At 35.4% G+C, this 57,671-nt stretch carries 65 protein-coding genes and 1 riboswitch (1 of these 66 running past the window's edge); of the genes, 9 read left to right on the forward strand and 56 right to left on the reverse strand.

Annotated features, from left to right (window positions below; all coding sequences use genetic code 11):
* From H624_RS11565 to comGA, 9 genes are all read right to left on the reverse strand, one after another.
* On the reverse strand, window positions 1-166 hold a 166-nt coding region (locus H624_RS11565; protein WP_035855984.1), incomplete at its 3' end, for an IS200/IS605 family transposase.
* A 217-nt stretch (window positions 167-383) separates the two neighbouring features.
* Window positions 384-1,466 carry a glycine cleavage system aminomethyltransferase GcvT gene (gcvT, locus tag H624_RS0103630; protein ID WP_026866385.1) on the reverse strand — a complete coding sequence of 361 codons (1,083 nt, stop codon included), beginning with the start codon at window positions 1,464-1,466 and terminating at the stop codon, window positions 384-386.
* A 70-nt stretch (window positions 1,467-1,536) separates the two neighbouring features.
* Window positions 1,537-1,626, reverse strand: a riboswitch (glycine riboswitch).
* Window positions 1,627-1,709: 83 nt separating this feature from the next.
* A complete protein-coding gene (locus tag H624_RS0103635; RefSeq protein WP_026866386.1) occupies window positions 1,710-2,198 on the reverse strand; it encodes a shikimate kinase in 489 nt (162 codons plus the stop codon).
* A gap of 159 nt (window positions 2,199-2,357) precedes the next feature.
* On the reverse strand, window positions 2,358-2,747 hold the full coding sequence (locus H624_RS0103645; RefSeq protein WP_026866387.1) for a competence type IV pilus minor pilin ComGF: 390 nt from the start codon (window positions 2,745-2,747) through the stop codon (window positions 2,358-2,360).
* Entirely contained in the window at window positions 2,744-2,998 is a 255-nt protein-coding gene (locus tag H624_RS0103650; protein ID WP_026866388.1) for a hypothetical protein, read from the reverse strand. Before H624_RS0103650 ends, H624_RS0103645 begins: the two co-directional genes overlap by 4 nt.
* Window positions 2,988-3,419 (reverse strand): competence type IV pilus minor pilin ComGD, encoded by a 432-nt coding sequence (comGD, locus tag H624_RS0103655; RefSeq protein ID WP_084145707.1) that lies wholly within the window; start codon window positions 3,417-3,419, stop codon window positions 2,988-2,990. Before comGD ends, H624_RS0103650 begins: the two co-directional genes overlap by 11 nt.
* Window positions 3,397-3,720: a competence type IV pilus major pilin ComGC gene (gene comGC / locus H624_RS0103660; protein ID WP_026866390.1), complete on the reverse strand. Its 324-nt coding sequence runs from the start codon at window positions 3,718-3,720 to the stop codon at window positions 3,397-3,399. Before comGC ends, comGD begins: the two co-directional genes overlap by 23 nt.
* Before the next feature lie 11 nt (window positions 3,721-3,731).
* The gene (comGB, locus tag H624_RS0103665; RefSeq protein WP_026866391.1) at window positions 3,732-4,790 is read right to left on the reverse strand and encodes a competence type IV pilus assembly protein ComGB; all 1,059 of its coding nucleotides are present in this window, start codon (window positions 4,788-4,790) and stop codon (window positions 3,732-3,734) included.
* The gene (gene comGA, locus H624_RS0103670) at window positions 4,750-5,742 is read right to left on the reverse strand and encodes a competence type IV pilus ATPase ComGA (RefSeq protein ID WP_026866392.1); all 993 of its coding nucleotides are present in this window, start codon (window positions 5,740-5,742) and stop codon (window positions 4,750-4,752) included. Before comGA ends, comGB begins: the two co-directional genes overlap by 41 nt.
* A gap of 235 nt (window positions 5,743-5,977) precedes the next feature.
* Between comGA and H624_RS0103675 the strand changes: the two genes are divergently transcribed.
* Window positions 5,978-6,226: a DUF2626 family protein gene (locus H624_RS0103675; RefSeq protein ID WP_026866393.1), complete on the forward strand. Its 249-nt coding sequence runs from the start codon at window positions 5,978-5,980 to the stop codon at window positions 6,224-6,226.
* A 44-nt stretch (window positions 6,227-6,270) separates the two neighbouring features.
* On the opposite strand, the gene H624_RS0103680 is transcribed toward H624_RS0103675, so the two are convergent.
* A complete protein-coding gene (locus tag H624_RS0103680) occupies window positions 6,271-6,882 on the reverse strand; it encodes an MBL fold metallo-hydrolase (RefSeq protein ID WP_026866394.1) in 612 nt (203 codons plus the stop codon).
* A gap of 97 nt (window positions 6,883-6,979) precedes the next feature.
* Between H624_RS0103680 and H624_RS11570 the strand changes: the two genes are divergently transcribed.
* Window positions 6,980-7,219 carry a DUF2759 domain-containing protein gene (locus H624_RS11570; RefSeq protein WP_026866395.1) on the forward strand — a complete coding sequence of 80 codons (240 nt, stop codon included), beginning with the start codon at window positions 6,980-6,982 and terminating at the stop codon, window positions 7,217-7,219.
* A 41-nt stretch (window positions 7,220-7,260) separates the two neighbouring features.
* Here the strand turns inward: H624_RS11570 and argH are convergent, their stop codons facing one another.
* The 11 genes from argH to H624_RS0103740 form a co-directional block, all read right to left on the reverse strand.
* Window positions 7,261-8,637 carry an argininosuccinate lyase gene (argH, locus tag H624_RS0103690; RefSeq protein WP_026866396.1) on the reverse strand — a complete coding sequence of 459 codons (1,377 nt, stop codon included), beginning with the start codon at window positions 8,635-8,637 and terminating at the stop codon, window positions 7,261-7,263.
* Entirely contained in the window at window positions 8,630-9,838 is a 1,209-nt protein-coding gene (locus tag H624_RS0103695; protein WP_035855993.1) for an argininosuccinate synthase, read from the reverse strand. The genes argH and H624_RS0103695 overlap by 8 nt, the downstream gene beginning before the upstream one ends.
* A gap of 87 nt (window positions 9,839-9,925) precedes the next feature.
* Window positions 9,926-11,335: a rhomboid family intramembrane serine protease gene (locus tag H624_RS0103700; protein ID WP_026866398.1), complete on the reverse strand. Its 1,410-nt coding sequence runs from the start codon at window positions 11,333-11,335 to the stop codon at window positions 9,926-9,928.
* A complete protein-coding gene (locus tag H624_RS0103705; protein ID WP_026866399.1) occupies window positions 11,325-11,897 on the reverse strand; it encodes a 5-formyltetrahydrofolate cyclo-ligase in 573 nt (190 codons plus the stop codon). The genes H624_RS0103700 and H624_RS0103705 overlap by 11 nt, the downstream gene beginning before the upstream one ends.
* An 80-nt stretch (window positions 11,898-11,977) precedes the next feature.
* Window positions 11,978-12,631, reverse strand: a complete 654-nt coding sequence (gene phoU, locus H624_RS0103710; protein ID WP_026866400.1) for a phosphate signaling complex protein PhoU — start codon at window positions 12,629-12,631, stop codon at window positions 11,978-11,980.
* Window positions 12,632-12,634: 3 nt separating this feature from the next.
* Complete coding sequence (gene pstB / locus H624_RS0103715; RefSeq protein WP_026866401.1) at window positions 12,635-13,477, reverse strand: phosphate ABC transporter ATP-binding protein PstB; 843 nt, start codon at window positions 13,475-13,477, stop codon at window positions 12,635-12,637.
* Between the two features lie 20 nt (window positions 13,478-13,497).
* Window positions 13,498-14,376: a phosphate ABC transporter permease PstA gene (pstA, locus tag H624_RS0103720; RefSeq protein WP_026866402.1), complete on the reverse strand. Its 879-nt coding sequence runs from the start codon at window positions 14,374-14,376 to the stop codon at window positions 13,498-13,500.
* 1 nt (window position 14,377) lies between these two features.
* The gene (pstC, locus tag H624_RS0103725) at window positions 14,378-15,301 is read right to left on the reverse strand and encodes a phosphate ABC transporter permease subunit PstC (RefSeq protein ID WP_026866403.1); all 924 of its coding nucleotides are present in this window, start codon (window positions 15,299-15,301) and stop codon (window positions 14,378-14,380) included.
* A gap of 73 nt (window positions 15,302-15,374) precedes the next feature.
* Window positions 15,375-16,427, reverse strand: coding sequence for a phosphate ABC transporter substrate-binding protein PstS family protein (locus tag H624_RS0103730; protein WP_026866404.1), 1,053 nt, complete (start codon window positions 16,425-16,427; stop codon window positions 15,375-15,377).
* A 126-nt stretch (window positions 16,428-16,553) separates the two neighbouring features.
* Window positions 16,554-18,734 (reverse strand): peptidoglycan D,D-transpeptidase FtsI family protein, encoded by a 2,181-nt coding sequence (locus tag H624_RS0103735; protein WP_026866405.1) that lies wholly within the window; start codon window positions 18,732-18,734, stop codon window positions 16,554-16,556.
* Window positions 18,735-18,842: 108 nt separating this feature from the next.
* Window positions 18,843-19,445 carry a superoxide dismutase gene (locus H624_RS0103740; protein WP_026866406.1) on the reverse strand — a complete coding sequence of 201 codons (603 nt, stop codon included), beginning with the start codon at window positions 19,443-19,445 and terminating at the stop codon, window positions 18,843-18,845.
* 130 nt (window positions 19,446-19,575) lie between these two features.
* Here H624_RS0103740 and H624_RS0103745 point away from each other — a divergent pair, with 130 nt between their 5' ends.
* Both H624_RS0103745 and ispG read left to right on the forward strand, forming a co-directional pair.
* Window positions 19,576-20,319, forward strand: coding sequence for a DUF1189 family protein (locus tag H624_RS0103745; protein WP_026866407.1), 744 nt, complete (start codon window positions 19,576-19,578; stop codon window positions 20,317-20,319).
* Between the two features lie 78 nt (window positions 20,320-20,397).
* The gene (ispG, locus tag H624_RS0103750) at window positions 20,398-21,516 is read left to right on the forward strand and encodes a flavodoxin-dependent (E)-4-hydroxy-3-methylbut-2-enyl-diphosphate synthase (protein WP_026866408.1); all 1,119 of its coding nucleotides are present in this window, start codon (window positions 20,398-20,400) and stop codon (window positions 21,514-21,516) included.
* A gap of 65 nt (window positions 21,517-21,581) precedes the next feature.
* On the opposite strand, the gene H624_RS0103755 is transcribed toward ispG, so the two are convergent.
* The 5 genes from H624_RS0103755 to H624_RS0103775 form a co-directional block, all read right to left on the reverse strand.
* A complete protein-coding gene (locus H624_RS0103755) occupies window positions 21,582-21,995 on the reverse strand; it encodes a Fur family transcriptional regulator (protein ID WP_026866409.1) in 414 nt (137 codons plus the stop codon).
* On the reverse strand, window positions 21,976-22,821 hold the full coding sequence (locus tag H624_RS0103760) for a metal ABC transporter permease (protein ID WP_026866410.1): 846 nt from the start codon (window positions 22,819-22,821) through the stop codon (window positions 21,976-21,978). Before H624_RS0103760 ends, H624_RS0103755 begins: the two co-directional genes overlap by 20 nt.
* Window positions 22,818-23,600 carry a metal ABC transporter ATP-binding protein gene (locus H624_RS0103765; RefSeq protein ID WP_026866411.1) on the reverse strand — a complete coding sequence of 261 codons (783 nt, stop codon included), beginning with the start codon at window positions 23,598-23,600 and terminating at the stop codon, window positions 22,818-22,820. Before H624_RS0103765 ends, H624_RS0103760 begins: the two co-directional genes overlap by 4 nt.
* Window positions 23,601-23,726: 126 nt before the next feature.
* The gene (locus H624_RS0103770; protein WP_026866412.1) at window positions 23,727-24,632 is read right to left on the reverse strand and encodes a deoxyribonuclease IV; all 906 of its coding nucleotides are present in this window, start codon (window positions 24,630-24,632) and stop codon (window positions 23,727-23,729) included.
* Between the two features lie 12 nt (window positions 24,633-24,644).
* A complete protein-coding gene (locus H624_RS0103775; protein ID WP_026866413.1) occupies window positions 24,645-25,982 on the reverse strand; it encodes a DEAD/DEAH box helicase in 1,338 nt (445 codons plus the stop codon).
* A 139-nt stretch (window positions 25,983-26,121) separates the two neighbouring features.
* Between H624_RS0103775 and H624_RS0103780 the strand changes: the two genes are divergently transcribed.
* On the forward strand, window positions 26,122-27,084 hold the full coding sequence (locus H624_RS0103780; RefSeq protein WP_026866414.1) for a 4-hydroxy-3-methylbut-2-enyl diphosphate reductase: 963 nt from the start codon (window positions 26,122-26,124) through the stop codon (window positions 27,082-27,084).
* Window positions 27,085-27,132: 48 nt separating this feature from the next.
* Here the strand turns inward: H624_RS0103780 and H624_RS0103785 are convergent, their stop codons facing one another.
* The 7 genes from H624_RS0103785 to ccpN form a co-directional block, all read right to left on the reverse strand.
* Window positions 27,133-28,212 carry a Nif3-like dinuclear metal center hexameric protein gene (locus tag H624_RS0103785; protein ID WP_035855997.1) on the reverse strand — a complete coding sequence of 360 codons (1,080 nt, stop codon included), beginning with the start codon at window positions 28,210-28,212 and terminating at the stop codon, window positions 27,133-27,135.
* On the reverse strand, window positions 28,199-28,888 hold the full coding sequence (locus H624_RS0103790) for a tRNA (adenine(22)-N(1))-methyltransferase (protein ID WP_026866416.1): 690 nt from the start codon (window positions 28,886-28,888) through the stop codon (window positions 28,199-28,201). The genes H624_RS0103785 and H624_RS0103790 overlap by 14 nt, the downstream gene beginning before the upstream one ends.
* A gap of 56 nt (window positions 28,889-28,944) precedes the next feature.
* Window positions 28,945-29,328: a c-type cytochrome gene (locus tag H624_RS0103795; RefSeq protein WP_026866417.1), complete on the reverse strand. Its 384-nt coding sequence runs from the start codon at window positions 29,326-29,328 to the stop codon at window positions 28,945-28,947.
* Window positions 29,329-29,423: 95 nt separating this feature from the next.
* Window positions 29,424-30,530 carry an RNA polymerase sigma factor RpoD gene (rpoD, locus tag H624_RS0103800; RefSeq protein ID WP_026866418.1) on the reverse strand — a complete coding sequence of 369 codons (1,107 nt, stop codon included), beginning with the start codon at window positions 30,528-30,530 and terminating at the stop codon, window positions 29,424-29,426.
* A 24-nt stretch (window positions 30,531-30,554) separates the two neighbouring features.
* The gene (gene dnaG / locus H624_RS0103805) at window positions 30,555-32,309 is read right to left on the reverse strand and encodes a DNA primase (protein WP_026866419.1); all 1,755 of its coding nucleotides are present in this window, start codon (window positions 32,307-32,309) and stop codon (window positions 30,555-30,557) included.
* A 4-nt stretch (window positions 32,310-32,313) separates the two neighbouring features.
* A complete protein-coding gene (locus tag H624_RS0103810) occupies window positions 32,314-33,138 on the reverse strand; it encodes a pyruvate, water dikinase regulatory protein (RefSeq protein WP_026866420.1) in 825 nt (274 codons plus the stop codon).
* Window positions 33,139-33,144: 6 nt separating this feature from the next.
* A complete protein-coding gene (gene ccpN, locus H624_RS0103815; protein WP_026866421.1) occupies window positions 33,145-33,762 on the reverse strand; it encodes a transcriptional regulator CcpN in 618 nt (205 codons plus the stop codon).
* 294 nt (window positions 33,763-34,056) lie between these two features.
* Here ccpN and H624_RS0103820 point away from each other — a divergent pair, with 294 nt between their 5' ends.
* Window positions 34,057-35,433 carry a glycine--tRNA ligase gene (locus H624_RS0103820; protein WP_026866422.1) on the forward strand — a complete coding sequence of 459 codons (1,377 nt, stop codon included), beginning with the start codon at window positions 34,057-34,059 and terminating at the stop codon, window positions 35,431-35,433.
* A 47-nt stretch (window positions 35,434-35,480) separates the two neighbouring features.
* On the forward strand, window positions 35,481-36,068 hold the full coding sequence (locus H624_RS0103825) for an SCO family protein (protein WP_026866423.1): 588 nt from the start codon (window positions 35,481-35,483) through the stop codon (window positions 36,066-36,068).
* A gap of 33 nt (window positions 36,069-36,101) precedes the next feature.
* Here H624_RS0103825 and recO read toward each other — a convergent pair whose 3' ends face one another.
* The 19 genes from recO to lepA all read right to left on the reverse strand — a co-directional run bounded on the left by recO (window position 36,102) and on the right by lepA (window position 52,914).
* Window positions 36,102-36,842, reverse strand: a complete 741-nt coding sequence (recO, locus tag H624_RS0103830; protein ID WP_026866424.1) for a DNA repair protein RecO — start codon at window positions 36,840-36,842, stop codon at window positions 36,102-36,104.
* Window positions 36,843-36,856: 14 nt separating this feature from the next.
* Window positions 36,857-37,765, reverse strand: coding sequence for a GTPase Era (gene era / locus H624_RS0103835; RefSeq protein ID WP_026866425.1), 909 nt, complete (start codon window positions 37,763-37,765; stop codon window positions 36,857-36,859).
* Window positions 37,765-38,163 (reverse strand): cytidine deaminase, encoded by a 399-nt coding sequence (gene cdd, locus H624_RS0103840; protein WP_026866426.1) that lies wholly within the window; start codon window positions 38,161-38,163, stop codon window positions 37,765-37,767. Before cdd ends, era begins: the two co-directional genes overlap by 1 nt.
* 10 nt (window positions 38,164-38,173) lie before the next feature.
* Window positions 38,174-38,524, reverse strand: a complete 351-nt coding sequence (locus H624_RS0103845) for a diacylglycerol kinase family protein (RefSeq protein WP_026866427.1) — start codon at window positions 38,522-38,524, stop codon at window positions 38,174-38,176.
* The gene (gene ybeY / locus H624_RS0103850; RefSeq protein ID WP_026866428.1) at window positions 38,520-38,981 is read right to left on the reverse strand and encodes an rRNA maturation RNase YbeY; all 462 of its coding nucleotides are present in this window, start codon (window positions 38,979-38,981) and stop codon (window positions 38,520-38,522) included. The genes H624_RS0103845 and ybeY overlap by 5 nt, the downstream gene beginning before the upstream one ends.
* Window positions 38,978-39,931 (reverse strand): PhoH family protein, encoded by a 954-nt coding sequence (locus H624_RS0103855; protein ID WP_026866429.1) that lies wholly within the window; start codon window positions 39,929-39,931, stop codon window positions 38,978-38,980. The genes ybeY and H624_RS0103855 overlap by 4 nt, the downstream gene beginning before the upstream one ends.
* A 113-nt stretch (window positions 39,932-40,044) precedes the next feature.
* The gene (locus H624_RS0103860) at window positions 40,045-40,686 is read right to left on the reverse strand and encodes a hypothetical protein (RefSeq protein ID WP_026866430.1); all 642 of its coding nucleotides are present in this window, start codon (window positions 40,684-40,686) and stop codon (window positions 40,045-40,047) included.
* Between the two features lie 13 nt (window positions 40,687-40,699).
* Complete coding sequence (gene floA, locus H624_RS0103865) at window positions 40,700-41,707, reverse strand: flotillin-like protein FloA (protein ID WP_035856001.1); 1,008 nt, start codon at window positions 41,705-41,707, stop codon at window positions 40,700-40,702.
* A 21-nt stretch (window positions 41,708-41,728) separates the two neighbouring features.
* Entirely contained in the window at window positions 41,729-42,412 is a 684-nt protein-coding gene (locus H624_RS0103870) for an NfeD family protein (RefSeq protein ID WP_035856004.1), read from the reverse strand.
* A 120-nt stretch (window positions 42,413-42,532) separates the two neighbouring features.
* Window positions 42,533-42,709, reverse strand: a complete 177-nt coding sequence (gene rpsU / locus H624_RS0103875) for a 30S ribosomal protein S21 (protein WP_026866433.1) — start codon at window positions 42,707-42,709, stop codon at window positions 42,533-42,535.
* A gap of 101 nt (window positions 42,710-42,810) precedes the next feature.
* Entirely contained in the window at window positions 42,811-43,476 is a 666-nt protein-coding gene (gene deoC, locus H624_RS0103880) for a deoxyribose-phosphate aldolase (protein WP_026866434.1), read from the reverse strand.
* A 52-nt stretch (window positions 43,477-43,528) separates the two neighbouring features.
* The gene (locus H624_RS0103885; protein WP_026866435.1) at window positions 43,529-44,245 is read right to left on the reverse strand and encodes an RsmE family RNA methyltransferase; all 717 of its coding nucleotides are present in this window, start codon (window positions 44,243-44,245) and stop codon (window positions 43,529-43,531) included.
* The gene (prmA, locus tag H624_RS0103890; RefSeq protein WP_026866436.1) at window positions 44,245-45,180 is read right to left on the reverse strand and encodes a 50S ribosomal protein L11 methyltransferase; all 936 of its coding nucleotides are present in this window, start codon (window positions 45,178-45,180) and stop codon (window positions 44,245-44,247) included. Before prmA ends, H624_RS0103885 begins: the two co-directional genes overlap by 1 nt.
* 3 nt (window positions 45,181-45,183) lie before the next feature.
* Window positions 45,184-46,299 carry a molecular chaperone DnaJ gene (gene dnaJ / locus H624_RS0103895; protein ID WP_026866437.1) on the reverse strand — a complete coding sequence of 372 codons (1,116 nt, stop codon included), beginning with the start codon at window positions 46,297-46,299 and terminating at the stop codon, window positions 45,184-45,186.
* 83 nt (window positions 46,300-46,382) lie between these two features.
* A complete protein-coding gene (gene dnaK / locus H624_RS0103900; RefSeq protein WP_026866438.1) occupies window positions 46,383-48,227 on the reverse strand; it encodes a molecular chaperone DnaK in 1,845 nt (614 codons plus the stop codon).
* 31 nt (window positions 48,228-48,258) lie between these two features.
* Window positions 48,259-48,855, reverse strand: coding sequence for a nucleotide exchange factor GrpE (gene grpE, locus H624_RS0103905; protein ID WP_026866439.1), 597 nt, complete (start codon window positions 48,853-48,855; stop codon window positions 48,259-48,261).
* A 3-nt stretch (window positions 48,856-48,858) separates the two neighbouring features.
* Window positions 48,859-49,827: a heat-inducible transcriptional repressor HrcA gene (hrcA, locus tag H624_RS0103910; protein ID WP_026866440.1), complete on the reverse strand. Its 969-nt coding sequence runs from the start codon at window positions 49,825-49,827 to the stop codon at window positions 48,859-48,861.
* Between the two features lie 92 nt (window positions 49,828-49,919).
* Window positions 49,920-51,032 carry a radical SAM family heme chaperone HemW gene (gene hemW, locus H624_RS0103915; protein ID WP_035856009.1) on the reverse strand — a complete coding sequence of 371 codons (1,113 nt, stop codon included), beginning with the start codon at window positions 51,030-51,032 and terminating at the stop codon, window positions 49,920-49,922.
* A gap of 58 nt (window positions 51,033-51,090) precedes the next feature.
* The gene (lepA, locus tag H624_RS0103920) at window positions 51,091-52,914 is read right to left on the reverse strand and encodes a translation elongation factor 4 (RefSeq protein ID WP_026866442.1); all 1,824 of its coding nucleotides are present in this window, start codon (window positions 52,912-52,914) and stop codon (window positions 51,091-51,093) included.
* 162 nt (window positions 52,915-53,076) lie between these two features.
* Between lepA and rpsT the strand changes: the two genes are divergently transcribed.
* Window positions 53,077-53,322: a 30S ribosomal protein S20 gene (gene rpsT, locus H624_RS0103925; protein WP_026866443.1), complete on the forward strand. Its 246-nt coding sequence runs from the start codon at window positions 53,077-53,079 to the stop codon at window positions 53,320-53,322.
* A gap of 42 nt (window positions 53,323-53,364) precedes the next feature.
* On the opposite strand, the gene holA is transcribed toward rpsT, so the two are convergent.
* Window positions 53,365-54,327, reverse strand: coding sequence for a DNA polymerase III subunit delta (gene holA, locus H624_RS0103930; protein WP_026866444.1), 963 nt, complete (start codon window positions 54,325-54,327; stop codon window positions 53,365-53,367).
* An 89-nt stretch (window positions 54,328-54,416) separates the two neighbouring features.
* On the opposite strand from holA, the gene H624_RS12345 reads away from it, so the two are divergent.
* The gene (locus H624_RS12345; RefSeq protein ID WP_084145711.1) at window positions 54,417-54,551 is read left to right on the forward strand and encodes a YqzM family protein; all 135 of its coding nucleotides are present in this window, start codon (window positions 54,417-54,419) and stop codon (window positions 54,549-54,551) included.
* Window positions 54,552-54,558: 7 nt separating this feature from the next.
* Here the strand turns inward: H624_RS12345 and H624_RS0103940 are convergent, their stop codons facing one another.
* The 3 genes in view from H624_RS0103940 to H624_RS0103950 are tightly spaced (at most 8 nt apart) and all read right to left on the reverse strand, a layout consistent with a single transcriptional unit that may run on beyond the window.
* Complete coding sequence (locus tag H624_RS0103940; RefSeq protein WP_026866445.1) at window positions 54,559-56,814, reverse strand: DNA internalization-related competence protein ComEC/Rec2; 2,256 nt, start codon at window positions 56,812-56,814, stop codon at window positions 54,559-54,561.
* Window positions 56,814-57,272 (reverse strand): ComE operon protein 2, encoded by a 459-nt coding sequence (locus H624_RS0103945; protein ID WP_026866446.1) that lies wholly within the window; start codon window positions 57,270-57,272, stop codon window positions 56,814-56,816. Before H624_RS0103945 ends, H624_RS0103940 begins: the two co-directional genes overlap by 1 nt.
* Window positions 57,273-57,280: 8 nt before the next feature.
* Window positions 57,281-57,671 carry the 3' portion of a ComEA family DNA-binding protein gene (locus H624_RS0103950; RefSeq protein ID WP_026866447.1) on the reverse strand. Its footprint extends 245 nt past the window's final position, so only the last 391 of its 636 coding nucleotides appear in the window; its start codon lies off the right edge, out of view; its stop codon occupies window positions 57,281-57,283.

The raw sequence follows: 57,671 nt of genomic DNA on the forward strand, positions 1-57,671 counted from the left end.
CTTCGATAATTTCTACATCTTTCATATCACATAATCGTCTAAGTATTTTCCCTATGTCTTTTCGAAGTTGTCCATACACAACTTTTCTCCTATACTTAGGAGTAAATATTATATGATACTTACAATTCCATCTTGTATGTGATAAACTTTGGTCGTCTTTAGACATTCAATATGCCCCTTTCTTTTCTAAATAGCGGTTGGTAGCCATTATTTAGTATACAGAAAGGGGCATATTATCGCTAAAGCTACTTCATCCACACGCATAGCGTGTGGTTTATTTGTTTCGCACGTCTACGTGCTCAACCGACTGAAGTCACTAATAAGAAAAATCCAGCGATTAAAAATCGCTGGATTTTTTATAAATACTATACAAAGATAATATATTAGTTTTTGTGGAATGGTGATTTTACAAATTTAGCAGGTACTTCTTTTTTACGAACTTGAACAACAAATTCCTTATCCAATTCGTAGAAGTCAGTATCAACTAAAGCAAAGCCAATTGAACGTTTACTTGTTGGTGACTGTGTCCCACTTGTAACATATCCAACTTTGTTGCCTTCTTTATCGAAAACTTCATAGTCAGTACGAGCAATACCTTTGTCTGTTAACTCAAAAGCAGAAAGACGACGTGGTGCACCGTTTTCTTTTTGGTCTTTCAAGACACTTTGTCCGATGAAATCTCCCTTATCTACTTTAACGGCAAAACCAATACGTGCTTCAATTGGTGATATTTCAGGTGTTAAGTCTTGACCATGTAATGGTAGACCAGCTTCAAGACGAAGTGTATCTCTCGCACCCAGACCACATTCAACTGCACCATTTTCAACAAAAAGATTCCATAATGCTAGTGTATCTTCGGGTTTGCAATAAAGTTCAAAACCATCTTCACCAGTGTAACCACTTTGTGAAATAATTACTTCTTTACCATCTACTTTTCCATCTTTAATGAAATTGAACATTTTAAGTTCAGATAGATCTGAATCAGTAAATTTCTGTACTAAAGCTCTAGCATTAGGTCCTTGTACAGCAAGTTGACCATATTCACTAGAAACATTTTCTACAGTTACATTGTAACCTTCTACAGATTTCAACCATTCAAAATCTCCATCAGTGTTACCTGCGTTTGGAATAAGAAGATATTCATTGTCACCAAGTTTATAAATGACTAAGTCATCAATTACGCCACCATTTTCATTTGTGATTGTCGTATATTGAGCTTTAACGTCTGTTAGCTTAGTAACGTCATTTGTAAGTGTGTAGTTTAAGAATGCTTCAGCATCTTCACCAGTCACGCGGATTTCACCCATGTGACTTACATCAAAAATACCGATATCTTCTCTCACTGCAGTATGTTCTTCTTTGATACTTGAGAATTGTACAGGCATTTCCCAACCACCAAAATCAACTAGCTTTGCACCTTGTTCATGATAGTATTCATTTAAAGGTGTTCTCTTCAATTCACTCATTCAAAAATCCTCCTTAAATAAAATAACAGGTCAGTTTAATGCTGGCCTGTTGAAAATCTCTTCAGGATGACGTCCAAACACTGTCCTTTTGCCTGAGAGATTCACCAGTAGTGGCTTGCTCCTTCGGCGGCATTTTTATGCACTCTCCAATGTTTTTCAATCGTCTGTATATTATTGAATCCGTATTCATTATACTCATATTTTATTCATCTTTGCAAGCTACAAAGCTTATTAGATAAGCATTCAATACAAATTAGCTAGAATAATATCAACTGTTTCATCAATAGACTTATCTGTAGAGATTTCATGATCACAAAGTGCTCTATATTTATCAAGTCTAGATTCATATAAGGCTTTTACTTTTTCCTTTTCTTGATTACCTAAGGGACGTGTTTTGTCATTATAAATTCTTTCATACATGTCATCAAATGGCGCATTCAAGAAGAATATTTTTAAATTATTTTGCTTTTTTAATAATTCAAAAGACTGATCAAAAGAGACAATACCCCCACCAGTTGAAAGGATTATATCTTCTCTTAAATTTAAACTGAGTGCTTTATATTCATATTCTCTAAATGTTTTTTCTCCAGATGCTTTAAAGATTTCAGGTATACTCTTGTTTGCAAGTTTTGGTATAACATCGTCTAAGTCCACTAATTCTTTATTGAGTGTATCAGCCAAAGCGTTACCAATCGTTGTTTTTCCAGAACCCATAAAACCGATTAAAATCATTCTAAAACCCCTTAATATATTAACTTACTGATTTGATTGACGTAAATTTCGATTAGATTCATACGAATATTAAGAATTAATTGAAATCTTTCATAATAATAATAATATACACCGATTAAATAAATAAGTACAAAGTATACTGATAAACTAAAAAATCCTTTAGCGTTTAAATTCAAGTTTTTCATTTTGTACACCTTCTATATTTATGACAATACTCGACTTAGATTCTTCGACGTCAAAATTTTTAACATTATACATAAGGGTAACAAAACCACTGTTATCTATACTTTTAATGATTCTGTTAGCGGAAAAATGGTAACTTACAATTCTGTTATCACTTATAAAGTTAACGCTCTTACTATTGTTAACTTCAATATCGTCTGTTGATTGGTATGTGTTTCCAATATCTAGTATGAAGACATCGAAGTCATAATTATCTTCATGCAATTTAATATTGTTTAAGGTTGTCAGTAATTGAGGTAATGTGAATGTAATTAAAGTAATCACCATCAGTGATAATAATAATTCGACATAGCTAAATCCCTTCATGGACATAAATCACTTAATTTTTCTTTACACTTTATTTCATTTATTTTATGTTCATTCTTTGCATAGTTTATAAATTCATCCTCTTCCATTAATAAACTTTTAATATAAAGGTGTCTGTAAAACTCGACTTGGTTTTGGCTATCGTCATCTATTTTTTGAATATGTAAAATAGCAGGTATTAGCATTAATAAGGTGCTAAAGATGACTAAGGATAGTATGCTGTCAAAAAGTAAGAAACCATCATTTTTCAATTCTAAACCTCCCCTTTTGAATCTGCATCACGATTTTGACATTTTTCTTATCACATATCATATAAACTGTGCCAAAAGCTGTAGTATCACCTAAAGTATTATAGGAGAACTGCTCTAATCCGTAATTTTGCAGTTTACAGATATCCAATTTATAGCCATTCACTTCGTTTCTCTTTGCGTCTCTTACAATAATTTTATTGTTTTTCCTATCAAAATTTACTGTAAATGAACTGGACTCAGCCTGTGCCTTCATCTGAGTCCCTTCTAATAGGTAGCTCATATTTAACAATTCGTCATCAACCGACTTGACCTTGTATTTTGGTAGACTACCGAAAGATAAAGATACTAGAATGCTGACGACCATTAAGGTCATCAGCATCTCCACCATTGTAAATCCCTTATGAACGGACAGCTGTGCCATTAGTAATTGTAATAGAGTCACCGTTTTGGCAACTGATTTGATCTGTAGACAGATAAGTCGGCACAAGTGTATCTACACTGGTCGGCGGCGATCCTTCATTTAAAGTATAGGCTTCTATTTGACTTTGCACCATTTTAACTTGAGCATCACAACCTGTGTCTTGTACATTACGACTCTGTGCAGCGATATTGGGAATGATTAAAATAATCAGAACCGAGATAACAAGCAATACTAATAACATTTCAATTAAAGTAAATCCATCTTCTTGATCTTTAAATCTTCTTATAAATGCACGTCTCATTTTATTTCCTCCTAAGATATTGTAGATAACATATTAAAGATTGGCATAACGATTACGAGGTATAAACAGATGATCAAGAGCCCTAGAATTAAAAATATTATCGGTTGAATTTTCTGTGTCATTTTTTCAATTTTAAGAATGATATTTTCTAATGTGTATTCACTATAGATAATTAGTTCTTTACCAACATTACTGTTATACTCTCCGTGATTCACGAAGATACTCAGCCTATGATCTAAGAGTGGTATAGATTCTATGGACTTACCAAGTGTATTTCCAATTAATAGTTCTTTTTCTATTACATTAGCTGTAAAAGAGAGATATCGATTAATAGTTTGAGTCTTAAATAAAAGGATGATTTCCTTTACTTCAAGACCATTATTTAGAAAATAGCCAAATTCTCTAGAAAATCGATATGTTATATAGTATTTAAAATAAGTTTTTACAAGAGGAATTTTAAGTAGAATTGAAACTGCCATTTTAGTATTTTTTAGCTTGAATACAAACCAGATATATATAATAAAAATGAGAAGGAGTCCCACAATAAATAAAACAACGTGTGGAAGATATTTTAAAACCAGAGTTAATATATTAACTAAAAATGATTTTTCAGCCTGCATGGCTGTATATAATTCATTAAATTGGGGAATTACGGTGTAATTTAATAAGATCAACATAATAATGAATATGCCTGTGAGCACTAAAGGATACTGAATCGCCTTTATCAACTTTTCTTTTGTTTGTCTCCTCCGCTGTAAATAAGCACCAGATTCATATAAATTTTCAATGATTTCACCATGGATTTCAGCAAACGATACTTGCATGATAATTGATTTTGAAAAACCTAAACGCTTAAGTAAAGTTGATATTGATGCACCTTCTTCTAGTAAATTTAATATTCCCTCTCTATCTTTCTTTGTTAAAACCTCGTATTGCTCAAGTAAAAATTTCATAGCTTGGTACATGTTAAAACCGCTACTCAGTAAATCTCCGAGTTTAATTAAAAAGTGAGAATCGTGCTTTTTTAACTTATTGGAGGATCCGATGGTAATATTGATATTCTTCATCATTCATTCCACTTTCTTGATGGATAAGTGCTAATTTATCTATTAGGGTGTCATACTTAACCGTTTTACCTTTCAAAAAATCCTCAACATCTTTACTTTCGATATATTCACAAATAATAAAGCTTCTTTTTGCTGTATGAATCAGCCTTTGATTTACGATTAAAGAGATACTCTCAGACAATTCTTCTTTGAATAAGCCATAATCCTGAAGTCTAACTAGTGTGCCGAGCGCACTTTTACTATGAAAAGTACTCAGTACTAAATGACCAGACAAGCTTGTTTTAATAAGCTCTTCAGCAATGGTTTTATCTCTAATCTCTCCAAACATAATAATATCCGGATCACAGCGTAAGACACCGCGGATTAAAGGCGCATATTCGAGTTTTGCTTTTTCATTGATTTCAACTTGAACGAGCCCCGGTACTTCATATTCCACAGGATCTTCAATACTGATGACGGCTTTTAACCCTTCATCTGCAATTTCCTTAATCAAGCGGTACATCACTGTACTTTTGCCTGAACCAGTTGGCCCAGTAAACAATATAAGTCCCTGAGCCTTTTTCATATACTCAGATAAAAAGAGATAATCCTTTTTATCATAAAATAATTCTCTTGAAGTTTGACGATCATTATTGTTCAAAATTCTAATGACAACCGACTCCCTTAGAATTGTCATAGGTAAGGTGCTTATTCTGACGCTGATTTCACCATGTTCTAATTGAACTGTTGTTCGACCGCTTTGTGGTACTTTGTGTTCATTGATATCTAATTCTGTAATAAACTTTAAATAATTAATCAATCGCTTGAACGTATCACCGTCTAATAGTTGCAATTGAACCATCTGACCTTTGACTCTTAATTTTACTGTGCCACCGGACTCGTCCAATGTGATATGTATATCACTCGCTGAATGGGTGTGAGCTTCTGTCAGAATACTTTCAACTAAAGATTTCATAAAATACACCTCCTACCCTATATATACGAAAAAAATGCTCATTTGCTTTTTTTCAGACACTTAAATACAATCTTTATAAAACCGCTTTACTTTTTACACAGTTTAACTGACAATTGTAATTAAATGACTAGAGAAAATATTGAAAGATGCTTAATTCCTATTTACTTTATTCGAGTACTTATCTATAATTATATTTAAAGATATGTGAAATTATTCAGGTGGGAGGACGTATCACATGGATAAAGTATTTAAAATGCTAGGCTTCTGGACAGCAATGTTTGCTATTCTTTTCTACGTTGGAGACATGGTCACAATGACTATTTTCTTTGTCGTACAAACTGGCTTGTTCGTTCTACTTGGCTATATGAAATTAACTGAAAGAATGTATATGTATATTTTTGCAGCGTACTTGATTTTATTCTTCGTTGGCTTTACATACTATACAACATTCCTATTAGAACCATCATTTGGAAACCAGCACTAAAAAAAGGCAGGAACGAAATCTCGTTCCTGCCTTTTTATAATGACTTATCTTACATACGGATTATTTTGTTTTTCTTCCCCGATAGTTGTCGGTACATTGTGTCCAGCATAGACAGTGGTATCTTCATGGAGCTTGAAAAGTTTCTCTTTAATAGAATACTGTAAATCATCATTAGAACCACCAAATAAATCTGTACGCCCTACACCATTTCTGAATAAAACGTCACCAGATACAATAAAGTCATCGAATTTATAAGACAGAGATCCTGGTGAATGACCTGGCGTATGAATGACTTCAAAATTAAAGTCTGCAATAGAATGCTTGCCTTCATTCAGTAACTTAGGTGCTGCTTTAGAAGTAATTGGATACTTATAACGTACTGAACCATTCTTTTCGATATCAGTAAGCCAAGTGCGTTCTATATCAGACATATAAACATCTGCTCCACTGTACTCAATCACATCATCTAAAGCACCAAAATGATCATAGTGAGTATGCGTCAGTAAAATTGCACTGACTGGTAAGTTGATGTCTTTAAGTTTACTAAGAATTACTTCAGGTTCTGCTGATGGATCAAAAACTAACAACGATTTGCTATCACTTAAAATATAGCAGTTCGTTGCAAGATCACCTAAAGGTAAACGTGTAATATTCATATAATCATCCTCCAAAAATATACTCGACAAATCTATTTATTAATTATACAATATTCTTAAGTGATTGTTTAATGAGAAATATTAGGGGGTCAATTCAATGCCTTTCTTCGATACTGGAGAATTATTCACAATTGGTGGCGTAACAATAAGAATTGGTATTAATGCGCTAGCAATCTTAATGGGCTTAGTAGCAGTATTTGGTATCATTGGTCTTTTAAACTCAATGAAAGCTAAAAACTTCTTAGCTGCTGGATTCAGTGGTCTTACATTTGTCGTTTTTGGATTATGGACAGTAGCTACTATATTTACATTTGGTTATCCTGACTTAGGGTACTAAGTTCAAAAAAGCCGTTCCATTTAAAAAATGGAGCGGCTTTTTTATGTGATTCTTTCTCTTGCAAGTTTTAATTGCACTTTAACTGCTTCAGTACCAGTTGAACCATAAGATATACGACGATTAACTGAGACTTTTGCGGATAAAATATCATAAATATCGTTCTCGATGACTGAGGACGCTTTCTTATATTCCTCAAACGGTAAATCTTTTAAGTAAATTCCTCTGTTAATACAAGTCAGGACTAATTTCCCTACAATTTCATGTGCATCCCTAAAGGGAATCTCTTTTTCAACTAAATAGTCTGCGAGTTCGGTAGCATTTGAAAAATCATTAGACACAGCTTCCTCGAGTACATCTTTATTAACGGACATTGTACTTAACATGCCATCCATTATTTTAAGCGCGCCCTTAATGGTCTTCACTGAATCAAATAACCCTTCTTTATCTTCTTGCATATCTTTATTATATGTTAACGGTAAACCTTTTAAGAGCATTAACATACTCATTAAGTGACCACTCGTACGTCCACTTTTACCTCTAATCAATTCAGCCATATCTGGATTTTTCTTTTGAGGCATCATTGATGAGCCTGTCGTAAATGCATCACTTAAAGTAATGAAGTTCGCTTCATCTGTCGACCAAAATATGAGTTCCTCCGATAATCTTGATAAATGAACCATCGTTAATGAAATGTTAGATAGTGTTTCAACAATATAATCACGGTCACTAACTGCATCCATACTGTTGTGATATATATCGTTAAAGTCGAGCGCTTTTTGAGTTTGGTGACGGTCTATGTCAAATGTTGTCCCACTAATTGCACCTGCACCTAACGGTGAGATATCAATACGTTTTAAGGCATCTTTAAATCTTGCTTTATCTCTTTCTAGCATCCAAAAATACACAAGTATATGGTGAGAAAACAGTATGGGTTGTGCCCTCTGGAGATGTGTATAACCTGGCATAAGAACTTCAATGTTAGACTCTGCTAACTCGACAATGGTACCTTGCAAATACTCGATGGTTGAGATAATATCTATTACTTCTCTTTTTACATATAAATGCATATCTGTTGCGACTTGATCGTTTCTGCTACGTGCGGTATGTAGTTTACCGCCTATTGGACCAATTTTTTCAATTAGTAGTGCTTCAATATTCATATGAATATCTTCTCTTTCAATTGAAAATGTGATCTGCCCTTTTTGGTATTCTTCAAGGATTTCTTTTAATCCTGCCTCAATTTTTTTAAATTCATCTTCTGTTAGAATACCTTTAGTTTTTAGCATATCCCCATGAGCAATACTGCCTTTAATATCTTCTTCGATCAGCACTTTATCAAAATGGATGGATGCATTAAAGTCATCCACCCATGATATTGAATCGTTAGTAAATCTTCCACCCCAAGCTTTTTTAGTCATCCACTGACACTCCCTGATCTAACATTGCTTTTACTTTTGCCGGTAGACCAAAGATTTCTATAAACCCAACTGACGCAGCTTGGTTAAAAGCATCTTCTTTTGTATAGGTTGCAAGTTTTTCGTTGTAGAGACTATTATTCGACTGACGTCCTTTAACAATAACATTACCCTTATAAAGCTCTAAACGGACTTCACCATTCACAGGTGCTTGCATATCTTTTAGCATTGCTCTAAGAGAATCGGATAATGGTGTAAACCATAGTCCGTTGTATACCTGTTCAGTATATTTTTGTTCGATTACTGGTTTAAAGTGCGCAATATCTTTAGTTAGGGTTATCGTTTCTAAATCATGCTTTGCAGTGAGAATCACTTTAGCAGCGGGTGTTTCATAAATTTCTCTAGACTTTATTCCAACCAGTCTATTTTCAACGTGATCAATACGCCCAATACCGTGCTTGCCTGCAACATCGTTTAATTGAAGAATTAATTCGTGTAAGTCATATTGTTTACCGTTCAATTTAGTTGGTAAACCTGCTTCAAAAGTGATTAATAATTCTTCAACTTCATCGGGTGCATCCTTAACATTAACGGTTAAATCATAAGCATCTTCTGGAGGTGCTGCCCAAGGATTTTCCAATATACCGCACTCATTACTGCGTCCCCATAAATTTTGGTCTACTGAGTACGGTGAGTCTAGGTCGATTGGAATCGGTATGTTATGTGCTTTAGCATACTCAATTTCCTCTTCTCGTGACCATGTCCATTCTCTAACCGGTGCGAGTACCTTGATAGTTGGATCTAAAGATTTTATTGCCACTTCAAATCTCACCTGGTCGTTACCTTTACCTGTACAACCATGCGCAACAAAATCTGCAGAAGTTTCATGGGCAATTTCTACAAGTTTCTTAGAGATTAACGGACGACTGAGCGCTGACACTAAAGGATATTTTTCTTCATACATAGAGTTTCCATATATTGTATAACTGACAAATTCCTCTGCAAATTCCTGTTGAGCATTGACTATATGACATTCACTTGCCCCCATTTTTAAGGCTTTGTCATGGATTAATTCAAGATCCTTACCTTCACCTACATCAAGGCAAACAGCTACAACGTCAAATCCTTGGTCAATAAACCATTGAATCGTTACGCTAGTATCTAAACCACCAGAATATGCTAAGACAACTTTCTTTTCGGACATATCAATCACTCCATAAGTTTATTTTTATATGATAGTTCATAGCATATCATTATAAAATTACGTAATCAAGTATATTTATACATAATATTAATTAACTTCTTCAGCAAGTATTTTAAGTCCATCATCTTGTATGGGTTTCTCAAGTTTATCTAGTGCTTCTTTCATACTATCGTAATCCTGTCTTTTTCTATAGGCGATTATCTTATCCTTAGCGGTTAGTTCATTGGAAGGATCCATCTCATAGCTCTGATCTATCAAGCTTTGCCCCTTTTCTTCGTCACCCGATTCGATATACAGTTCTCCAAGAATATAATAAGTAAGTGGTGTTTCCACCTCTTTATTAAATGAATTATTAACAACTTCTAAGGCACGTTCATATTCACCTTGTTCATAATACGTCATTGCCTCATCATCCATCGGGTGAATAGAAGTTTGCTGATTCATTGCATAATGACTATATAAAGTGAATAAAATGATAACTACGAGCGCACCAACCGAATATTTTATACCAGTCTTTTTAATATTATAAATTACACCAAGTAAGGCACCGATGATTAATCCTGCTGCATGTGCAAAATGATTTATATTTGCTGTAAGCATAGATAGTGCTGAAACTACCACGAAAATCACTAGTATCTGCATAATTAATTTAGCCTTTATCTTTCGATTAACTAAGAGATGTACAATAATTACGCCTAGTAATCCATATACTGCCCCACTTGCCCCGAGTGATATACCTTCAGTAATAAACCCTAAAGAGAACATACTCGCAATCACACCACTAATAATATAGGTGATGAGTAAATGCCAGCCTGAATATAGTCCTTCAACAAATTTACCTAATATGAATAGTGCAAAAATATTCATAAGAAAATGGCTAACACCTACATGTAAGAATGAGGACGATAAAAGCCTGTAATACTCACCAGATGTGACTTCATAATGAATCACAGCAAGTAAATGCGTTAATTCATTGCTATTAAATAAATGAATAAATAGTATATTTATTAGGAAAACTAGCGTATTTAAAGTGACTAAAAGTAAGGTCATCGGCGTAAATTTAATCATATATTTCTCAAAAGGATGTCTAGAAGTTAATCGTTTTTGATAGTACGAATCATCCTTAGATTTTTTATACTTAATGTCAATCTTATAAAATGGATTTGATATAATCTTCTCTAAGTTATTGATTGCTCTATGATTTACCTTAAGTGTTTTAGATTTAAATTTTCTAGTAAATTTCTTATCGGTTAGATGGTAGACATTAATGGCCTTAATAGTAAAACCTGCCAGCTTGTTAAGATGGTCCTGAGAATTAAAAATACTGTCTGTCACATCTTCTAATTCAGTATCTGTCAAATCGACATCCACTAAACAGAGTAAAGTTCTTTTCTTCTGATCCTTTAACCAAATAATTTCTGGATTTGTATCGTGATGGAAGAAATCGTAATTTGTGTATTTAGCTACTTCATAGGCAGCCTGCCATTTATTTCTCATCGGCTCTCACTGACTTTACATCAAATAGTGCTTGATCAGTAATGATCGTATCGACAGGAATATCATGATCATCTACTATTGTTTGGCCGATTTGTTCTGAAAAGATAAGGGATACTGTATCATTCTTAAAAGTGCTTAGGAAGCGATCATAAAAACCACCACCATAGCCAATTCTATAGCCATTAGTACTAAATATTAAGCCTGGTACAACTAGGAGATCTATATCATTATTAATAGGCTGATTAGGGTCTGGTATTGGAATATTCTTCTCATCACTTTCTACTTCATTTCTAGAGTTTAACCTATGAAAGTTCATAGATTTATCTACGTAGTTGCACTTTGGTGCATACACCTCAATATTTTCTTCTAAAAGCTTATCGATTAAAGTCCATGTATCATATTCAATAGACATAGGTAGCACTATACCAACACTTTGATAATTATTTTCTTTTATAAAACCAACAGCGCGTTCTGTAATATTTCTTGTTGCAGCGAGTTTCTTATCTGCTGGTAGATTTTTTAAAATTGAAATCATTTCTTTACGCAATTCTTTTTTTGTCATAACACTTCTCCTCACACAATATTCTTATTACTAGTTTATATGAATATAGAAAAAACCTCCAGATATCTGGAGGTTGAATATTATTCTCTTGACCCTTTTTCAAAGGGAGTTCCTGTTTCAGTGTAATAGATATGTTCAGCAATGCTCTTTATATGATCGCCGATACGTTCTAAATACTTAGCTGTTAACTGGATTTGACCGGTTAAGAATGCATCAGACTCTTCAAAGATATCTGAAGTTGTAATCTGAACGAAAACAGCATCTATATCCTTATCACGTTCTATAATTTCACGGATAAGATCCATATCACTTTCTTTAAATGCTGTATAAACATCTTCTAACATAAGTGATGCTAAACGTTCCATGGTTTTAAATCTTAAGAGTGTACGTTCATTAGTAATTTTTATACGTTTTCTAACTTCTGCAATATTACTGATGTTATCCCCTATTCTCTCAAGATCATCAGCAATTTTAATGCATGAAATAATGGTACGTAAATCACTAGCAACAGGTGCTTGAGTGGTAATTAAATTAATTGCATGGGCGTTAATCGCTGATTCTAACTGATTAATTTCTGAGTCAGCTTTTACCAGTTTTCTAGCTTCTTCTATATTATCAGTCACAAGAATTTCTACAGCCGTAGATAATCTGTTATGACATGCTTTACCAAGCGTAATGCATTCTTCAATCAGAGAAGTAAGATCTTCATGAAACTTCTCACGATAAACTGTCATCTATTAACCGAATCTACCTGATACGTAATCTTCTGTACGCTTGTCATTAGGGTTTTCAAAGATAACATTAGTATCATCTGATTCAACAACATAACCTTGGTAGAAGAAGGAAGTTCTATCTGACACACGTGCAGCCTGTTGCATATTATGAGTAACGATAATAATGCTGTAGTCTTTCTTAAGCTCTTGCATTAAGTCTTCAATCTTAGTTGTTGAGATTGGGTCAAGGGCACTTGTAGGCTCATCCATTAGGATAACTTCAGGTTCTACTGCAAGTGTACGAGCGATACAAATTCTTTGTTGTTGACCACCAGATAAGCCATAAGCGTTATCGTTAAGACGGTCTTTAACTTCATCCCAGATAGACGCACTACGTAATGATTTTTCAACGACTTCATCGAGAATAGATTTTTTCTTAATACCGTGAACTCTCGGTCCATATGCAACATTATCATAGATTGATTTAGGGAATGGATTTGGTTTTTGGAATACCATTCCGACTCTTGTTCTTAATTCTTCAACAGACATACCGCTTTTGAAGATATCGTCTCCTCTAAATTCAATGTTACCTTCTGTACGTACAATAGGTACAAGTTCTGTCATACGGTTCATTGATTTAACGAAAGTAGATTTACCACAACCTGATGGGCCGATGATTGCATTGATATCATTTTCATGGAAAGTTAAGTTGATATCCTGCAAGGCATGGTTGTCACCATACCAAAGGTTGAAGTTTTTCGCCTCGAATACTACTTTTTTGTCTGTTTGAATAATTGAGCTAGATTCAGTTTCCTTATTGTCTACTGTATCTTGTTTGTTAACTTGAACGTTTTTAAGTTCAGCCATATATAAAACTCCTTTAAAAATTAATATCTTTTAGAAAACTTATTACGGATGAAAATAGCTGCTGAGTTCATCAGTAATAGAACCACTAACATAATAATGATACCTGCAGCTGCGATATACTGAAATTCTTCATTAGGCATTTTAACCCAGCTATATATTTGCATTGGCATAGCTTGGAAAGAATCTAAGAAACTATTCGGTGTGACAAGTAAAGTAGTTGGAACACCAATTACAACTAGAGGTGCTGTCTCACCAAGTGCACGGGATAAGGCTAAGATAATCCCAGTGATAATACCAGGTATTGCTGCAGGTAAAATAATCTTAGAAACTGTTTGCCATTTCGTTGCACCCATACCGATTGATGCTTCTCTAACAGATGCTGGGACTGTTCTAATCGCTTCCTGTGAAGCAACAACGATAACAGGAAGAATCATTAGTGCTAAAGTTAGACCCGCTGCTAAAACTGAGTTACCTAGTGCTAAAGCACGAACAAACATCGCTAGACCTAGTAGACCAAATACAACTGATGGTACACCTGCAAGGTTAGAAATATTAATTTTAATGAATTCAGTAAATTTGTTTTTCGGTGCATATTCTTCTAGATAAAGTGCTGTACCAACTGAAAGCACAATAGCGACAGGGGCTGTGACAACCATTAACCAAAGTGATCCAATAATCGCACCATAGAAACCAGCACTTTCTGCTCTACTTGAGTTAAAGTTTGTTAGGAATTCCATATCTAGACTATCCCAACCATCAGCAACTGTGTCTGCAATTAACATAATGAGGACCATGAGTCCAAACATAGTACAAAGGAAGAACAACCACTTTAAAATTGAGTTTCTGGTTTGTCTACCAGAACGTTTGTTGGCAATGATATCCTTATCAATCAATGTCATTTTAGTATTCCTCCTTGAATCTGTTTGTTAACCATGAAGAAATTATGTTCATAATTAATGTCATGACAAACAATGCCATACCTACAGCGAACAAGCTGTAATATAGATTTGTCCCGAATGCTGCATCACCAGAAGTAATCTGTACGATAAAACCAGTCATAGTTTGTAATGGTTCTGTTACATCAAAGCTTGCATTAGGTGTTGAACCTGCTGCAATCGATACGATCATCGTCTCACCAATTGCACGAGAAATTGCAAGTACAAATGATGCAATTATCCCAGAGAATGCTGCAGGAATAACGACTCTAACCGCTGTTTCTAATCGAGTTGCTCCCATACCTAACGAACCTTCTCTCATTGAGGCAGGTACAGAGCTCATCGCATCTTCACTCAGACTTGCAATCATAGGGATAATCATAACACCAACAACAAGACCAGCAGATACGGCATTATATAGACCAAAACCATCATAAATAGATTGAAGGATTGGGTTAACAAAGTTAATAGCGAAGAAACCATAAACTACTGTAGGAATACCTGCCAATACTTCTAGGATTGGTTTAATCAATCGTCTAACCTTATCAGATGCATATTCACTTAAATAAATAGCGGCACCTAGTCCAATTGGAATTGCAACAATTGCTGCAATTACTACAATTTTCATCGTTCCCATTATGAGTGCCCAAATTCCCCACTCACCATCTCCTACGTATGGTTGCCAAGTTGTAGATAAGAGAAATTCAGTTATCGGTACTCTTGAAAAGAATTCAAAAGACTGTGAAATTAATGTATATAGAATACCGATTGTAGCCACGATCGATACTAAAGTTATCACTAATAAGATAATTGGAATAATTCTTTCAAACGTATTTGATTTATTTCTTGTGTTCTCTACTACTTGTTCACGAATTTTATTATTACTCATCTTAAACCTCTCTTTACTTTAAAAATGGACGGGGATATACAAATCATCCCGTCCATTGTTATAAGATTTTTACTTATTGTTCTAAGTTTGGAAGTTTAGAAAGTTCTTCTTCAAGTGCGTCGTCTTCAAGAGGTACATATCCAACTTCTTCTGCAGCTGATTGTGAATTTTTAAGAGTGTATTCCATGAATGTATGGAATGTTTCATTCTCTTCTAAAGCTGAGTTATTAGCGTAAACGTAAAGTGGACGAGATAATGGATAAGAGAAGTCCATTACGTTTTCAAATGATGGTTCAACAGCTTCTTCACTGTCTGGACCAACAATGTTTACAGCTTTAAGCTGATCAGCATTTGCTTGGTAGAAGCTATATCCGAAGAAACCAATTGCATTTTGATCTCCTACTACAGAAGAAACAACTTGGTTAGTGTCTTGGATTAATTGTCCTTGAACACCTTCTTCTTCCATAACTTCTTCATTGAAGAAATCGTGAGTTCCGTGTGATTGGTCAGGACCGTATGCAGTGATAGGTTCTTCAGGGAAGTCTTCACGAACATCAGACCAGTTTTCAGCCTCACCTGAGTAGATTGTTTGTAGCTCTTCAAAAGTTAAATCTTCTACAAAGTCGTTAGCTGGATTGACAGCAACAGTTAGTCCATCAGTTGCAACTAAAAATTCAGTGTACTCGATTCCTGCTTCTTCAAGTGCATCGATTTCTTCTTGTTCAATTCCACGTGATGCGTTAGCGAATTGAGCAGAACCGTCGATTAATGCACTGAAACCAGATCCAGTTCCGTTACCACCTAGTTCAACAGCAACACCGTGATCAGCATTGAAGTCTTCAACTAGTAAGTTTAGAATCGGGAATACTGTTGAAGAACCTTCACCAGCGATTTGCTCATCATCTTCGTTTACAGAACCTGTAACTTCTGCAGATGATCCGCTTTCTGAACTTTCATCTTCAGATCCTTCTTCAGTACTTTCGTCTTCAGACCCTTCTTCAGTAGTCTCTTCAGAACCAGTATCTTCTTCAGTACTAGTGTCTTCTTCAGAGCCAGAACCAGAACATGCAGCTAGAATGAACATTAAGCTCATTAGTAGCGCAGCAAGAAATAAATTCTTCTTCATCGCCAAAATTCCTCCAATTAAGTATTAATTATTGTTACATTCATATTCTAAGGAAGTATTGTAAATCTAAAATAAATGTAGTGTTAAGATTATGTAAATACAAAAATACCCGAATAAATTCGGGTATTAATAGCTGCCATATTCAAGTTCTTGATAAAATTCTGACGCATCGTAATTATGAAGTGGTTCTTCATCTTGACCATAGTAGATCTCGTAGTATTTTTGAACAACATCCTGTCCCATGTATTGGGCAGGGAAGAATGGTACTGTACTTGGCAATGTTGGGAAGATAATTGAGAATGCCATATCAGGATCATCATATGGTGCATAGCCTAAGTAAGTTTGGTTCAAGACAGGATCACCATCTCTAAAACTTTCCGCCGTTCCTGTTTTACCAGCGGCCTTAGGTTCCAGTTCGTGATATGCATCCCAACCTGTTCCATACATATCTCTTGCTTGGTCATGTGTGTTAAACACATCATAGAATCCTGCTTGAATTTGTTTTAGTTGTTCACTTGTAATCGGTATCGTATTCAATACGTTAGTGCCATATGAACGGATGACTTGTCCTTTATCATTTGCATTTGAACCTCTGACTTCTTTAGCTAAGTGTTGCTGGACACGTTTGCCATCATTTGCAAATGTAGACATGTACTGAGATAACTGTAGTGCAGTATATGTGTCATATTGGCCAATTGCTAAGTTTAAAAGATTTGTTGCGTTAAGCTGTGGTGAAAGACCTGTCGCTTCATTCGGTAGGTCTATACCTGTTGAAATACCTAGACCAAACTGATTGAGACCATTTCTTAAATCATAGCCTGCTTGATCGATATCTGTAGGTAATGCCATATTCTGTGAATAATCTAGACCTAGTAAACCAAGTGCTACCTTAAACATATAAGTATTGGATGATACCATTAATGCCCTTTGATCATCTACAGGTTCTCTACCATCTGGATTAAAGAATGAAGCTCTCGGTTGGTCACTCGAAATATAGAGTGGTTCATCGATAACGACTTCGCCTACTTCAAAAACATCCTCTTGATAGCCAGTCGCAACTGTTGCCCCTTTAATAGAAGAACCTGGTACATAGGTCGCTGTTAAGGTGCCATAATCGTAATCGACAATATCTCCATCTTCATTGATAGTCTTACCGACCATCGCTAAAATATCACCATTATTTGGATCTTGTACGACTAGTTGAACTGTGTCGATGTATTCAGGAATAATTGTATAATCGAGATCTCCTCTTGTTTCATCCATTTCAACAATTTCTTCAGCGAGATTTCGAATTCCAGTTAAGTGGTGTTCTGCAATCTCCTCAAGTTCCTTTTGAAGTTCTATATCGATTGTGAGATAAAGATCGTCTCCAGCTTTACCCTCTTCTATAGTTTCTTCACCGATTATCCGACCGGATTTATCTGTAGTGTATTTCACTTGAGGTTTCTTGCCGCGAAGTACATCCTCATATTGGAATTCTAAATAAGACTTACCGACCCTATCATTTCTCGAGTAACCAAGTGCCTGATAGTATTCAACGAGCTCTCTTGGCAACCCTTCTTCATTTGTTGATACTTCTCCTAGTATCGTTCTGAGAGAGTCATCATACGGATATGTTCTTTCCCAATCTAAGCCTGTTGTTATCCCGGTGAGTTGATCTAAGTCTTCATTAATAGAAGCAAATTCTTCTTCCGTCACATCTTCACTTTTTACGATGACAGGATTGAGTTCGCTTGCTGATGCCATTTCAACATAGATTGCTATAATATTTAAATCTTCTTCTCTTAAGACAGAATCAGCAAATTCTTCATCAATCATTTCATATGCTTCTTCATTGAATTCATTCTGAGAAATACCACCATTTTCTAGTAAAGCGACCTGTTCAGACATCACTTGTTCGAGCTCATTTGGATAATTATTTATAATAAAGTCTTGTTTATCTCTAAGAGATAAGCTACTCGTATCCATCGTTAGGTATGAACTTAACTCTTCAGCTACATCCATAATTTCAAAATTAGACATGTTTCTATGCCTTGTGAAATAGATTGCTTGTTCAGCCGAGTTTCCAACGAGTAAGTTACCATTTCTATCGTATATTTCTCCTCGTGGAACACTCTGATTGATTTCTACATATTGCGCATTTTCAACTTGTTCTTGATATGTATCACCTAAGACAATTTGTAAGTATCCAAGTCTAATAATGATGATTAGAAATAAACCAAAAATTACTAACATCAAGATGTTAATTCTTGCTCGAAGCACTTGTTTATTTATTGCATCTAAGCTTTTTATTTTTGCACGTTTCACACAAATCAAACCCTTTAATAAAGTCCACATCATTTTAACATATTTTTAAGTATATCCGTTAAATAAAAAAAAGACGAGGAAAAATCCTCGTCTTTAAACTATAAAATATTATTTAGCTGCTTGGTAAAGTTCGTTAACTTTGTCCCAGTTAACTACGTTCCAAATTGCACTTAAATATTCAGGGCGTTTGTTTTGATATTTAAGGTAATAAGCGTGTTCCCAAACGTCTACACCAAATACAGGTGTTTTACCTTCTGTAAGTGGGTTATCTTGGTTAGGTGTTGTAACGATTTCTAATGAACCATTGTTAACAACTAGCCATGCCCAACCTGATCCAAAGCGCCCAGCTGCAGCAGCTTCAAATTCTTCTTTAAATTTGTCAACTGAACCAAATGCTGATTCAATTGCATCTTTAAGTTCACCAGTTAATTCTTTTTGTTCTGGAGATAATAATTCCCAGAATAATGAGTGGTTGTAGTGTCCTCCACCATTGTTACGAACAGCAGTCTTGATGTCTTCTGGTACAGAGTTTAAGTTTTTAACAATTTCTTCGATAGATTTAGACTCAAGATCAGTACCTTTAACTGCATCGTTTAATTTTGTTACATAAGTGTTATGGTGCTTAGAATGGTGAATCTCCATTGTTTCTTTGTCAATAGTTGGTTCTAATGCATCATAAGCATATGGTAATTCTGGTAATTCAAAAGCCATAAATAAAAATCTCCCTTCAAAATTGTTTACATCCTAAATATAGCAATTTGATGTTAGAATAACAATTAGATTGCTTAAATCAAAATAAAATAAGACCTTAGTCCTATTAAATAATATTAAGGATGATAACATGAAATATTTTGAGTTTCTTAAACGTTTACTAACGTTTAAAAAGTACCCACTCTTTAGAACTGTACCCTTTAGATACTTGCTTTTAAACATACTTTTAGTATCTATTTTAATTTCTTTACCCTACATAAGTTCTATGTTTTTGACTGCTAATACCTTTGGTGAGCTGGATGAAATTCAAAATGAAATTCCTGACTTTACCATAGAAAATGGGCAGTACCACGGCGATGACAAGATAATTAACTTAAACGGTGACTCAGTACTATTTACTGAACAAATCAGTCAGGATAATGTTGAAGAAATTAGTGATGATGTGCTCCTTGGGTTTTTATCTGATGGTTTATATATTGCTGATTTTCAAAATGGGACGTTTTCCTATAGTTTAATCGGTGATGTAAATGATAAGGAGAGTTTAGAACATTTTATCACGACTCAGATGTCTAGTTTGTATTTCTACATTATTATGTATGCTACAATATATGTCATTGTAATATATTTCTTTGTCTTTACATTAATGTTGATACTATCATTTATATTTAGTGGATTAGCCAAGCTCGGTAATAAAAAGACAGACTATATGAACTGGTTTAAAATCGGCTCATATGCAATTTTAATACCCGCTTTAATTATTGGCATTATCCAAACGACCACAGGTTTGTTTCTCTGGCAGATATTTATTCTTGCTTTAATTCCTTTCGTGTATTATTATAAAAAGCTACCTGTGAAAAATAAAACACAAAGCTAAGGCGTCAAGGTTACATTCCACAGATTTTTTTATTATAATGAAATTATAAAATGAGTAAAATAGATTAGGGGCTTGTATATGTCTGAAATTACACATCGTACAAAAACTAGAAAAGTTAGAGTTGGCGATCTTACAATCGGCGGTGCCGATGAGATTATTATTCAAAGTATGACAACGACAAAAACACACGACGTTGAAGCAACAGTTGCACAGATTAAAGAACTTGAGGAAGCAGGTTGTCAGATTGTTCGTGTCGCATGTCCGAAAGAAGAAGATGCATTAGCGATTGCTGAAATTAAAAAGCAAATCAACATACCGCTAGTTGTCGATATACATTTTGACTACAAGTTAGCTTTACTTGCCGTTGAGGGCGGTGCGGATAAAATCCGTATTAATCCTGGTAATATTGGACGTAGAGAAAAAGTTGAAGAAGTTGTTAAAGCATGTAAGGCAAAAGGTATTCCAATTCGTATTGGTGTCAATGCCGGAAGTTTAGAAAGACACATCATTAAAAAATATGGCTACCCTACTGCTGAGGGTATGGTTGAAAGTGCCTTACATCACATTCAAATTCTAGAAGAATTAGACTTCCATGATATTATCGTTTCAATGAAAGCTTCTGATGTTAACTTAGCAATTGAAGCATATGAGAAAGCATCTAAAGCATTTGACTACCCATTACACATTGGTATCACTGAAAGTGGTACATTGTTTGCTGGTACAGTCAAGAGTGCCGCAGGTTTAGGTACAATTATTTCTAAAGGTATCGGAAATACAATGCGTATTTCATTATCTGCAGATCCTGTTGAAGAAGTAAAAGTTTGTAAGGAACTGCTGAAAACATTTGGTCTTGCATCAAATGCTGCAACACTTATTGCATGTCCGACATGTGGACGTATTGAAATTGACTTAATTTCAATTGCCAATGAAATGGAAGAGTACATCTCTACAGTAAAAGCACCACTTAAAGTTGCTGTACTTGGATGTGCTGTAAATGGTCCAGGTGAAGCACGTGAAGCTGATATCGGAATCGCAGGTGCACGTGGTGAGGGACTACTGTTCATGCATGGTAAAACAGTTAGAAAAGTTCCTGAAGAAACAATGGTAGATGAACTGAAGAAAGAGATTGACATCTTAGCTGAAGAATACCATGAGAAAAAGCGTTTAGAAAAAGAAGAATTAAAGAGTAACTCATAAAGAAAAGGTGGAGATCGATATTGATCTCCACCTTTTTATATACCATATTCTATGAATACTCAAAACTAGGCACATTTCTCGCATAGGCCATACAATTCAACTTTATGACTGTTTATAGTCAGACCACCTAATTCTTTTTGCCACTCACCAACAGGACAATAGTTAATTACTTTAGTTTCACCACATTTTTCACATATAAAGTGATGGTGATGATGATCTGTACAAGAAATTTTGTACTGCATCTCGCCTGAAAATGTTGTTTGTTCGAGTACATTAATATCATTTAAGGTATGAAGGTTACGATAGATTGTATCGTAACTAATACCTGGATATTCTTCATTCATGCTTTCCTGAATTTCTTTAGCGGATAAATACCGCTCATCCTCCATAAAAATTTCAATCATTCTAAGTCGTTTCTTTGTAACTTTAAAATTTGCCTCTTGTAACATCGCTTTATAATCATTGAGTTCTTTGTGCATTTTTAACAACTCCTACACGGTTTAATAATAAGGTAATTAGCAGGATTAAAATAGATACAAGTACTATTGTGCCTCCTGGTGAAATATCTAAATGATAACCTAAAAATAAACCTGCAATTACTGAAATCTCGCCAAAGATAATACTGACTATCATCAACTGCTTGAAACTTGAAGTTATTCTCATGGCACTTGCAACTGGTAAAGTCATCATGGCACTTACAAGTAAGATACCAACAATCCTCATCGAAGCACTGATGACAAGTGCGACGAGTACAATAAATATAATATGAATATATTTACTTAGTTTCATCACTCCGGCGTACTCCTCATCAAAGGAAATAAAGAACAACTCCTTATAAAGTAAGAAGACAAAAGCTAAAACAATAACACCAATAAGACTGATCAGTATTAAGTCATTAAAGCTTACTGCACTAATGCTACCAAACAAGTAGCCAAATAAATCTTGATTAAAGCCATTTGCTAAAGATAAAAATAAGACACTTAGAGCAATACCAAGGCTCATAATAATCGGAATGGCAATCTCTGAATAATGTTTATATAAACCCCTTAGCTTTTCTATTCCTAGAGCGCCAATGACAGAGAATATAACGCCTGAAATCACTGGATTGATGATGATATTAAAAATCGATGAAATATACACCCCGAATGCAATACCACCTAAAGCAACGTGACTTAGGGCATCGGCAATCAATGATAATCGTCTTACAACAATGAAAGTACCTAATAGTGGTGCAATTAATCCAACTATGAGCCCACTAACAAAGGAATATCTCATAAAATCATAATTTAAAATTGCTTCTATCAATTACAGCACTCCCTTTGGTGATTATGTGAAACCAACTGAAGTGGAAAACCGTAAATTTTAGATAGCTCTGCTTCACCTAGGTTTTTAAACTCTTCGTTAGTACCATGAAAATGTAAGTGCTCATTCAAACATGCCACTCGGTCTGCATTATCTACTACAACTCCAATATCATGAGTAACAAGTAAAATCGTCACATTCTCACGTTTTAATTTAAGTAAGACATTATAAAAATCTTTTACATGTTGACTATCAATACCTTCAGTAGGTTCATCCATAATTAGAACCGAAGGCTTATTGACTAGTGCCCTTGCAATAAATACACGCTGTGTTTGTCCACCAGATAAGTTAGATACATTTTGATTTTTTAAGTTCTTAATATCCAGTAACTCCAACACTTCATCTAACCGTTCATAATCTTTTTTAGAATATCTTTTAAATAATCCACGTTCTTTAGTTAAACCACTTAAGACAACTTCCTTAACCGTCGCTGGAAATCCCTTAGCATTCGCTGCTGCTTTTTGAGATACATAACCGATCTCTTGCCAGGCATTGAATGACTTCCTCTGATTGCCATTAATTAAAATTTCACCTTCTTGTAATTTATACACCCCAAGAATCAATTTTAATAAGGTAGATTTACCAGAGCCGTTTGGTCCGACTATAGCTAGAAATTCACCTTTGTTAATGGCAAAGGAAATGTGCTTTAAAGCAGGTGTCGCTTCCAATTTATCTTTATATTGAAAACTGACATTTTTAAGTTCAAATATTGGTGTTACCATATCTACACTCCTTTATCTACCTTGGTTATTATAATGGAATGGTTACGATTTGTAAATAGGAATGATTACGAAAAAACTGTACCTGGTCATAACTTGACTAAGTACAGTTTTAGTTTCTTAATTGTTTTACTCTAACTCTGCAACCGCTGGATTGATTTTAGTGAGAAGATTTGGATCAAATTCTCCACTTCTAATCATCTCAATCTCATGTTTATATGGTGCTAAGCGATTTGACTTATCTGGACCAACAAAAGGGGTTTCTAAGATTTTAGGAATATCTTTAAACTCAGGATGATTAATAATGTAAGATAAGGCATCAAAACCTAGATATCCAAATCCAAAGTTCTCATGTCTATCTTTGTGAGCGCCAACATCATTTTTAGAGTCATTCATGTGTAATACCTTAATACGGTCGATACCAATGATCTTATCAAATTCATTTAAAACACCATCGAAGTCATTCTTAATATCATAACCTGCATCGTGAACGTGGCAAGTGTCAAAAGTAACACTCAGTCTTTCATTGTTTGTGACACCGTCAATAATCTGTGCCAGTTCTTCAAATGAGCGTCCGATTTCGGTACCTTTTCCTGCCATGGTTTCTAAAGCAATTTGTACATTATTCTTATTTGTTAAGACTTCATTTAGTCCTTCAATAATTTTCTTAATTGCGGCTTCACTACCTGCACCGACGTGTGATCCTGGATGTAGGACAATCTGACTAGCTCCCAGTGCTTCAGTTCTTACTATCTCTTCTTGGAGAAAATCCACACCTAGATTAAACACATTCTCTTTTTCTATATTAGCGATGTTAATAATATAAGGTGCATGAACGACAAAGTCACTAATACCAAGTTCTGTCATCTTTTGATGCCCTTTTTCGATGTTTAAATCTTCGATTTTTTTACGTCTCGTATTTTGTGGTGCACCAGTGTAGATCATGAAAGTATTCGCGCCATAAGATGCTGCTGTTTCTACAGATTCTTCAAGCATCTTTTTACCACTCATTGATACGTGTGACCCGAGTAACATAGTTATCCACCCCTACTTATTTTCTCTTTGTTTACGTTTCTTTTCATTTCTTGATTTAGCCTTGGCGTAACGACGTCTTTCTTGACGTTCTAACTCTTCTTTTTGGTACTTAATTTTTTTCTTATAACCTGGTTTTACTTTTTTAGGACTACGTACTTTATAGTTCTGTGTCTTATTCGTTTTAGAACGGTTGGTTCTAGACTTTCTAGTTGTACGGTCCTTGATTTCTTTAAGTTCCCCACCACGTAGGTCTTCATGATTAAAGATGTAACCTTTACTTTCCAATTCATTGATTAAGTTTTCTTCAGATGGTTCATACAAGGTAATCGCGACACCAGTGTAAGTACCACGCCCTACACGCCCTGAACGGTGTGTAAAGAACTCAATTTGTTTAGGAATATCGTAGTTAATCACATGTGAAGCACCGTCGAAATCTAGGCCACGTGCTGCTAAATCACTTGCAACGACCCAGTGATATTTCAAACCTTCAATATTTTTAATTTCCTGGCTTCTTTCACGTGGTTTTAAACCACCGTGGAAAATCCCTACATTGATACCCTCTTCTTTTAAGTAGGCATACAATTCATCTGCACGCTCACGTGAGTTAGCAAAAATTAAACCGATATAAGGCGTAATGGTACGTGTCAGTTCTAATGTCTTTTCTAACTTTGAACTACCCTTAACCGGAACTAAGCTGTAGTGAATAGACGCTTTATTTTTAGGTGTGTCAATGACGATGATTTCAGTCTCGCCAATATACTTCTCTAAGAAGTGTTTTAACGGTTCTGGAATGGTCGCAGAGAAGACTAAAAATTGACTCTGGTTAGAGATGCGATTAGAAATGTAATCCACATCATCCATGAACCCTAAGTCCACCATCAAGTCTGCTTCATCAATGACAATATTATTTGCATTATGAATATCTAAAGCTTGATTGTCGATTAAATCCCTCACTCGTCTCGGTGTACCGATAACGATTTGTGGTTGCTGATTCGCTCTATCTTCATCGCGTTTTAAATCTGTACCACCGATGAAGGCTCGGACAGTCACACCTTCAAGATGTGCTATAACTTTTTTAGCCATGTTCTCTAATTGTTTGGCTAATTCTCTAGTTGGTGTTAAAATAATTGTTTGTGTAGATTTCTTTTCATGGTCAATACCTTGAATCAAGGGTAAGAGGAAAGCGTGACTTTTACCGCTACCTGTCGCAGACTGTGCAACAACGCTTTGACCTTTCATAACTTTAGGAATTACACGTTCTTGTACTAAAGTTGGATGGGTAAAACCGATTTTCTCTATTGCATTTAGCACTGTGTCATCAAATTCAAATCTTTTAAATGCTTTGGACATATTTGTCACCTGTTCCTTTCAAACTCTACATAATTATAACTAAAATTCACTAATTACGCTATAGAATTACAATAGTTGACTTGATGATTGAAAGTGAATCAAAATCAAGTATAATCTTTATTAAGGAGGAGTTTCATTTATGGATATTATTAAAATTTCACCGCGTGGGTATTGTTATGGTGTCGTTGACGCAATGGTCATTGCAAGAAACGCATCCTTAGACAAAACTCTACCGCGTCCTATATATATTCTCGGTATGATCGTACACAATAAACATGTAACGGATGCTTTTGAAGAAGAAGGTATCATTACATTAGATGGCCCAAACCGTTTAGAAATTCTAGAACAAATTGACCACGGTACAGTAATATTTACTGCACATGGGGTATCACCACAAGTTAAAGAGAGAGCCAAAGAAAAAGGTCTAGTATGCATAGATGCGACATGTCCAGACGTAGAATTCACACATGATTTAATTAGAGAAAAAACAAAAGATGATTATCATGTGATTTATATTGGTAAGAGAAATCACCCAGAACCTGAAGGTGCTGTCGGTGTTGCGCCCGGTCAAGTACACCTAATTGAAACACCTGAAGATGTAGGGAATTTACCAGATTTCCTTTCTGATAAAAAACTCATTGTTACTAACCAAACAACAATGAGTCAGTGGGATGTCAGCCACTTAATGGACGACCTTAAAACACGTTACCCACACATCGAAGTGCATAAAGAAATTTGTCTTGCAACACAAGTAAGACAAGAAGCAGTTGCTGAACAAGCAGGAGAAGCTGACTTACTTATTGTAGTCGGTGACCCTAAGAGTAATAACTCAAACCGTCTCGCACAAGTGTCTAAGGAAATTGCACATACTAATGCATACCGCATTAGTTCCTTAAATGAATTGGACAATTCTTGGTTAGAAGGCGTTGAGAAAGTTGCAATTACTGCCGGTGCTTCGACTCCGACACCGATTGTTAAAGAAGTTATTGATTACATTAAGAACTATAACATCGAAGAGCAAAAGACACCTGAATCTGTTGTACCGATGAGAAAAATCTTGCCGAAAATTAAAAATCCTACTCCAGTTAAAATTATGGAATAGTGAAATACGAAAGCGCTTGGGACAATGATCCCAAGCGCTTTTACTTTGTTATTCAAATGGATTAGTATTCACGCTTGATGCATAGACTGTGACATCACTATACTTTTCTATCAATGATTGTAAACCATCAACCATCACTATTTCTAAATAGTGTCCAGCATCTATAATATTCCATCCGGCTAGTTTTGCAACATATGCTTCATGATATTTAACGTCACCTGTAATTAAAACATCAACGTCTTTTTTAAATACATCATTTACATAGGACATACCGGATCCACCGATGATTGCGACCTTGTTTATTGGATTATCATTTGCTTTAACTAGGTTAACAATCTTTCTATCCATTACGGCTTCTAGTCTGTTTACTAAATCATCAAGAGATTCCCCAAATTGAAAACTCACACCAAGTCCTTCGTTCTTATTCATATCAATAGAAATAATATCAAAAGCTGGAGTTTCAAATGGATGGTACTTATAAATTGCAGAAACGACTGCTTCAGTATCTTTAGCATCGAATATACACTCTAGGACAAATTCTTCTACATGTTCTAGCTCACCACTCTTACCTATCGTTGGATTGGCATTTTGACTCGGTTTAAATTGGCCTTGGACCTCATATTCAAAACTCACTTCAGAATATTCGCCCATCTTACCAACAGGTGCATTTTTAAGCATATTTTCCTTGAACTTCTCTTTTTCTTCACGTGTAATATTAATTCTAAGCTTTTTAAAATTTCCAGCTAGTGGCAGTAACACTTCCGTGTCTTCAAAGCCAAGTTTACATGCAATCATGTGGCTTACACCATTTGTCTGATGATCAAGATTCGTATGCATGGCTATTAGGTTAATATCATGTTTAATTAATTTTCTAATAATCTTCCCAATGCCAGATTCAGTTACAGATGATAATTTTGAAAAGATGAGTGGGTGGTGAGCAACAATAACATTAGCACCTAAGTCTATTGCTTCATCGACAGTGGATGTGTGACAATCGAGTGTGGTCAAAACACCCGTCACCTCGTTATTCATATCTCCGACAAGTAAACCTGTATTGTCCCAAGTTTCACTATCATTAAAGGGGGCTATTGTATCAAGAACTTTAAATAAATCTTTAACTGTGGTCATGATCAATCACCTCATTTAAAACTTGTAACTCTTTTTTTAGCTCAGTAATTTTACCTTTATTTTGTTCTGTTTCTTTAATACCAAGAAGAATTTTTTCAATATGTTGTTTTTCACGTTTTAAATCATCGATAAACAAATCTGTTCTTCTCACTAAGTTTAAAGGACCAAATCTCAGTTCTCTCTCACTATATGACGGCTTATCAGGACAATAATCAAAAACAATAATATCGTAAAAATGTGGACCATCTTTATATTGTCGTTCATCACTTACTTGGTAGTTAAGTATAGACATAACTTGTCTTACCTTGTAAGGGTAAGTATTTGCCTGAGCGATAATTCTTGGTTTTCCAGATACGTTTTTAAAGCCAGTCTCAATAATAGATGCAATCAGTGGTCCACCCATACCACATATTGTAATCGTATCGACTTGATCCGATTCATTTAAAATTTTTAAACCATCACCAAAGCGGACTTCAATCTTATCATCCATGTTTTTTTCTTTCACATTTTTTACTGATGAATCAAAGGGGCCCTCTACAACTTCTCCACAAATTGCAGATTGACATAACCCATTTTCAATCGCATAAATCGGTAGATATGCATGGTCTGAACCAATATCAACCAATGTATTACCAGTAATATAATCTGATACTAATCTCAATCGTTCATTTAACATAAATTCGCTCCTATACAGAAAAAGACTCTCAAGTTTTGAGAGTCTTTTAAAAATAATTATTGTTCAGAGAAGAATTGATATAAAGCAGTAAGTTCTTCATCTGCAATTTGATCAGCTGAGAATGCAGGCATTGAACCTCTACCATCACGAACTGTCGTTGTGAAAGTTTCTTCATCTAGGCTAGTACCAGCTAAAGCAGGCCCCATACCACCAGAGAAGTCTTGACCGTGACATGATGCACAGTTATCGCGAGCGATACCCTCAGCATCTACGTCACCGCTTGATGCCTCTTCGCCGCCACCTGATTCTTCTGAAGCACCTTCTTCGGATGCTACATCTTCTTCACCGTCATCAGTCGCCCCTACACCTGAAAGTAGGAAAACAAGTCCAACTCCTAAGAAGATAATCAGTAAAAATGGAATTATAGGATTTTTATTCAATTTGTTACCCCCTCAATACATGGATTTAATCTCATATTCAATTGTATCTCAATTTGTGACAAAGTCAAAACAATTTTGAGAAAAAATTACACATATTAGTCCATAAAATCTTTTAATTTTTTACTTCTTGAAGGATGTCTGAGTTTTCTTAAAGCCTTCGCTTCTATTTGACGAATTCGCTCTCTGGTAACCCCAAATACCTTACCAACTTCTTCAAGTGTTCTCGTACGTCCATCATCTAAACCAAATCGTAGACGAAGTACATTTTCTTCACGGTCCGTCAATGTTTCTAGAACATCTTCAAGCTGCTCTTTTAATAATTCATAAGCAGCATGATCGGAAGGACTTTGTGCCTCTTGGTCTTCTATAAAGTCACCAAGGTGGCTGTCATCTTCTTCACCAATTGGTGTTTCCAGTGATACAGGCTCTTGGGCAATTTTTAGAATTTCTCGAACCTTATCAGCTGGTAAATCCATCTCTTCACCGATTTCTTCAGGTGTTGGTTCACGACCTAAATCTTGTAATAATTGACGTTGAATACGGATTAATTTGTTAATCGTTTCAACCATGTGAACTGGAATACGAATTGTTCTAGCTTGGTCTGCAATTGCTCTAGTAATCGCTTGGCGAATCCACCAAGTTGCATAAGTGGAGAATTTGAAACCTTTAGTAAAGTCGAATTTCTCAACAGCCTTAATTAGACCCATATTCCCTTCTTGAATTAGGTCTAAAAATAACATGCCACGACCGACATAACGTTTAGCAATACTAACAACAAGACGTAAATTCGCTTCAGCTAGACGTGCACGTGCAACTTCGTCGCCTTCTTCAATTTTTTTGGCAAGTTCAACTTCTTCTGAAGCTGATAAGAGATCAACACGCCCAATCTCTTTTAAATACATTCTAACTGGGTCATTAATTTTAACACCTGGAGGTGCACTCATATCATGAAGATTAAGTTTCTCATCTTTATCAGATGCATCTTTTTCATTGACCATTTGAATGTCATTTTCATTTAAATCATCGAAAAATTCATCCATGGCATCGGAATCAAGTTCAAAGTTGGCAAGCTTATCGGCTACTTCTTCGTGAGAAAGTTGACCTTCTTTCTTACCCTTATCTAACAGATAAGTTTTAACCTGCTCAATGCTAGTAAAATCAATATCTTTTGTATCAGCAATAGCTGCTTTTTTGTTCGCCATATTGTGCCTCCTAGTTATAAAAAACTACATCTTATGAATTCTATTCAGTTCTATTATTTCCTGAGTGAGCTTAAGTTGTAGTTCTACATCATTGTCACGCTCTGCTAATTCCAATTGACGAGATAAAAGCTCAATTTCGTTTTCATTATTTCTTATACCACTTAAGTCTTCTAAGTAATCATTTATTTCACTCTCTGACACATCCTGATGAATCCTCATATTATCTAAGTCAATCAGTGTGTCTGTCAGTGCGCCGTCTAGATAGTTAAGGGCTAAAGAAATATCAAACACTTCATGTGTTTCAAAATAAACACAAAGTCCTCTAACTATATCATAATATGGTTGATAAGTTAAGATATTTTCATCGAGCTTTTCACTGTATGTCTTCAAGTATTCTGGGTGAGACATCATGATGCGTGTTAGATATCTTTCTTTTTTCTGCCTGAGACTTAAAGTCCTTCTATTGACTTCAGGTTCAGTATAGGTAGCTTCCTGTGTAACCATTGTTGATGGCATTCTGTTTTTAAGCGCATCTTTGTCAATATCGAAGATAGATGATATTACAGTAACCAACCGTTCTCTAGTTAGTGAATCTCTTACAAATTTTAAATCCTCAATCACTACACTTAGGTTCTGATTGATTTTCATGTCGTTGGCTCCAGCATCCGATTTAAATTTTTCCGCCTTAAATTGAAGATAGTGCTGCATCCGTTTTTCGATAAAATTCTCAAAACTCTCAGTACCGTATTTTTCTATATATTCATCAGGGTCCATTCCCTCAGGCAGTTTTTGAACGTACACATTCAGGCCTTCATGTAAGAGTGCGTCGCCGACCTTTAATGTTGCATTTTGCCCGGCCTTATCACCATCAAACATAATCGTAGTGTTTGATGACAATCGTTTTAATAAGGTCAAATTCTCTCGACTCAACTCTGTTCCCATGGTCCCAACAATATGTTGAACATTAGTCATCTTAACCTTTAGCACGTCCATATGCCCTTCCATAAGAATGACATTATCCATTTTTCTAATGTGTTTCCTTGCATCAGACAAGTTGAAGAATAGTTCTCTTTTTTTAAATATATCTGTTTCTGGTGTGTTTAAATACTTCGGTTCACTACCATCTATGCTCCGAGCTGTAAAACCAATGTGATTACCTTGATGATTCTTAATCGGAATCATAATCCGTCCGACAAATCGATCATAGTAAGAAAAATTTTCTTCATTTCTAGACAGTAGCCCTGCTTGGTAGGCCGATTCTTCATTATATCCTTGCTCTAGCAATGCATTTTTTGCAAAGTAAGACATCGCAGGAGCAAAGCCTATTTTTTCTTGTCGAATCAGGTCCGTTGTAAATCCTCTATCAAGTAAATATTGTAGAGGTTGATTTCCTTCATTCGTATTCATTAACAGATGATGATATAAGTCAGTCATATATTCATGCATCTTGATCTGTGACATATCACCTTGATCAACTTCAATTTCACCAGTTTCAATCTTAATGTCTAATGGTTCACCGAGTTTTTTTGCCGCTTCTGTAAAACTAATATTTTCAATTTCCATTAGGAATTGAAAAACATTACCACCCTTTTTACAGCCGAAACAATGTGCAATCTGTTTGTCCGGACTTACTGAAAAGGATGGTGTTTTCTCGTCATGAAACGGGCACAGACCAACATAGTTACGCCCGCGTCTCTCAAGTTTTATATAGCTTGAAACTAAGTCTATTATGTCGGTCTGTGTTCTTATGTTTTCAATTGTTTCCTCGGGTATTTTCAAATAATCACCCTCTGATATTACTTTCGCTATCTACATATCTCATGATAGCATTCGCAGTTTCTTCAATGGCCTTATCAGATACATCAATTACTGGACAGCCTATTTTTCCAATTATTTCATCAAAATAAGATAGTTCCTCATCTATTCTTGAGCCATTCGCGTACATCGCAGTATCTTTTAGGCCAAGCTGTGATAGTCTTTCTTTTCTGATTCTATTTAATGTTTCTGGATTAATTCTAAGGGCCACACACTTTTTAGGATTGACCTCAAATAATTCTTGAGGGGGTTTAACTTCTGGAACTAGTGGAACATTCATAACCTTATATTTTTTTAAGGCTAAAAATTGAGATAATGGGGTTTTCGATGTACGAGATACACCAATTAATATGATATCTGCCTTATCTAAGCCGCTCGTATCCTTGCCATCATCATATTTAACTGCAAATTCAATTGCTTCAATTTTTTTAAAGTAATCTTCGTCTAAGCGGTGGACTCTTCCCGGTTCATTTAATGGTACTTGGCCAGTTGCATTAGAGATTTCACGTATTAATGGGCCCATAACATCAATATAAGAAATTTCTTCTTGAACCATTTCAGCATCTATGTACTCTCTTAATGAAGGGGTGATTATAGTGTATACAACTAAAGCATCTTTACTTTTAGCTAAATCGATGACATCATCAATATCTTCAGTAGAGTCTACATAAGGGTAACGAATTATAATATTATCTGGAGCATCAAGATCGAATTGTGAGAGACAAGCTTTTGTGACTAGTTCACCGGTTTCTCCTACAGAGTCTGATGCAACGATTACTTTTAAGTTTGTCATATATAATCACTCCATTAAGTTTACGAATACTTTTGTAATATTAGTTTTAGTGATTCGACCGATGACTTCTAAATTATCATCTACGTCTTTAACGACTGGTAGAGAGTCAATTTGACGGTCAATAAGCTGTTTTGCTGCGTACAAAAGTGAATCATCAGCGTAACATACAGTTATATTAGGCTTTCTCATCATAATTGTACTAACCGAAGTGTTTTCAATATCACTAAAGCTCATCGTGCCTTTGAGTAAGTCTTTTCTTGAAACAACGCCTTGCAACGTTTTTACTTCGTCAATAACATACAGTGTACCAACATCCTCTAAAAACATTTTAACGATTGCATCATAGATTGTTGTTTCAGTTGTAATAACTATTGGTAAGCTTTGCACATCTTTAACGAGTAAATTATTTACCTTGAGAGAAATGACATCATTAGTTTCTTTCCCTGTATAGTAATAACCGACTCTCGGCCTAGCATCTAAAAATCCTGACATCGTTAAAATTGCCAAGTCCGGTCTCAATGTCGCTCTTGTTAAAGACAATTGTGCAGCGATATTACTTCCTGTAATGGGACCATGTTGCTTTACAATGTTTAGTATTTTTTCTTGTCGCTCATTCAGTTCCACGTTCTCACTCCCAACATAAATATTATATAATATTTATCGAGATAAAGAAATATGATCGCACTTGCATTCCAAACTAGCCGATTATATAATAGCATTAAGCGAGTTAAGGATGGTGTAAGCTTAACAACAAATTTGGCATTGAAATAACTTATAAAATAACTTTATATATAAAAGCGAGTTTTCTTACTAAATTGGGTGGAACCGCGGGCTACGCTCGTCCCTGGATAGCATATATTATTGCTGTCCAGGGATTTTTCTATATCAAAGTTAAAAATAAAAGGAGTTGCATTTATCATGAATATGGATACGATTGTAAACTTAGCAAAAACGAGAGGCTTTGTTTTCCCGGGTAGTGAAATCTACGGTGGTCTTGCAAATACTTGGGACTATGGTCCACTTGGAATCGCCCTTAAAAACAATGTTAAAAACGCATGGTGGAAAAAATTCATTCAGGAATCACCATACAATGTTGGTATTGACGCTGCCATCTTAATGAATCCTAAAACTTGGGAAGCATCAGGTCACTTAGGAAACTTTAATGACCCAATGATAGACTGTAAAAACTGTAAATCGCGTCACCGTGCAGACAAATTGATCGAAGATGTCATGCAAAAAGAAGATGACACTTTTGTTGCTGATGGTTTATCTTTCGATAGAATGAAAGAAATAATCGAAGAAAAGAACATCGTTTGCCCGACTTGTGGTGCCAACGATTATACTGAAATTCGTCAGTTTAACTTGATGTTTAAAACCTTCCAAGGTGTAACAGAAGGTTCAACAAACGAATTATTCCTCCGTCCAGAAACTGCACAAGGTATCTTTGTAAACTACAAAAATGTTCAAAGAACAATGCGTAAAAAATTACCATTTGGTATCGGACAAGTTGGTAAATCATTCCGTAATGAGATTACCCCTGGTAACTTCACTTTTAGAACACGTGAATTTGATCAGATGGAACTTGAATTCTTCTGTAAGCCAGGTACTGAAATTGAGTGGCAAAACTACTGGAAAGATTTCGCTGTTAACTGGTTAAAAGATTTAAATCTAAAAGAAGAAAACACTCGTCTTAGAGACCATGATGAAGATGAATTATCACACTACTCTAACGCAACGACTGACATAGAATATAAATTCCCATTTGGCTGGGGTGAGCTTTGGGGTATTGCAAGTCGTACAGACTTCGACCTTCGTAAGCATATGGAGCACTCTAATGAGGACTTCAATTATCATGATCCTGAAACGAACGAAAAGTATGTGCCATACTGTATCGAGCCATCACTTGGTTTAGACCGTATGACTTTAGCATTCCTATGTGATGCTTACGACGAAGAAACGCTTGAAGGTGATGAGAAACGTACAGTATTACGCTTCCACCCGACGCTTGCACCGTTTAAAGCAGCTGTTTTACCACTATCTAAGAAATTAAGCTCTGAAGCTATGGAAGTTTATTCTAAACTTGCGGGCGACTTCAACATAGAGTTCGATGAATCTCAATCAATCGGTAAACGTTACCGTCGTCAAGATGAAATTGGTACACCGTACTGTATTACATTTGACTTTGATTCATTAGAAGATAAGAAAGTGACCATCAGAGATCGTGATACGATGGAACAAACACGTATTGCAATCGACGATGTCCATGACTTCTTATCATCAAGAATCAAATATTAATAAAAGGCACCTTAGGGTGCCTTTTACATATAAGGGGGCGTCACCCGTTGAAACGATACTTATTATTATTTCTTGTTATAATCCTCTCATCGTGTTCAAACGACATAGAACCCAATTCATATTATGGTAACACCTTAAAAGATTTTGAAGCAATCAATCAAGATGGCCAAAGTTTTACACGTGATAACATGGAAAACAAGGTATGGCTCGTCAATCAGATCTTTACAAACTGTGTGACTGTTTGTCCTCCAATGACTGCCAATCTAGCCGAATTGACAACTAAGCTTAAAGATAATAATCTTACCGATGTAGGGCTGGTCAGCTTTTCTGTAGATCCAGAATACGACAGTCCAGAAATACTCAGTGAATATATCAGTTGGTACGACAAAGATGAAAGTATCGAATGGCAATTACTCACTGGCTATGACTTTGAATATATTAGAGACTATGCACTTAACAATTTTAAATCTGTCATCAAAGCACCACAAGACGGTGGCAACCAGGTTTTACATAGTACAGCCTTATATCTTGTAGACGAAGATGGTGTGCTAATAAAAGATTATTCCGGTGTAGACGTTGGAGAACAAGAATTCAATTCTGATGAAATAATTAAGGATTTAAGAAAGCTAAATTAAACATATAAACGTCCCTAGCATTAGCTAAGGACGTTATTTGTCTATTAATTTTTTACTTTTAAAATATACACCACTATATTCATCATAAAGCATCTCTATAAATCGTAGTAATTGCTTACCTATGTCTTCTGAAATATGAATACTTTTTACATCTCTAATTTTAACGTGCTTTAAATATAGTGAAAAATATAGCACCTTATTCGATATTGCAACTGCCCGTTCTAGACTTTCTTCACTTAAACAACGATTGCAGATTACACTGTGGTATTTAAATGAATAGTGACTATAGTTTTGATAATTAGACTCGCCGCAAATCGCACAAGAATCAACATTAAGTTCGCCACCGTAGGCAGGTAACATTTTAATAAGTACTAAACTTGTAACTGAATAGCGTTCATTATTATCATCTAGAAGGTCATAGGCTTTCCTTAAAAGATTGTAGTAGGCACTTTCAGCATAGTTCTCATCCAGTGCTCGACTGATAACTTCTAATATATAAGAACCATGTGTATATAGCTCAAAGTTACTATTTAAATTTGTATAACGCTCGGTCACATCAACATCATTTAAAGTACCCATACCTTTGAAACGATTATATGTAAACAGCGCTTCTAAGAAACCTTGTCTCAATACAGTAAAAGGGCTTTTCGGTTTGTTAAAGCCTCTAGCCATCAAGGGAACTTGTTCCCCACTCTCTGTTAATATTGTTATGATACGGCTAGTCTCACTGTAATTTGTCTGCCTGATCATCATGCCTGTTTGCTGATAAATCATTTACTCACCTATTTTTAATATTCTTCATCCTTATAGCCGAGTGAGCGAATAAATTGTGGTTTATTTCTCCAATCTTTCTGGACCTTAACCCATAGCTCAAGGTACACCTTACTACCCAATAAGTTTTCTATGTCACGACGCGCCTCTTGTCCGATTTCCTTAAGCATCTTACCACCCTTACCGATAACCATGCCTTTTTGTGAATCGCGTTCTACAAAGATGGTTGCCTCGACGTGGACTTTGCCACCATCATCTTGCCCTTTCATCTTCAATACTTCAACACCAATTGCATGAGGCAATTCTTGACTGAGGCGATGCAAGGCCTTTTCTCTAATCAATTCACTAACAATAAAGAACTCAGGGTGGTCTGTAATTCTATCTTTTGGATAGTACATTGGCCCTTCTGGTAAATGGGTTTCGATTACACTGAGTAGACGGTCAATGTTGTTACCCTGTAAGGCTGATATTGGGACGATATCACTAAACTCTAATTTATCTTTGTACACTTCAATTTGCTTTAATAGCTCATCTGGGTGGACAAGATCAATCTTATTTAAGACAAGAATAATCGGCGTCTTTGTATGTTTTAACATATCAATAATGTATTCATCACCGCGACCAATTTCTTCTGCAGCATTTATGATAAACAAGATGACCTCTGTCTCACGTAAAGTGTTTCTAGCAACCTTCATCATGTGTTCACCGAGCTGATGCTTAGGTTTATGGATACCAGGCGTATCAATAAAAACGATCTGACAATCATCCTTTGTATAGACTCCCTGCACCTTGTTTCTTGTTGTCTGTGTTTTATCAGACATAATTGCAACTTTTTGACCGAGTACCTTATTCATAAAGGTAGACTTGCCGACATTTGGTCGACCTATAATGCTGACGAAACCGGATTTAAACCCTCCAAAATCCATTACTCCATATCCTTTCCACTAAAACCGAGTGGTAGTAAATCATCTACTGTGCGCTCGATCACTTCCCCACTTGGGCTGACTAAAAATACTGGCATGTCATCATGGCATAACTCTTTCATAACCTGTCTACAAGTACCACATGGGCTAGCAGGTTCTTTAGCATCTGTAACGACAACAATCGCCTTAAATTTTCTCTTATTATTTGCATAGGCAGTAACTAGGGCCGTTCTTTCCGCACAAATTGTTGCTGGGTAAGCAGCATTTTCAATATTAGCACCGTAAATATACTCATCTTCATCTGTAATTAGTAACGCACCGACGTTAAATTTTGAATAAGGTGTATAGGCATTATCTTTCGCCTTTAAAGCTTCTTCTAACCACTCAGATTTGAATTCCATTCGTTTCCTCCTAAAATATCTGAATTATATAAGGTATAAACACAGTAAAACCAATCACTACAGCATAAATACATGCAAGCACTACAGCAAAAGCTGCAACGTCTTTAGCGTATTTTGCAAATAAATTATAAGAATCTGTCGATAAATCTACAGCGTATTCAATAGCCGTATTCAATGCTTCAACTATTAAAACCATAAAGATTGCTGAAGTGACAAATAACCATTCGACCTTAGATATATTAAAACAGAATCCAAAGCCGATCACTAGTGCTGCAATGATTAAATGAACTAAAAAATTATAATCTTTTTTTAGTAATCGGTACAATCCCTGGAGAGGATACTTAAATCGACTAGGATTAATCTCTTGTCACTCCAAAGGCAGTTAATATTTCTTCTTGTTTTCCATTCATTTCTTTTTCCTCATCGCTCTCCATGTGATCGTAGCCAAGCAAATGTAGAAATCCGTGTAAGCTTAAAAATAACAACTCTCTACGGTAGGAATGACCGTAATCTTCTGCTTGTTCTTTAGCACGGTCTGTAGAAATAATAATATCACCCAATGTACGTGGTGCATCTTCATGAATTAAGTTGAGTTCATCTTCTTCAAGTGCAAAGGAAATCACATCTGTAATACTGTCCTTGTCACGGTAGTCACGATTAATATCTTTAATCTCTTCATTAGATACGAAAGATACCGACACTTCTGCAGGCCCTTCTTCTTTTAAATGTTTATACGCAAATGATAAGAGGTCACTAATATCGTTTTGTTCTTCAGTTGTAACAAAACTACCTTCATCGATGAAATCTACATTAATCATAAGTTCGCATCCTTTTCGTAGGCAACTATAATCTTAGAAACAAGTGGATGTCTGACAACATCACTCTCGTCCATTCGATTAATTGCAATACCTTTAATATTCTCCAATCGCTTAACAGACTCAACTAAACCACTCTTTGTAGAACCAGGTAAGTCAATTTGAGTTTCATCACCAGTGACAATCATTTTTGAACCAAATCCGAGACGTGTTAAAAACATCTTCATCTGCATCTCAGTTGTATTTTGTGCTTCATCAAGTATGACAAAGGCGTCATTCAAAGTACGTCCACGCATGTACGCTAAAGGTGCCACTTCAATAATGCCTCGCTCAATTAGACGGTCTGTTGTTTCAGCACCTAATACGGCATGTAAACCATCATACAATGGTCTTAAATATGGATCTACCTTTTCCTTTAAATCTCCTGGTAAGAATCCGAGGTTCTCCCCAGCTTCAACTGCAGGTCTTGTAAGAACAATACGTTTAACTTGGTTTTCTCTGAGCATCTGACAAGCGATTACCACAGCTAAAAAAGTTTTTCCGGTACCAGCCGGGCCAATTCCAAAAGTTAAATCGTGTTTTTTAATATTATCGACATATACTCTCTGACCTGTTGTTTTTGCTTTTATACTCTTACCTTTAGAGTCTTTAGCTATTTCTTCATTATAGAGATCTTGTAAATATTCAATGGTTTTATTTTTAGCCATCATTGCAGCAGATTGAACATCTCTAAGAGAAATACTCATTCCCCGCTGAATTATTTTTAATAAATGAAGCAACACATCTTCAACAAGTTCGACTTTTTCTTCATCTTCTCCGCTCACAGTAATTTCATTACCAAGCGTGTGAATTTTTACGTCAAACTCTTCTTCAAGATAAGTGATGTGTGAATCATTTGCGCCTATTAGAGCTTGAGCTTCATCTAGGCTATCAATATTAATAATATTAGGCATTTACAAACCCCTTTTTAAGTAGTGTTATTCTATTTAAATTTACCACTATAAAAGTACTACTGCAATTAAGAAGTCGTAAAAAAACATGCAGGTGGTTACCTGCATGTTCTTAATTACTGCTTAGATTTTGGTTTACCGAGAATTTCCGACATAATAATACCATTCACAACAGATTTAGAATCAAAACTGATATCACCACTTGTAATATCTGTTTCCTTGATTCTATCTTTATTTTGTCTATTATTTTGTCGTTCCTCAATCATATCTTTTGTTAGACCTTCATCCATTGTTATACGCTCATCATAAGCCTCAGTGAGCACTTTCTCTTTAGCTTGATTTGCTCTGTTTGAATGTCTAGAACGGTCTGTCTTACGTTTTTCATAATCAGATACATTTTGTGAAGTATTTTGACGATTGTTAGAGCGTTGAATTGTTTCTCTAGCTTGTCTTTCTGCCGTTTGTGTTCTAGACTGATTTTCAGCTCTTTTTCTAGGTTCTGTTTGAGGTTGTCCCTCTATTTCTTTCTCAAAATTCTTCATTTCCTTCTCAAAATTTTCTTGTAAGTTTTCAAAAAATCCTTTATTCTCAGTTGTTTGGTTTTGTTGATCTTGACGTCTTCTTGGTGCAGTTTTTGACTTACGATCTAATTTAGAAGGATCGATATTACGTTTTTCTTCATTCTTTTTGTTTGATTGACTACTGATGATTGAAGAAATAATACCGAGTACAATTATAACGATTGGAATTAATTCCATTACTCATCACACCCTATTCTTCGTCGTTGTAGCGTGTAGGGTTCGTCATCTTATTAATAGAGTCTCTCATACTTGTATCAGCTTCTACATTTTTAAGATTGTAGTAATCTGAAGCACTGATATTGCCATCTTCTAATGCTTGAGCAAAGGCAAGTGGTACACGTGATTCTGCTTCTACTACTTTCGCTCTCATCTCTTGAACGCGTGCTTTCATTTCTTGCTCTTGGGCAACGGCCATTGCACGACGTTCTTCGGCTTTCGCTTGTGCAATATTCTTATCTGCAACAGCTTGTTCCGTTTGTAGATCTGCCCCAATGTTCTTACCGATATCAACATCTGCAATATCAATCGAAAGAATTTCAAAGGCAGTACCTGCATCGAGGCCTTTCGATAGTACAGTTTGTGAGATTTTTTCTGGGTTTTCTAGTACTTCAGCGTGTTTAGTTGAAGAACCAATTGTAGAAATGACACCCTCACCAACGCGGGCAATGATTGTTTCTTCACCAGCACCACCGACTAGACGTTCGATGTTTGCTCTAACTGTAATTCTAGCTTTAGCTTTAACCTCGATACCATCAACTGCAACACCTGCAATGAATGGTGTTTCAATAACTTTAGGGTTTACACTCATTTGTACAGCTTCAAGTACGTCACGTCCTGCAAGGTCGATTGCAGCACAACGTTCGAAAGTTAAATTGATGTCCGCACGTTGGGCAGCAATAAGCGCATCTACAACTCTGTCTACATTACCACCTGCTAAGAAGTGTGACTCAAGCTGGTTCGTTTTTAATTGAATTCCGGCTTTGTGTGCTTTAATCATTGGTTCAATTACACGTTTTGGTTTAACACGTCTTAGACGCATACCAACTAAAGTGAAAATACCAACTTTAACCCCTGCAGCAATTGCAGAAATCCATAAACCAATTGGTACAAACGATAAAATAATTGCTAGGGCGATAAAAATAACAACAATAATCAATAGTGTTATTATTGTCCCACCAGTAATAAATCCTAATGCCATATGTTTCTCTCCTTTGTTTTACTATTCTTCTAACGGTCTAACGACAACTCTAGTACCTTCTACATAAATAATTTTCACCTTTACTCCACTCGCGATATAGGCGCCTTCAGCTACTGCATCAATCCGTTCATCACCGTGTCTGATTGTTCCAGAAGGTCTTAGAACGGTATGAGTAACCGCCTCTTCACCAACTAGGTGAGAGCGATCATCAAACGATGTATAACCTGACTCCTTATCAGTTGCATCATCTAAAATGAGCTTACTTAAAAAAGGTATTCTTCTTTTCTTATGTTTCACAAATATCACCCACTCTACTACTGCTAATATAAGTATTACAGCTAAGAAAACAGCATATAAACCGGGATCTTCGCTTACAACCAAAATACTCGCAGCAAATAAAATTACACCAAATATTCCTAGAATCATACCGATCACAAAAAATTCTACAAGAATTAAAAATGCACTCAGCAAAATAAGAATTAAAGCAGTATAATTTCCACTACCTGTAAGAAAGTGACCTGTAAAGAATACAAATATTGAAATGACACTTAAGACACCAATAATATTAATTCTTTCAGAAAAGAGTTGGTAGATTACACCGAGGAAGAACAATGCTAATAATAGAAATGCGATGGGTGGTGATGTAATTATATCTACATAGTTGTTCAATATATTATAAATGTTAGATAAATACACATTAACCATGCACATCCCTCCTACTTTCGATTATACATGACTATTATGGAATTGCGATAATAAAACAAAAAAACAGCGTACAAAAATGTACGCTGTTTTATATATCACTTATCAGAGGGAAGAGTGATATTACTTGAACTTACGCTTACGCGCAGCTTCAGATTTTTTCTTACGTCTTACACTAGGTTTTTCGTAATGCTCTCTTTTACGTGCTTCTTGTAGAGTACCGCTTTTAGAAACTGTACGCTTAAAACGTCGTAAAGCATCTTCTAGTGGCTCGTTCTGTTTAACAACAGTTTTTGACATGTGTTTTCCCTCCCTCCGATAATGCAAAAGGCTAATTCACATAGTAGATACTATGTACTTCAGTATTATAATATATTGTGATTGTTTCAGTCAATATTTAATTAATAATCATTATCCGAAACTGCACCATTAACAATCGCTATCCCACTAGATGCACCGATTCTTGTTGCACCAACTTCAATCATTTTCTGGGCATCTTCAAGTGAGCGTACACCACCACTTGCTTTAACACCCATCTCTTCACCGACAGTTAAGCGCATCAATGTAACTGATTCAACGCTTGCGCCACTGCCATTAAATCCTGTAGAAGTCTTAACAAAGTCCGCACCTGCTTCTTTACTTAATTTAGATGCAGTCACGATTTCATCTTCAGTCAATAAGGCAGATTCAATAATAACTTTAACTAAAGCATCATTATCCGCAGCATCAACTACACTTTTAATGTCTGTTCTCACGTAATCTTCATTTCCATCTTTAAGTTGACCAATGTTGATGACCATGTCGACTTCATCTGCACCATTTTCAATCGCATTTCGCGTCTCAAAAGCTTTTGTTTCTGAACTTGTCGCACCATGCGGGAAACCGATGACAGTACAAACTTTTACTTCACTGTCTTTTAATGCTTCACTTGCTGTACTCACCCATGATGGCTGGATGCATACACTAAAGAAGCCATACTCGTCAGCTTCCTTGGATAATTTTAAGATTTCTTCCTTAGTCGCAGCTGGACTTAGTAAAGTGTGATCAATATACTTTGCAATGTTCATAAGGACACTCCTAATAATTAATTTCGAGCATAATAATAATAGCACATTTTCTTTATTCGAAATAGTTACCAATTACAGATAATGCATACAATGGTGCAGTTTCAGCTCTCAATATTCTATGCCCTAAGCTGACATTTGAATCATTCTTAAATAATTCGACCTCTTTAGATGTAAAACCACCCTCTGGCCCAAAGATGAATGCAATATTTTTGGCATTTGAATGCTCTAAGACAGAAGTAATTGGTATACCAGAAATATTGTAATCCTCATAAGCGAAAAGTACCAAATCATAAGAAGAAAAATCGATTGTCTTTAAGCGACCATCAAAAGACACTTGAGGAATAACAGTTCTCTTACTCTGTTCTGCAGCCTCTCTTACAATTTTTTCAAACCGTTCTAAGCGGCTCTTTTCCTTCTTTTGATCTAGCTTAACGACACTTCTATCCGCCTTGTATAATACGAAATCAGAGGCACCTAACTCAGTAGATTTCTGTAAGACAGTATCCATCTTATCACCTTTTAAAAGTGGACTAAACACAGTGATTTGAACAGGTAATTCCACATCACTCGTCAATTGTTCCAACACTTTATATTCAAGCGGTTCGATTGAGATCAACTGAACAAAATAAGCGGTGTTCGTACAATCTACAACAGTGAAAGTATCATCTACATTAGAACGCATGACATTTCTAATATGATGATGATGTGTAGGGTCCATCTCATAAACTCCACCTATTGAAACTTCTATTTCAATAAAATAACGTTGCATTATTTCACCTTTTTCGCAAGTATTGCCACCCAGCCATCTTGTTCTAAGACATCTTCAATATTAAAGCCAACTCGCTCCATATGCTGAACAATACTATCTCTCTTTTCTGTAATAATACCAGAAGCAATAAAACTACCATTCTCTTTTAAGGTATTATAAGCATCATCGATCATCACATCGATAATATGCGCTAAGATATTTGCTACCACAACATCATATTTGCCATCTTCAGTAGTCAATAAGTCTGCACTTTCTACTTTGATTGCATCACTGCATTGATTCAGCTCAAAGTTCTCTTTTGAAACTTGTAAGGACAGATCATCAATGTCAGTTGCCTTAATATTTTTAGCGCCTAAAAGATGTGCCCCAATGGATAAAATCCCAGAACCTGTACCAACGTCAATAACATCATCGCCTTTTTGTACTACATCTTCCATCAAAGTTAAACACAGGCTAGTTGTTGCATGGTCACCGGTACCAAAAGCCATACCTGGATCAATTTTAATGACCTTATCCTCACTTTGGATATTCACGTCATCAAACTCCCATGATGGTATGATAAAGAAGTTTTTACCTACTTTAAAGTTATGAAAGTGTTTTTTCCATTCATTTTCCCAGTCAGCTTCATTGATGATTGTATGATTGATTGTAATATTTTCCTTGTCGAATAATGATCCAGTTGCTATAAAGGAGTTTATTTCTTCTAATTTATCATTAATATCTATGGTTTCATCAAAATAAACTGTAATAGTTATATCACTTTCAGGATAATCATTTGGATCTAGACGGAATTTATCGTCAAAATCAGTTACACCTTCACGTAGTATATCTAGAGCATATTCAATAGAAACACCCTTGGCTATTGTATTTAAAAACATAGTAAGAGTCTCTTCATTTTCTTTTTTGGTACCAATTGTGATCTCATGCCATTTCATCATTTACTCACCTTTGAAAAATCGTTTTGTTTTATCGAAAATGTTTTCTTGTTGCTCGTTGATATCTTCACCATTTACTTTTGCTAACTCTTTAAAAATATCTCTTTCTTCTTCAGAGAGTTTTGTAGGTGTCACCACAGTTACTGTTACGAATTGGTCACCATAACCAAATCCTTGAACATTTTTAACACCTTTTTCTTTTAATCTAAAGCGTCTACCTGATTGTGTACCTGCAGGAATCGTTAACATCACAGATGAATTGATTGTCGGAACTTTCAACTCGTCACCTAAGGCTGCTTGAGCAAATGAAATTTTTAGTTCGTAATGAATGTCATCGCCATCACGCGTGAATTTCTTATCTTGTTTAACTCTAAAGACAATATATAAGTCACCTTGTGGTCCACCATTAATACCTGGCTCACCTTCACCAGAAAGGCGGATCTGTTGTCCGTTATCAATACCCTCAGGAATTTTCACTTCAATATCAACATTCTTACTTAATGTACCATGACCGTTACAGTTGTCACATGGATGTTCAATTTCTTGTCCTGTACCTGCACAAGTTGGACATTCTCTTTGTGTTTGAACTCGCCCAAATGGTGTGTTTTGTTCTACAGACACATGACCTGATCCTGAACATGTTTTACATGTCGATTTAGAAGTACCAGGTTTTGTACCATCACCATGACACACATCACATGTTACATCTTTTTTGATTGTCACAGTCTTCGTTGCACCAAAGACTGCTTCTTCAAAAGTAATCGTCATTGTATACTGCAGGTCGTCACCCTTACGTGGTGCATTAGGATCACGGCGTGCACCACCACCAAAGAATGAAGAAAAGATGTCTTCGAAGCCGCCGAAGCCACTACTGAATCCACCGCCGCCAAAGCCGCCTTGTGAGTTCATACCTTCATGACCAAAGCGGTCGTACTGCGCACGTTTATTATCATCAGATAGTACTTCATAAGCTTCTGAAACCTCTTTAAACTTTTCTTCAGAGCCTTCTTTCATATCCGGGTGATATTTCTTTGATAGCTTACGATATGCTTTTTTAATTTCATCCTGACTTGCATTTTTATCTAAGCCTAATATTTCATAATAGTCTCTTTTAGCCACAATTTTTCCCTCCAACAGTCAATATAATACCATTTAAAAAGTCAAAGCCAAACACATTGGCTTTGACTTTTTGGTCAACTATATTATTTCTTATCGTCTTCGTCGTCTACTTCTTTGTAGTCAGCATCGATAACATCATCGTCTGCCTTTTGTTCTCCTGAACCTTCAGCACCTTCTGCATTTGCTTGTTGCTCTTGTGCCATTTGTTCATAAAGTTTTGTTGTGATTGCGTGTAAAGCTTGTTCTAACGCTTCTTTTTTCTCTTTGATTGCGTCTAAATCAGAACCTTCTAGAGCAGTCTTCAAGTCTTCTTTAGCAGTGTTAATTTGTTCTTTTTCTGATTCTTCAACTTGTTCACCAAGATCTTCAATGCTCTTATCAGCAGAGAAAATCATTTGGTCTGCTTCGTTTCTAAGGTCTGCTTCTTCTTTTTTAGCTTTATCTGCATCTGCATTTTCTTCAGCTTCTTTAACCATTCTATCGATATCGTCATCTGTTAAGTTAGAGCTTGATTCGATAGTGATTTTTTGTTCCTTACCAGTACCTTTGTCTGTCGCTGTAACATTCACGATACCATTTTTATCGATATCGAATGTAACTTCTATTTGAGGTTGACCTTTTGGTGCTGGTGGAATATCTGTCAATTGGAAGCGACCTAATGTCTTGTTATCGCTTGCCATTGGTCTTTCACCTTGTACGACATGAATATCAACTGCTGGTTGGTTATCCGCTGCCGTTGAGAACACTTGTGATTTACTTGTTGGGATTGTTGTATTTCTTTCAATGAGTACTGTAGATACGTTACCCATAGTTTCGATACCTAATGATAGTGGTGTAACATCAAGTAATACAACATCTTGTACATCACCTGTGAGTACCCCACCTTGTACTGCAGCACCCATAGCGACAACTTCGTCAGGGTTTACACTACGGTTAGGCTCTTTACCTAATTCCTTAGTGATTGCATCTTGTACAGCTGGAATACGTGTTGAACCACCAACTAAGATAATTTCATCAATTTCTGATTTAGAAACACCAGCATCTTTAAGTGCTTGACGTACAGGGCCCATTGTTTTTTCAACGAGTTTGTGAGTTAACTCATCGAATTTCGCACGTGTTAATGTTGTTTCTAAGTGTAAAGGACCTGCTTCTCCAGCAGAAATAAATGGTAATGATACTTGAGTTGAAGATACACCTGATAAGTCTTTTTTCGCTTTTTCTGCAGCATCTTTAAGACGTTGCATTGCCATTTTATCTTTAGATAAGTCAATACCATTTTCTTGTTTAAATGAATCTACTAGGTAGTCAATGATGATGTCATCAAAGTCGTCCCCACCTAATCTGTTATCACCTGCTGTAGCTAGTACATCAAATACACCGTCACCAAGTTCAAGAATTGAAACGTCGAATGTACCACCACCAAGGTCAAATACGAGAATGTTTTCTTCTTTTTCAGTCTTATCTAAACCATATGCAAGTGCTGCTGCTGTTGGTTCGTTAATGATACGTTCTACTTCTAAACCAGCAATTCTACCAGCATCTTTAGTCGCTTGGCGTTCTGAGTCGTTGAAGTAAGCAGGTACTGTAACAACCGCTTTACTTACTTTTTCACCAAGGTAACTTTCAGCTGTTTCTTTTAAGTTTTGTAAGATCATTGCTGAAATCTCTTGAGGTGTATATTCTTTGTCTTCAATTTTCTCTACATGCTCAGTACCCATGTGTCTTTTAATTGACAAGATTGTGTTAGGGTTTGTAATAGCCTGACGTTTAGCGACTTCACCAACTTGTCTTTCACCATTTTTAAATGATACAACAGAAGGCGTTGTACGGTTACCTTCAGCGTTTTGAATTACTTTTGGTTCTCCACCTTCTAATACTGATACTACTGAGTTTGTTGTTCCTAAGTCTATTCCAATTACTTTACTCATAATTATATAGCCTCCGTTATATTAAATATTATTACTCGCTCACTTTGACCATTGTAGGTCGAATGACACGGTCTTTTAAAATATATCCTTTTTGGAATTCTTCTACGACTAAACCAGCATCCTTACCTTCCACAGCTTCTGTCATCACTGCTTGATGGAAATTAGGATCAAATGGCTGATCTAGTGCTTCAATTGCTTTAATATCATGGTTTTTTAATGTGTCTAATAAGTTATTATAGACCATTTCAACACCCTTATTTAAAGCTTCAAAACTCTCAGTATCGCCTTCGATGCTGAGTGCACGTTCTAGGTTATCAATGACCGGCAAGAGATTTTCAGCAAATTTTTGATCTTTATATTTGTTGTTAATCTCAGCTTCTTGCCTAGTACGGCGTTTGTAGTTTTCAAATTCCGCATAAAGTTTTAAATACTTGTTTTCAGTTGCTTCAACTTCATTTTTAAGTTCAGCAATTACATTTTCTTGTTTTTCTTCTTCAGATTCATTCGAGACAGCTTCTGTTGTATTATCATCAGTTTCATTGGAAACCTCTACCGATTCTTCCTTAGCAGAATCAACTGTCTCCGTGTCAAGTTCTTCTGAAGTGACATCCTTCTTCTCTTCTGTCAAAGTCTACACTCCTTTTTTAAATGAGTGAAGTAAGTTAATGACGTGCTTGTACCCCATTAATTCCGGGCCAATCACCATCAAATTACCACTCAGTCCTTGATGCTCAAAATTAGTTGTAATGACTGAAACAGCCTTGTAACTATCATCCAACTCATCACCAAAATAAATACTTACATCATTAGATGATAACTTTTCTACAGTTTGTTGCAATGATTCTGACTCAATATCCTCGTAAATATGTTCTAAGGTCTCTACTTCATCTTTCATATCACTCAAGAGATAGTTAAAACCTGCATAGCCGACTGTACGCTTTGGCTGTTCTACAGCAGCAGCGATTTGTGCAGTCAACTGATCATATAAATTTCGGATTTCATGCGGTACAACTGTATGCTCATTTAAAATAAACAATGAATCATCTAAACGCTTATCTTTAAGTAAACTAGAAAATAGATTACTCAGTTTTGATAAATCGTCAACTGAAACATGTTTTCCCGTCCTTACTGGAAGCTGTTTTACACTACCTGTATTCAAGACGATAATCGCAATACCCGCACTGTCGGTTAGAGGTGTGATGTACATACCTTTTACCTTTTCATCATCAGAACTTGCTGATACTTGAGTTAAATAGCCTGTTTCTTTACTTATAGATGTTGCAAGCGTCTGTGTAAAAGCCTCAATATCATCCACCGAACTGACAATTTCTATTGTCTGTGGCGGTGATGCCTTAATCATAGCTTTTTGTTCTTCGATGTAGAATTTCAAAGCTCTTCTCGATGGCATTCGTCCCGAAGACGTGTGAGCCTTTAGTAAAAAGCCTGCTCTTTCAAGTGCTGCCATTTCATTTCTTATTGTTGCACTCGATACATCAAATTTGTATTTGTCTAATAAATACTTTGAACTAATAGGTGTCATTACATCCAAGAAATCATCTACGATAAATTTCAAAATGATTTGCTGCCTGTTCGTTAGCAAGTAATCACCTCATTAGCACTCTTCTCTCTTAAGTGCTAATAATAATTTATCAAATAGGTCAAAGTATGTCAAGGGTAAACGTTTCTTCTTTTTTAGAGCAAGAATTCAGCGAATACATCATTACCAATCATACGTCCTGACTCAGTTAAACTTACAAATCCACGACTTTGACTAATCAACTGTTTGGACTTCAACTTATCTATTGTTGGCCCGTAAACATCCTCTATAGTCAAACCGTACTTTTCAATAAATCTTTTTTCGCTAACACCTTTATTTAACCGAAGGCCTAAGAACATTTCTTCTTCATACTTATCATTTAAAGAAAGATCTAATTTTTCTTTAACTACAGAACCTGTTTCATTCATGCTTTTTATATAGTGTGGGACAGGCTTAATATTGTAATATCTATACTCACCATTGTAGCCGTGGCTACCAGCTCCTGCGCCAATATATGGTTCATTTAACCAGTAAGTCTTATTATGGGTCGACTCATGCTCTAAAGTGGCGAAATTAGAGATCTCATATTGTGGATAACCGAGTGCAGCTAAACCATTTATCACCTTATTATATTTTTCGCCCTCTTCTAAACTTCCTGCAATGGACATCTTACCTTGCCTAATTTTGTTATAGAACACTGTATGTGGTTCAATGATCAATGAATACCATGAAATATGTTTAGGTTTCAGTTCTTTTACATACTTTAAACTCATATCGATATCTTCAAATGTCTCCCCAGGTAGATTGTACATTAAATCTAAAGAATAATTAGATAGTCCAATTTTCTCTAGGTGATTTATACTTTGAAAGATATCGTCAAAGCTATGTGTACGTCCAAGTACTTTCAATAATTCATTATTAAAGGTCTGCACACCGAGACTAACTCTGTTGACACCGTAATGTTTTAATATATCTAACTTAGTACTCGTCAGCTCATCTGGATTAGCTTCAAATGTAAATTCCTCTGTCACAGTAAACTGTTCAGTAACAAAGCTGAGTAGTCTATCTAACTGAGTTTCATTTAGAGCGGTCGGTGTACCGCCACCAACATAGATTGTTTTTAAAGTTAACTTGCCATAAGTTTTCAACTCTAAAATTAATGCATCTATATATTCATCAACAGGCTGATTTTTAATTAGTACCTTATTAAAATCACAATAAGTACATATGCGATTACAAAAAGGAATGTGGATATACATGCTATCCATATGCGTCCTCCTAAAACTAAAGGAGAAATCCGTCGATTTCTCCTTTGTTCTGATTAATTTATTCGTCATCCATTTTTAAGACGGCTAAGAAAGCTTCTTGTGGGATTTCAACATTACCCACGGCTTTCATTTTCTTCTTACCTTCTTTTTGTTTCTCTAACAATTTCTTCTTACGGGTAATATCCCCACCATAACATTTAGATAGGACATTTTTACCCATAGATTTAATGTTAGTTCTAGAGACAATCTTTTGTCCAATTGCAGCCTGAATTGGTACCTCAAATTGCTGTCTTGGAATGATATTTTTTAATTTCTCTACGATTGCCTTACCTCTATCATAAGCAAAATCTTTATGGACAATAAAGCTAAGTGCATCGACTTTTTGAGAATTTAATAAGATATCCATCTTAACCAATTTAGACTCTTTATATCCAATTAAATCGTAATCTAATGAAGCATAACCTTTAGTATTCGATTTTAATTGATCAAAGAAGTCGAATACAATTTCCGATAAAGGAATTTCGTAGATTATATTTACACGCACATCATCTAAGTAATCCATCGTTAAAAAGTTTCCACGTTTCTTTTGACATAACTCCATGACTGATCCTACGAAATCGTTCGGCACCATAATTTGTGCCTTGACATAGGGTTCTTCAATCTTGGTCACTTTTTGTGGATCTGGCATTTGTGCAGGGTTGTCGACATTGACAACTTCACCGTCAGTCATTTCGACACTGTAAATAACAGAAGGCGCTGTAGCAATCAATTCAATACCAAATTCTCTCTCAATTCGTTCTTGAACAATCTCCATATGAAGTATGCCTAAGAAACCAGTACGAAAACCAAAACCTAGCGCCTGAGATGTTTCCGGCTCATATTGTAATGATGAGTCATTCAATTCAAGTTTCTCCAATGCTTCTCTTAGGTCATTGTACTTATTGGAATCAATCGGATACATACCACAATATACCATCGGATTCATCTTCTTATATCCTTGTAGGGGTTCAGTTGCAGGGTTATCTGCATTCGTAATTGTATCACCTACTAAAGAATCCCCAACTTTTTTAATCGACGCGATGATATAGCCCACATCACCTGCAGATAGATCATCAACAGGTAATTGCTTTGGTGTATTAATGCCGACTTCTGTCACTTCAAATTCCTTACCACTCGCCATCATACGGATCTTATCCCCTGCTTTGACCGAACCTTCCATAATTCGAATGGAAGAAATTACACCTCTATAGGCATCAAAGGAAGAATCAAAGATAAGCGCCTTAAGCGGTGCATCGATATCACCGTCCGGTGCAGGCACAGCATCTACAATACGCTCTAATATTTCCTCGATACCTATATTTGCCTTTGCTGAGGCATAGATAGAGTCTTCTTGAGGTAAGCCGATTACATCTTCGATCTCTTCTGCAACTCTATCAGGTTCAGCTGCAGGTAGATCGACTTTATTGACAACAGGAATGAGTTCTAAATCGTTGTCTAAAGCCAAGTAGACGTTAGCTAATGTCTGTGCCTCAATTCCTTGAGCTGCATCGACAACTAAGATTGCCCCTTCACATGCTGCCAATGAACGAGAAACCTCATATGTAAAATCGACGTGACCCGGCGTATCGATTAAATGAAAGGTATACTCTTCTCCGTCTTTAGCTGTATACTTTAAACGTACTGCGTTAAGTTTAATGGTAATACCGCGTTCTCTTTCAAGATCCATAGAATCAAGAAGTTGTGATTTCATATCTCTCGCATCAACACTTTTAGTATTTTCTAATAATCTATCAGCAAGTGATGATTTACCATGGTCAATGTGAGCGATGATTGAAAAGTTCCTTATATTCTTTTGTCTTTTTAACCGTTCCTGTTTATCCATATAAAAATCCAACTTTCCTCGTGTTTGCAATGCTATAATTATATCAATGCTGCACATTAACTTCAATTCATTTCGGATTGATTATTGCATAAGCATCGTATATTTGGTAAAATATCTTGTGTTGCAATAAAAGTTGTACAACTTTATGTCGGAGGTGACATTATGCCTAATATTAAATCAGCTATCAAACGTGTGAAAACGAACCAATCAGCACAAGAAGCAAACATTGCACAAAAAAATGCAATGCGTACTGCTGTAAAACGTGCTGAAACAGCTAAAGCTGAAAATGCTGAAAACACAGACGCTTTAGTATCACAAGCTGTAAAACTTATTGATAAAGCTGTGAAAAACAATCACATTCATGCAAACAAAGCTAACCGTGTAAAATCTCAATTAATGGCTAAATAAGCACAAAACCTTCTTATCATTAAGAAGGTTTTTTTATTTTACCTATATTTCTAATATAAATAATTCAAATAAAGTATTCCGATCTAAATACGATGACTTAAATTTATAGTCAATATCTCGGCATAGCATCATCTTAGATAAGAGATTTTCTAAAGGGAATTTTCTAACGTGTCTAAGCGCCAACTTCACCCTGTAGGGATGCACTTTTAATGCTTTGGCGATATTGTCCTCTTGATAACCCTGTTGATTTAAAATCTTCACTTGGTAAAACAAACGGAACTGTCCTATGATTAGATGTAACAATTTCATCGGCTCTTCTTTTTGAAGTATGAGTTCGCGTCCAAGTTGTACTGCTTTTTCCTTTTCATTTTTCAAGATAAATTCTGTCAGTAAAAATACATTTTGTTCAAGGGAAATACTAACAACTTCTTTAACATCCTCTAAAGTAATGTCACCATCTGTATAAAGCAACAGTTTTGAAAGTTCATTATGAACATTTTCATATTTATAGCTCGTTCTTTCTAAAAGCAGTTCCAATGCCTCACTATGTATCTCAATGTTTTCTTGGTTAAGGACACTTTCAACATATAAAGAAAGCTCACGTTCAGTCATTTCATTAATTTCAGTGACCTTACCTTTTTCCTTTAAGACTTTCGTTAGTTTTTTTCGGTTATCAAGCTTCTCTGTGTACACAGTAAAAAGAATCATTGTATCATCATTCTTTTTTGTTAAATAATCAAGTAACAAGTCGATATTATGATTGACAGAACCTGTATTCTTGTTTGCAGTAAATATAAGCGCATCCTCAATGACCAACACTTTTCTATCTGTCAAAAATGGTAAGGTTTGAGCCTCTTCTACAACCGTTTCAATAGATGTTTCTTTTAGATTCAAACGAGTGAAATTGAAGTCATCTAAGTCACCTGCATAACTTTTAGCGATTTTTTTAACCTCATCTTCAATCCGTATGATATTGGTGCCGTACATTAATTGTAGCAATTCCATTTATAAGGCTCCTTTAAATTTATAAATATATTATAGCTTTTTTCTTTAATTTGTCCTATACTATAGGTAAGTGTTTAGGGGGTAATTACATGAATAAATTCGAAAAAAATGTACAATCTAAAAATAATGATGTAATTGATTCAGGCCTCGGTTTTATCGTAGGATTTATTGGTTTTACTGTAATCTACATCATTCCTCAAATTTTCTCTATCATAGCAGGTTAAGCTAAGCTTATTTAGAGCCGTTAACTGGCTCTTTTTTTATGTCTTTTTGTAAGCAAGACTGTCGTTGAGTTAATTTTTCATGAGTACATATTGTACCATCTTTAATGCCGAACTTCACCATACCGCTATCAGCTGTTAAATAAGTTCTTATGCCTTCTAAATTATCTATCACGCTATTATGAGGATGACCATAACGATTATTAACACCAGCTGAAATGAGTGCGATATCTGGCTCTACTGCCTCTATAAAATCTAAAGATGACGAAGTATCACTACCATGATGTCCGACTTTTAATATGTCACTTTCTAAATTATATTTACCAACCAAATCCGCTTCACGTTCAATTCCTATGTCACCAGTAAACAGTACTTTAAACTGATCTAAGGTCACTTTCAACACGACGGATTGGTTATTTGAATCATCAAGCACATCCATACTATACAGATGTTGAATGTATATAGTACCCACCATAAAATCCTCTATATTTCGACTATCTATTATTTTACTTAGGTATTCTTTAGGGATACTACTCGACCACTCCTCAAACTTCTCATCATTAGTATTCATAAGGATATTTGTTGAATCTATCTTAGATAAAATATTTAACAATTCACCACTGTGATCAATATCTAAATGACTGACTACAATCAAATCAAGTTGATCAATACCTTGTTCTTTTAAATAAGGTAGTACTGTTTTTTCACTTAAGGGAATTACTTGTTTGTTATGTAAGAATTGCCCTCCAGTATCAATTAAAATGGTCTTATTTGCTCTATGATCCTCAATTATAAAGGCATCCCCTTGTCCAACGTCTACCATGGTAAGTGTGTAATTTTGTGTAAAATTTTGATGATTAGTATATAAGACAATCGTCATCATTACAGTAGCAGTAAATATTTTAAAATACGATTTTTTTAAAGTGAAAATAATCAAACCATAACTTAAGATAAAGAGGACTAGCGTACTTAGAGGATGTAAATTTTTAATTGGCATTCTATGTTTAAAACTATGGCTTAGAAAATCAATCAAACGCTTAATACAGCTGAAAGTAAAATTGTAAATTTCGTCCATAAATACAGGTAGATGTATAAAGCTTAAAAAATTAAAGATGAGTACACTAGGGAAAATAATAAAAGAAAAGAACGGCACAAAAATAATATTTAATATTAAGCCACTTAAACTTATTTCATTAAAATGTAGCAGTACAATAACAATCGTGGATAATTCACATATAACTGTAATAATGACAAGTTGACCAATACTTGAAAACTGCATGAACAGTGGCCGAGTTAAAAGAATAAAATAAGTGGTTACATATGATAACTGAAATCCTGCATGGTACATTACTGACGGATTTATAAGTACTTGAACCAAGGCACTTAATGAAATTATCGTCATATAAGGTTTTTTATCGAAGAAGGAGCAAACCAAAAGGCATACACCCATAAAAACAGCTCTTAGGACACTCGGACTGAAAAAATTAATTAAGAAGAAGCATAGTAAGACGATAATCAATATAATTTTAATGTAGTGCACTGGTGTTCTGATCATTTTCAATACACCATATATAAAAGCACTTAAAAACGCAACATGCGTCCCCGATATAACATAAAGGTGATATATACCTAACTTTTGTAAAGCATCAAAAAATTCAGATGTTATGTAAGACTTATTTCCAACTGCCAATGTGAGCATGTCAAATTTATAGTCGTATTCAGTAATATTCAAAACCTTACTCATATAAATAAATCTAATTTGATTTATTTTTGTTTTTAAGTTGAGATCCGCTTCCTTACACTCTACACCAGATAAATTGTCTAAATAAATTCGTCCACTTAACTCATTTAAAATTAAAGATGTTCGACTATCCTTCTTTACAAAATTTCTTTGTTCTTCAGGAATACTAGTATTAAAACTCCCTGTACACTTAGAACCAAGTGGTATTATATCTAGACCTTCTTCAATATATAGTTCATATGTTTCATTGTTATTTTCTACTATGTAGTGAATACTATCTTTATAATATTTGTAGTCTATGATGTGCAAGTAATCAATTCTCTTTTCTTCTAACGTCACGTCTAGCTGATTAATTAATAAGATAACAACAATAATGACTATTGACAGGAAACTTAAAAATTTTAAGGAGAATCTATTCACTCGACTACTCCACATTAAAATTGCATAAAAAAAGAAGCCCAAAAATGGGCTTTCTAAAAAGATATAACCAATGACAACAGCTAAGAATATGTATAGTAAGACCATTACAAGGCTTCGAAATAAGCTTTTACTTTTTCCGTGTCTGTTTCTATCAGTTCATAGTTTATATTATTCTTTTCTAATAACTCTATCGCATAAGGATGGTTTTTATAATTTTCCCGATAATAAATGTTACTGATACCTGCCTGAATTAATGATTTTGTACAATGCACACATGGGAAATGTGTCACATACACTGATGCACCTTCAGTTGAGACACCAAATTTTGAGCATTGGAGCAGTCCATTTATTTCAGCATGGATGGTACGTATACAATGACCATCCTCTACATAACATCCTTCATCTATACAGTGAACTTCACCTGAAACCGAACCATTATAGCCGCCTGCTATAATGCGATTGTCTTTGACAATCGTTGCACCTACACTTAATCTCTGACAAGTTGAACGAAGGGATAATAACATTGCTTGGGCCATAAAATATTCATGCCAATTTATTCTCATAAAGCACCTCATTCTATTGTAATATGTGGTTCTAAAGTTAGAAACGTCTTATCACCAATACCTGGAATGTTCTTTATATCTTCCAATTTCATAAAGACCCCCGTCTCTTCACGGTATTCTATAATCGTTTGTGCTTTTTTCTCACCTATACCGTTTAAGGTCATCAATTCATCCAAACTTGCTGTATTGATGTTAACTTTTGCCTCACTCGTCTCTACCGCGCTTGGTACAGTCATGGCATGTTTGATTTCCTCATGATTAATTTCACCCTTGAATGGGATATAAATAACCATTTCATCAGTTAGCTTTTTAGACTGATTAACGGTGAGTAGATCTGCATTTTCAGAAACATTTGCGATATCTAGGGCATTCTTTACCCTAGCATCAACTGGAAGTTCA

Origin of the sequence: Jeotgalicoccus marinus DSM 19772 (genome assembly GCF_000425825.1) — a bacterium.
Lineage (GTDB): Bacteria > Bacillota > Bacilli > Staphylococcales > Salinicoccaceae > Jeotgalicoccus > Jeotgalicoccus marinus.

Bases quoted from the DNA above. Each gene is read 5' to 3' on its own strand.
- H624_RS0103810 (WP_026866420.1), bottom strand. From the start codon at position 33,138: ATGACAAACTTAAAAGTAATCGTTGCATCAGACTCTGTAGGAGAAACC.
- pstC (WP_026866403.1), bottom strand. From the start codon at position 15,301: ATGAGTAATAATAAAATTCGTGAACAAGTAGTAGAGAACACAAGAAAT.
- rpoD (WP_026866418.1), bottom strand. From the start codon at position 30,530: ATGGCGAACAAAAAAGCAGCTATTGCTGATACAAAAGATATTGATTTT.
- H624_RS0103705 (WP_026866399.1), bottom strand. From the start codon at position 11,897: ATGACAAAAAAAGAATTGCGTAAAGAAATGATTTCAATTTTAAAAAAT.
- H624_RS0103870 (WP_035856004.1), bottom strand. From the start codon at position 42,412: ATGGTTAATGTGTATTTATCTAACATTTATAATATATTGAACAACTAT.
- H624_RS0103635 (WP_026866386.1), bottom strand. From the start codon at position 2,198: ATGATTTTAATCGGTTTTATGGGTTCTGGAAAAACAACGATTGGTAAC.
- H624_RS0103945 (WP_026866446.1), bottom strand. From the start codon at position 57,272: ATGAGAATAAATTGGCATGAATATTTTATGGCCCAAGCAATGTTATTA.
- phoU (WP_026866400.1), bottom strand. From the start codon at position 12,631: ATGACAGTTTATCGTGAGAAGTTTCATGAAGATCTTACTTCTCTGATT.
- H624_RS0103680 (WP_026866394.1), bottom strand. From the start codon at position 6,882: ATGAATATTACACGTTTACCTTTAGGTGATCTTGCAACGAACTGCTAT.
- H624_RS0103765 (WP_026866411.1), bottom strand. From the start codon at position 23,600: ATGGTAACACCAATATTTGAACTTAAAAATGTCAGTTTTCAATATAAA.
- deoC (WP_026866434.1), bottom strand. From the start codon at position 43,476: ATGAACATTGCAAAGTATATTGATCACACTTTACTAAGTCCAGCTGCG.
- dnaK (WP_026866438.1), bottom strand. From the start codon at position 48,227: ATGAGTAAAGTAATTGGAATAGACTTAGGAACAACAAACTCAGTAGTA.
- H624_RS0103790 (WP_026866416.1), bottom strand. From the start codon at position 28,888: ATGTTAAATGAACGATTGAGATTAGTATCAGATTATATTACTGGTAAT.
- H624_RS0103780 (WP_026866414.1), top strand. From the start codon at position 26,122: ATGGATATTATTAAAATTTCACCGCGTGGGTATTGTTATGGTGTCGTT.
- H624_RS11570 (WP_026866395.1), top strand. From the start codon at position 6,980: ATGCCTTTCTTCGATACTGGAGAATTATTCACAATTGGTGGCGTAACA.
- hemW (WP_035856009.1), bottom strand. From the start codon at position 51,032: ATGGATAGCATGTATATCCACATTCCTTTTTGTAATCGCATATGTACT.
- H624_RS0103885 (WP_026866435.1), bottom strand. From the start codon at position 44,245: ATGCAACGTTATTTTATTGAAATAGAAGTTTCAATAGGTGGAGTTTAT.
- H624_RS0103770 (WP_026866412.1), bottom strand. From the start codon at position 24,632: ATGTTACTCGGGTCACACGTATCAATGAGTGGTAAAAAGATGCTTGAA.
- H624_RS0103745 (WP_026866407.1), top strand. From the start codon at position 19,576: ATGAAATATTTTGAGTTTCTTAAACGTTTACTAACGTTTAAAAAGTAC.
- H624_RS0103820 (WP_026866422.1), top strand. From the start codon at position 34,057: ATGAATATGGATACGATTGTAAACTTAGCAAAAACGAGAGGCTTTGTT.
- cdd (WP_026866426.1), bottom strand. From the start codon at position 38,163: ATGGAATTCAAATCTGAGTGGTTAGAAGAAGCTTTAAAGGCGAAAGAT.
- comGA (WP_026866392.1), bottom strand. From the start codon at position 5,742: ATGAAATCTTTAGTTGAAAGTATTCTGACAGAAGCTCACACCCATTCA.
- pstB (WP_026866401.1), bottom strand. From the start codon at position 13,477: ATGGCTGAACTTAAAAACGTTCAAGTTAACAAACAAGATACAGTAGAC.
- H624_RS0103740 (WP_026866406.1), bottom strand. From the start codon at position 19,445: ATGGCTTTTGAATTACCAGAATTACCATATGCTTATGATGCATTAGAA.
- H624_RS0103860 (WP_026866430.1), bottom strand. From the start codon at position 40,686: ATGGAATTAATTCCAATCGTTATAATTGTACTCGGTATTATTTCTTCA.
- recO (WP_026866424.1), bottom strand. From the start codon at position 36,842: ATGATTTATCAGCAAACAGGCATGATGATCAGGCAGACAAATTACAGT.
- H624_RS12345 (WP_084145711.1), top strand. From the start codon at position 54,417: ATGAATAAATTCGAAAAAAATGTACAATCTAAAAATAATGATGTAATT.
- H624_RS0103700 (WP_026866398.1), bottom strand. From the start codon at position 11,335: ATGAGAAATAAATGGCAGGCTGCCTATGAAGTAGCTAAATACACAAAT.
- H624_RS0103785 (WP_035855997.1), bottom strand. From the start codon at position 28,212: ATGACCACAGTTAAAGATTTATTTAAAGTTCTTGATACAATAGCCCCC.
- ispG (WP_026866408.1), top strand. From the start codon at position 20,398: ATGTCTGAAATTACACATCGTACAAAAACTAGAAAAGTTAGAGTTGGC.
- pstA (WP_026866402.1), bottom strand. From the start codon at position 14,376: ATGACATTGATTGATAAGGATATCATTGCCAACAAACGTTCTGGTAGA.
- holA (WP_026866444.1), bottom strand. From the start codon at position 54,327: ATGGAATTGCTACAATTAATGTACGGCACCAATATCATACGGATTGAA.
- argH (WP_026866396.1), bottom strand. From the start codon at position 8,637: ATGACTAAAAAAGCTTGGGGTGGAAGATTTACTAACGATTCAATATCA.
- lepA (WP_026866442.1), bottom strand. From the start codon at position 52,914: ATGGATAAACAGGAACGGTTAAAAAGACAAAAGAATATAAGGAACTTT.
- H624_RS0103855 (WP_026866429.1), bottom strand. From the start codon at position 39,931: ATGCCTAATATTATTAATATTGATAGCCTAGATGAAGCTCAAGCTCTA.
- comGD (WP_084145707.1), bottom strand. From the start codon at position 3,419: ATGGCACAGCTGTCCGTTCATAAGGGATTTACAATGGTGGAGATGCTG.
- era (WP_026866425.1), bottom strand. From the start codon at position 37,765: ATGGATTTTGGAGGGTTTAAATCCGGTTTCGTCAGCATTATAGGTCGA.
- H624_RS0103755 (WP_026866409.1), bottom strand. From the start codon at position 21,995: ATGCACAAAGAACTCAATGATTATAAAGCGATGTTACAAGAGGCAAAT.
- H624_RS0103730 (WP_026866404.1), bottom strand. From the start codon at position 16,427: ATGAAGAAGAATTTATTTCTTGCTGCGCTACTAATGAGCTTAATGTTC.
- rpsU (WP_026866433.1), bottom strand. From the start codon at position 42,709: ATGTCAAAAACTGTTGTTAAACAGAACGAGCCACTAGAAGATGCTTTA.
- H624_RS0103940 (WP_026866445.1), bottom strand. From the start codon at position 56,814: ATGGTCTTACTATACATATTCTTAGCTGTTGTCATTGGTTATATCTTT.
- H624_RS0103645 (WP_026866387.1), bottom strand. From the start codon at position 2,747: ATGAAGGGATTTAGCTATGTCGAATTATTATTATCACTGATGGTGATT.
- ybeY (WP_026866428.1), bottom strand. From the start codon at position 38,981: ATGATTAATGTAGATTTCATCGATGAAGGTAGTTTTGTTACAACTGAA.
- H624_RS0103695 (WP_035855993.1), bottom strand. From the start codon at position 9,838: ATGTCCGAAAAGAAAGTTGTCTTAGCATATTCTGGTGGTTTAGATACT.
- prmA (WP_026866436.1), bottom strand. From the start codon at position 45,180: ATGAAATGGCATGAGATCACAATTGGTACCAAAAAAGAAAATGAAGAG.
- H624_RS0103675 (WP_026866393.1), top strand. From the start codon at position 5,978: ATGGATAAAGTATTTAAAATGCTAGGCTTCTGGACAGCAATGTTTGCT.
- floA (WP_035856001.1), bottom strand. From the start codon at position 41,707: ATGGCATTAGGATTTATTACTGGTGGGACAATAATAACACTATTGATT.
- gcvT (WP_026866385.1), bottom strand. From the start codon at position 1,466: ATGAGTGAATTGAAGAGAACACCTTTAAATGAATACTATCATGAACAA.
- H624_RS0103775 (WP_026866413.1), bottom strand. From the start codon at position 25,982: ATGTCCAAAGCATTTAAAAGATTTGAATTTGATGACACAGTGCTAAAT.
- comGB (WP_026866391.1), bottom strand. From the start codon at position 4,790: ATGATGAAGAATATCAATATTACCATCGGATCCTCCAATAAGTTAAAA.
- rpsT (WP_026866443.1), top strand. From the start codon at position 53,077: ATGCCTAATATTAAATCAGCTATCAAACGTGTGAAAACGAACCAATCA.
- comGC (WP_026866390.1), bottom strand. From the start codon at position 3,720: ATGAGACGTGCATTTATAAGAAGATTTAAAGATCAAGAAGATGGATTT.